Annotated in this window: 54 protein-coding genes and 1 tRNA gene (2 of these 55 running past the window's edge); 11 read left to right on the top strand and 44 right to left on the bottom strand. The window is 36.2% G+C overall.

Annotated features, from left to right (window positions below):
- The 5 genes from ACZ5R4_RS19600 to ACZ5R4_RS19580 form a co-directional block, all read right to left on the bottom strand.
- On the bottom strand, positions 1 to 217 hold the beginning of the coding sequence (locus ACZ5R4_RS19600; RefSeq protein WP_277678744.1) for a substrate-binding domain-containing protein. It extends 794 nt beyond the left edge of the window; the window shows 217 of its 1,011 coding nt (coding positions 1-217); it begins with the start codon at positions 215 to 217; the stop codon falls past the left edge of the window.
- A 273-nt stretch (positions 218 to 490) separates the two neighbouring features.
- On the bottom strand, positions 491 to 1,666 hold the full coding sequence (locus ACZ5R4_RS19595) for a glycoside hydrolase family 130 protein (RefSeq protein WP_464367861.1): 1,176 nt from the start codon (positions 1,664 to 1,666) through the stop codon (positions 491 to 493).
- Positions 1,656 to 2,837: an AGE family epimerase/isomerase gene (locus tag ACZ5R4_RS19590; protein WP_464367860.1), complete on the bottom strand. Its 1,182-nt coding sequence runs from the start codon at positions 2,835 to 2,837 to the stop codon at positions 1,656 to 1,658. The genes ACZ5R4_RS19595 and ACZ5R4_RS19590 overlap by 11 nt, the downstream gene beginning before the upstream one ends.
- Positions 2,838 to 3,342: 505 nt before the next feature.
- Positions 3,343 to 5,115, bottom strand: a complete 1,773-nt coding sequence (locus ACZ5R4_RS19585; RefSeq protein ID WP_464367859.1) for a methyl-accepting chemotaxis protein — start codon at positions 5,113 to 5,115, stop codon at positions 3,343 to 3,345.
- A gap of 21 nt (positions 5,116 to 5,136) precedes the next feature.
- The gene (locus tag ACZ5R4_RS19580) at positions 5,137 to 6,939 is read right to left on the bottom strand and encodes an ABC transporter ATP-binding protein (protein ID WP_277678732.1); all 1,803 of its coding nucleotides are present in this window, start codon (positions 6,937 to 6,939) and stop codon (positions 5,137 to 5,139) included.
- A gap of 173 nt (positions 6,940 to 7,112) precedes the next feature.
- Between ACZ5R4_RS19580 and ACZ5R4_RS19575 the strand changes: the two genes are divergently transcribed.
- The 4 genes from ACZ5R4_RS19575 to ACZ5R4_RS19560 all read left to right on the top strand — a co-directional run bounded on the left by ACZ5R4_RS19575 (position 7,113) and on the right by ACZ5R4_RS19560 (position 11,934).
- Positions 7,113 to 9,338: an alpha-galactosidase gene (locus tag ACZ5R4_RS19575; protein ID WP_464367858.1), complete on the top strand. Its 2,226-nt coding sequence runs from the start codon at positions 7,113 to 7,115 to the stop codon at positions 9,336 to 9,338.
- A 279-nt stretch (positions 9,339 to 9,617) separates the two neighbouring features.
- Positions 9,618 to 10,229, top strand: a complete 612-nt coding sequence (locus tag ACZ5R4_RS19570) for a TetR family transcriptional regulator C-terminal domain-containing protein (protein ID WP_054859784.1) — start codon at positions 9,618 to 9,620, stop codon at positions 10,227 to 10,229.
- Positions 10,222 to 10,752: a hypothetical protein gene (locus ACZ5R4_RS19565; RefSeq protein ID WP_054859783.1), complete on the top strand. Its 531-nt coding sequence runs from the start codon at positions 10,222 to 10,224 to the stop codon at positions 10,750 to 10,752. The genes ACZ5R4_RS19570 and ACZ5R4_RS19565 overlap by 8 nt, the downstream gene beginning before the upstream one ends.
- Positions 10,753 to 10,779: 27 nt before the next feature.
- Complete coding sequence (locus tag ACZ5R4_RS19560; protein WP_464367857.1) at positions 10,780 to 11,934, top strand: DUF418 domain-containing protein; 1,155 nt, start codon at positions 10,780 to 10,782, stop codon at positions 11,932 to 11,934.
- A gap of 64 nt (positions 11,935 to 11,998) precedes the next feature.
- On the opposite strand, the gene ACZ5R4_RS19555 is transcribed toward ACZ5R4_RS19560, so the two are convergent.
- Together ACZ5R4_RS19555 and blaOXA are read right to left on the bottom strand one after the other, a co-directional pair.
- A complete protein-coding gene (locus ACZ5R4_RS19555) occupies positions 11,999 to 12,226 on the bottom strand; it encodes a hypothetical protein (protein WP_054859782.1) in 228 nt (75 codons plus the stop codon).
- Between the two features lie 24 nt (positions 12,227 to 12,250).
- On the bottom strand, positions 12,251 to 13,048 hold the full coding sequence (gene blaOXA / locus ACZ5R4_RS19550) for a class D beta-lactamase (RefSeq protein WP_464367856.1): 798 nt from the start codon (positions 13,046 to 13,048) through the stop codon (positions 12,251 to 12,253).
- A gap of 133 nt (positions 13,049 to 13,181) precedes the next feature.
- Here blaOXA and ACZ5R4_RS19545 point away from each other — a divergent pair, with 133 nt between their 5' ends.
- Both ACZ5R4_RS19545 and ACZ5R4_RS19540 read left to right on the top strand, forming a co-directional pair.
- A complete protein-coding gene (locus tag ACZ5R4_RS19545) occupies positions 13,182 to 14,531 on the top strand; it encodes an aminotransferase-like domain-containing protein (RefSeq protein ID WP_347834533.1) in 1,350 nt (449 codons plus the stop codon).
- A gap of 18 nt (positions 14,532 to 14,549) precedes the next feature.
- The gene (locus tag ACZ5R4_RS19540) at positions 14,550 to 14,807 is read left to right on the top strand and encodes a hypothetical protein (protein WP_054859780.1); all 258 of its coding nucleotides are present in this window, start codon (positions 14,550 to 14,552) and stop codon (positions 14,805 to 14,807) included.
- A gap of 53 nt (positions 14,808 to 14,860) precedes the next feature.
- Here ACZ5R4_RS19540 and ACZ5R4_RS19535 read toward each other — a convergent pair whose 3' ends face one another.
- The 24 genes from ACZ5R4_RS19535 to ACZ5R4_RS19420 form a co-directional block, all read right to left on the bottom strand.
- Positions 14,861 to 20,797 (bottom strand): Ig-like domain-containing protein, encoded by a 5,937-nt coding sequence (locus tag ACZ5R4_RS19535; RefSeq protein ID WP_464367855.1) that lies wholly within the window; start codon positions 20,795 to 20,797, stop codon positions 14,861 to 14,863.
- Positions 20,794 to 21,270, bottom strand: a complete 477-nt coding sequence (locus tag ACZ5R4_RS19530) for a hypothetical protein (protein ID WP_054859778.1) — start codon at positions 21,268 to 21,270, stop codon at positions 20,794 to 20,796. The genes ACZ5R4_RS19535 and ACZ5R4_RS19530 overlap by 4 nt, the downstream gene beginning before the upstream one ends.
- 10 nt (positions 21,271 to 21,280) lie before the next feature.
- Positions 21,281 to 23,221: a protein kinase domain-containing protein gene (locus ACZ5R4_RS19525; protein ID WP_464367854.1), complete on the bottom strand. Its 1,941-nt coding sequence runs from the start codon at positions 23,219 to 23,221 to the stop codon at positions 21,281 to 21,283.
- A gap of 14 nt (positions 23,222 to 23,235) precedes the next feature.
- Positions 23,236 to 23,997 (bottom strand): PP2C family protein-serine/threonine phosphatase, encoded by a 762-nt coding sequence (locus tag ACZ5R4_RS19520; protein WP_109983682.1) that lies wholly within the window; start codon positions 23,995 to 23,997, stop codon positions 23,236 to 23,238.
- A 20-nt stretch (positions 23,998 to 24,017) separates the two neighbouring features.
- Entirely contained in the window at positions 24,018 to 24,833 is an 816-nt protein-coding gene (locus ACZ5R4_RS19515; protein WP_181397438.1) for a PP2C family protein-serine/threonine phosphatase, read from the bottom strand.
- A 5-nt stretch (positions 24,834 to 24,838) separates the two neighbouring features.
- Complete coding sequence (locus ACZ5R4_RS19510) at positions 24,839 to 26,359, bottom strand: DUF6382 domain-containing protein (RefSeq protein ID WP_109983684.1); 1,521 nt, start codon at positions 26,357 to 26,359, stop codon at positions 24,839 to 24,841.
- Positions 26,360 to 26,409: 50 nt separating this feature from the next.
- Positions 26,410 to 27,000: a DUF4352 domain-containing protein gene (locus tag ACZ5R4_RS19505; protein ID WP_054859774.1), complete on the bottom strand. Its 591-nt coding sequence runs from the start codon at positions 26,998 to 27,000 to the stop codon at positions 26,410 to 26,412.
- Positions 27,001 to 27,042: 42 nt separating this feature from the next.
- Positions 27,043 to 27,558: a prepilin peptidase gene (locus ACZ5R4_RS19500; protein WP_181397439.1), complete on the bottom strand. Its 516-nt coding sequence runs from the start codon at positions 27,556 to 27,558 to the stop codon at positions 27,043 to 27,045.
- A 16-nt stretch (positions 27,559 to 27,574) separates the two neighbouring features.
- Positions 27,575 to 28,171: a TadE/TadG family type IV pilus assembly protein gene (locus ACZ5R4_RS19495; protein ID WP_054787211.1), complete on the bottom strand. Its 597-nt coding sequence runs from the start codon at positions 28,169 to 28,171 to the stop codon at positions 27,575 to 27,577.
- 193 nt (positions 28,172 to 28,364) lie between these two features.
- Entirely contained in the window at positions 28,365 to 29,009 is a 645-nt protein-coding gene (locus tag ACZ5R4_RS19490; protein WP_109983687.1) for a DUF4352 domain-containing protein, read from the bottom strand.
- A gap of 136 nt (positions 29,010 to 29,145) precedes the next feature.
- Positions 29,146 to 29,772, bottom strand: coding sequence for a DUF4352 domain-containing protein (locus tag ACZ5R4_RS19485; protein ID WP_054859771.1), 627 nt, complete (start codon positions 29,770 to 29,772; stop codon positions 29,146 to 29,148).
- Positions 29,773 to 29,849: 77 nt separating this feature from the next.
- Entirely contained in the window at positions 29,850 to 32,231 is a 2,382-nt protein-coding gene (locus ACZ5R4_RS19480; protein WP_109983689.1) for a DUF5702 domain-containing protein, read from the bottom strand.
- Between the two features lie 27 nt (positions 32,232 to 32,258).
- Positions 32,259 to 32,831: a hypothetical protein gene (locus tag ACZ5R4_RS19475; RefSeq protein WP_464367853.1), complete on the bottom strand. Its 573-nt coding sequence runs from the start codon at positions 32,829 to 32,831 to the stop codon at positions 32,259 to 32,261.
- 88 nt (positions 32,832 to 32,919) lie between these two features.
- On the bottom strand, positions 32,920 to 33,102 hold the full coding sequence (locus ACZ5R4_RS19470) for a Flp1 family type IVb pilin (protein ID WP_054787202.1): 183 nt from the start codon (positions 33,100 to 33,102) through the stop codon (positions 32,920 to 32,922).
- A 35-nt stretch (positions 33,103 to 33,137) separates the two neighbouring features.
- Positions 33,138 to 34,004: a type II secretion system F family protein gene (locus tag ACZ5R4_RS19465; protein WP_109983691.1), complete on the bottom strand. Its 867-nt coding sequence runs from the start codon at positions 34,002 to 34,004 to the stop codon at positions 33,138 to 33,140.
- A gap of 6 nt (positions 34,005 to 34,010) precedes the next feature.
- On the bottom strand, positions 34,011 to 34,937 hold the full coding sequence (locus tag ACZ5R4_RS19460; protein WP_347834529.1) for a type II secretion system F family protein: 927 nt from the start codon (positions 34,935 to 34,937) through the stop codon (positions 34,011 to 34,013).
- Between the two features lie 7 nt (positions 34,938 to 34,944).
- A complete protein-coding gene (locus ACZ5R4_RS19455; RefSeq protein WP_464367852.1) occupies positions 34,945 to 36,171 on the bottom strand; it encodes a CpaF family protein in 1,227 nt (408 codons plus the stop codon).
- Position 36,172: 1 nt separating this feature from the next.
- Entirely contained in the window at positions 36,173 to 37,267 is a 1,095-nt protein-coding gene (locus ACZ5R4_RS19450) for an AAA family ATPase (RefSeq protein WP_054859763.1), read from the bottom strand.
- A 610-nt stretch (positions 37,268 to 37,877) separates the two neighbouring features.
- Positions 37,878 to 38,369 (bottom strand): PTS sugar transporter subunit IIA, encoded by a 492-nt coding sequence (locus ACZ5R4_RS19445; protein ID WP_464367851.1) that lies wholly within the window; start codon positions 38,367 to 38,369, stop codon positions 37,878 to 37,880.
- Positions 38,370 to 38,456: 87 nt separating this feature from the next.
- Positions 38,457 to 39,227 carry a sugar phosphate isomerase/epimerase family protein gene (locus tag ACZ5R4_RS19440; protein ID WP_277679881.1) on the bottom strand — a complete coding sequence of 257 codons (771 nt, stop codon included), beginning with the start codon at positions 39,225 to 39,227 and terminating at the stop codon, positions 38,457 to 38,459.
- Positions 39,228 to 39,244: 17 nt separating this feature from the next.
- Positions 39,245 to 40,285: a Gfo/Idh/MocA family protein gene (locus ACZ5R4_RS19435; RefSeq protein WP_109983694.1), complete on the bottom strand. Its 1,041-nt coding sequence runs from the start codon at positions 40,283 to 40,285 to the stop codon at positions 39,245 to 39,247.
- A 16-nt stretch (positions 40,286 to 40,301) separates the two neighbouring features.
- A complete protein-coding gene (locus tag ACZ5R4_RS19430) occupies positions 40,302 to 41,270 on the bottom strand; it encodes a sugar phosphate isomerase/epimerase family protein (protein ID WP_109983695.1) in 969 nt (322 codons plus the stop codon).
- 15 nt (positions 41,271 to 41,285) lie between these two features.
- Positions 41,286 to 42,311, bottom strand: coding sequence for a Gfo/Idh/MocA family protein (locus ACZ5R4_RS19425; RefSeq protein WP_464367850.1), 1,026 nt, complete (start codon positions 42,309 to 42,311; stop codon positions 41,286 to 41,288).
- Between the two features lie 18 nt (positions 42,312 to 42,329).
- A complete protein-coding gene (locus tag ACZ5R4_RS19420; RefSeq protein ID WP_464368519.1) occupies positions 42,330 to 43,055 on the bottom strand; it encodes a ThuA domain-containing protein in 726 nt (241 codons plus the stop codon).
- A 122-nt stretch (positions 43,056 to 43,177) separates the two neighbouring features.
- Between ACZ5R4_RS19420 and ACZ5R4_RS19415 the strand changes: the two genes are divergently transcribed.
- Positions 43,178 to 43,942 carry an AraC family transcriptional regulator gene (locus ACZ5R4_RS19415; protein WP_109983698.1) on the top strand — a complete coding sequence of 255 codons (765 nt, stop codon included), beginning with the start codon at positions 43,178 to 43,180 and terminating at the stop codon, positions 43,940 to 43,942.
- A 4-nt stretch (positions 43,943 to 43,946) separates the two neighbouring features.
- Here ACZ5R4_RS19415 and ACZ5R4_RS19410 read toward each other — a convergent pair whose 3' ends face one another.
- The 5 genes from ACZ5R4_RS19410 to ACZ5R4_RS19390 all read right to left on the bottom strand — a co-directional run bounded on the left by ACZ5R4_RS19410 (position 43,947) and on the right by ACZ5R4_RS19390 (position 48,025).
- Positions 43,947 to 44,624, bottom strand: coding sequence for a response regulator (locus ACZ5R4_RS19410; RefSeq protein WP_054859759.1), 678 nt, complete (start codon positions 44,622 to 44,624; stop codon positions 43,947 to 43,949).
- Positions 44,625 to 44,793: 169 nt separating this feature from the next.
- A complete protein-coding gene (locus ACZ5R4_RS19405) occupies positions 44,794 to 45,825 on the bottom strand; it encodes a hypothetical protein (RefSeq protein WP_464367849.1) in 1,032 nt (343 codons plus the stop codon).
- Entirely contained in the window at positions 45,800 to 46,216 is a 417-nt protein-coding gene (locus tag ACZ5R4_RS19400; protein WP_109983700.1) for a helix-turn-helix domain-containing protein, read from the bottom strand. The genes ACZ5R4_RS19405 and ACZ5R4_RS19400 overlap by 26 nt, the downstream gene beginning before the upstream one ends.
- Before the next feature lie 33 nt (positions 46,217 to 46,249).
- Positions 46,250 to 47,365 carry a glycosyltransferase gene (locus tag ACZ5R4_RS19395; protein WP_109983701.1) on the bottom strand — a complete coding sequence of 372 codons (1,116 nt, stop codon included), beginning with the start codon at positions 47,363 to 47,365 and terminating at the stop codon, positions 46,250 to 46,252.
- A gap of 216 nt (positions 47,366 to 47,581) precedes the next feature.
- A complete protein-coding gene (locus ACZ5R4_RS19390; RefSeq protein WP_054859756.1) occupies positions 47,582 to 48,025 on the bottom strand; it encodes a DUF5392 family protein in 444 nt (147 codons plus the stop codon).
- Positions 48,026 to 48,197: 172 nt separating this feature from the next.
- Here ACZ5R4_RS19390 and ACZ5R4_RS19385 point away from each other — a divergent pair, with 172 nt between their 5' ends.
- Complete coding sequence (locus tag ACZ5R4_RS19385; protein WP_054859755.1) at positions 48,198 to 48,920, top strand: YfcE family phosphodiesterase; 723 nt, start codon at positions 48,198 to 48,200, stop codon at positions 48,918 to 48,920.
- A 106-nt stretch (positions 48,921 to 49,026) separates the two neighbouring features.
- Here the strand turns inward: ACZ5R4_RS19385 and ACZ5R4_RS19380 are convergent, their stop codons facing one another.
- On the bottom strand, positions 49,027 to 49,500 hold the full coding sequence (locus ACZ5R4_RS19380; RefSeq protein ID WP_054787190.1) for a tRNA (cytidine(34)-2'-O)-methyltransferase: 474 nt from the start codon (positions 49,498 to 49,500) through the stop codon (positions 49,027 to 49,029).
- Between the two features lie 65 nt (positions 49,501 to 49,565).
- Positions 49,566 to 50,390: an amidase domain-containing protein gene (locus tag ACZ5R4_RS19375; protein ID WP_109983861.1), complete on the bottom strand. Its 825-nt coding sequence runs from the start codon at positions 50,388 to 50,390 to the stop codon at positions 49,566 to 49,568.
- A 217-nt stretch (positions 50,391 to 50,607) separates the two neighbouring features.
- On the opposite strand from ACZ5R4_RS19375, the gene ACZ5R4_RS19370 reads away from it, so the two are divergent.
- Both ACZ5R4_RS19370 and ACZ5R4_RS19365 read left to right on the top strand, forming a co-directional pair.
- Complete coding sequence (locus tag ACZ5R4_RS19370) at positions 50,608 to 50,952, top strand: hypothetical protein (protein WP_109983705.1); 345 nt, start codon at positions 50,608 to 50,610, stop codon at positions 50,950 to 50,952.
- A gap of 404 nt (positions 50,953 to 51,356) precedes the next feature.
- Positions 51,357 to 51,500: a hypothetical protein gene (locus ACZ5R4_RS19365; protein WP_181397440.1), complete on the top strand. Its 144-nt coding sequence runs from the start codon at positions 51,357 to 51,359 to the stop codon at positions 51,498 to 51,500.
- 32 nt (positions 51,501 to 51,532) lie between these two features.
- On the opposite strand, the gene ACZ5R4_RS19360 is transcribed toward ACZ5R4_RS19365, so the two are convergent.
- From ACZ5R4_RS19360 to ACZ5R4_RS19345, 4 genes are all read right to left on the bottom strand, one after another.
- A complete protein-coding gene (locus ACZ5R4_RS19360) occupies positions 51,533 to 52,045 on the bottom strand; it encodes a methylated-DNA--[protein]-cysteine S-methyltransferase (RefSeq protein WP_109983706.1) in 513 nt (170 codons plus the stop codon).
- On the bottom strand, positions 52,042 to 53,196 hold the full coding sequence (gene queG / locus ACZ5R4_RS19355; RefSeq protein ID WP_464367848.1) for a tRNA epoxyqueuosine(34) reductase QueG: 1,155 nt from the start codon (positions 53,194 to 53,196) through the stop codon (positions 52,042 to 52,044). The genes ACZ5R4_RS19360 and queG overlap by 4 nt, the downstream gene beginning before the upstream one ends.
- Positions 53,197 to 53,210: 14 nt before the next feature.
- A complete protein-coding gene (locus tag ACZ5R4_RS19350; protein WP_054859751.1) occupies positions 53,211 to 54,917 on the bottom strand; it encodes a P-loop domain-containing protein in 1,707 nt (568 codons plus the stop codon).
- 276 nt (positions 54,918 to 55,193) lie between these two features.
- A tRNA-Gly gene (locus ACZ5R4_RS19345) sits at positions 55,194 to 55,267 on the bottom strand.
- A 181-nt stretch (positions 55,268 to 55,448) separates the two neighbouring features.
- Here ACZ5R4_RS19345 and ACZ5R4_RS19340 point away from each other — a divergent pair.
- The gene (locus tag ACZ5R4_RS19340; protein ID WP_109983709.1) at positions 55,449 to 55,583 is read left to right on the top strand and encodes a lmo0937 family membrane protein; all 135 of its coding nucleotides are present in this window, start codon (positions 55,449 to 55,451) and stop codon (positions 55,581 to 55,583) included.
- A gap of 45 nt (positions 55,584 to 55,628) precedes the next feature.
- Here ACZ5R4_RS19340 and zupT read toward each other — a convergent pair whose 3' ends face one another.
- Complete coding sequence (zupT, locus tag ACZ5R4_RS19335) at positions 55,629 to 56,444, bottom strand: zinc transporter ZupT (RefSeq protein ID WP_464367847.1); 816 nt, start codon at positions 56,442 to 56,444, stop codon at positions 55,629 to 55,631.
- Between the two features lie 191 nt (positions 56,445 to 56,635).
- A protein-coding gene (locus tag ACZ5R4_RS19330; protein ID WP_464367846.1) for a PH domain-containing protein crosses the window boundary here: on the bottom strand, positions 56,636 to 57,671 show its 3' portion. It continues 416 nt past the right edge of the window; only the last 1,036 of its 1,452 coding nucleotides appear in the window; its start codon lies off the right edge, out of view; its stop codon occupies positions 56,636 to 56,638.

Here is a 57,671-nt window from a genome sequence, read left to right as displayed (position 1 = left end):
AACGTTCCGGAATGATCACACATACGTTATAGGATTTCCCGTCCTTCATTGATTTTGCCATTGTATTATAGCGATAACCCATTTTGTCTGCTAAGGCTTTAATCTTTTCTTTTAATTCATCACTTACCCCGTCTTTATCATTTAACGCCTTTGAAACGGTAACACTGCTTACATTTAGTTTTTCTGCAATATCCTTCATTGTCACATTTGTCTTCAATTTATCCACCCCAACCTTATCATTCAAACTGAACAATCCCCTTGTAAGAATTATCTTACCATTGATCCAGCCTCATTACTTAATTATTTTACTTAATTATTACTTATTTTGGTTTGACAGTAAAGTACCTGGACTTATTTCTATATAAATTATCTCCTCAAAGCGGCAATCTTCTTTATATTTGAATTTGAAAGTAGGGGCCTGTCAAATAAAACTGTGATAAAATGAGCTGGATTTGGATAGGCATCCAGACCCAGCTGTTAGGTTACATCATTACTTGTTCAGTAGCACTTCATTTTTTAAGATTAAGTCTTTTCTCTGCTGTGCATTCTCTAAAGAACGATAAGCATCCTCCGGTGTGTTAAACGTATAGTCTATTAATCGGTCCATTGTAGTAGTCGCTACATGAATTCTCGTATCACTAGAAGCATAATAAATAAATACTTCCTCGTTCTCATTCACGATTGCACCATTACAAAAAATAACGTTGGACACATCACCCGTTCGCTCATCATCATATGGGGCTACAAAGTGTCCACCAGGAAGGGCGATCACTTCAGTAGGATTCTTTAGACTAGTAGCAAAAGTATATAAAACATAGCGCAATCCTGCGGCAGTATTACGAACACCATGAGCAATATGAATCCAGCCTTTGTCTGTTTTAATAGGGGCAGGACCCTGACCATTTTTCACTTCATAGATAGTGTGATATTTTTTGCTATGAATAATTTTTTCCTTTTCAATTACTGGGTTGGTAATATCCTTCGTCAATCCAAAAGCAATCCCACCACCAGATCCTGTTGAAATAAAACCGTCCTGTGGTCTCGTATAAAACGCATATTGTCCATCGACGTATTCAGGGTGTAAGACGACATTACGTTGCTGAGGGGAAGGTGTTTGAACATTAGGTAGCCTTTCCCATTCCTTCAAATCTTTCGTTCGAACTAAGCCTGCTTGAGCAACAGCGCTTGATGTATCAAATTCATCAGCAGACGGATCTTTACTTTCAGAGCAATAAATACCATATATCCATCCATCTTCATGCTTTACCAATCGCATATCATAAATATTGGTTTCCTCTTTATCCACATCATCCCATACTAATGGTGTATCGATGAATTGGAATTGATCTATCCCGTTATCACTAACAGCAAGGGCGAAGATAGATTTACGATCGACACCTTCTAACCTCACCCCCATATAATATTTTCCCTCGAAATAAATCGCACCAGGATTAAACGTCGCATTAACGCCGAGACGTTCGATAAAAAAAGGATTCGTATCTCTATCCAAATCAAATCGCCAATGTAATGGTACATGATGACGAGTCAGAACAGGATATTTATATCGGTTATAAACCCCATTGTAAAACTCCTGATCGATTTCATTTCTTCTTTCCAGTAATTTCTTTTGTTTCGCTAATAGTTCATCATATTTTTCATGAATCATTCTCCGACATCCTTTCGATAAATTCTAAACAAAATCTTCCGTTATGATAAGAGGTTTTCCATGGTTCACCGATTGCCCTTTCCGTTGGAGTACCATGTTCATCGACTGACCAATACCATTCCCCTTTTTCACGCTGATCTACGATAAATTCCTTTGTGTATTCCCATAAGCCTCTAATCAGTTTTTCGAATGTTGGATCTTTCGTATGTTGATAAGCATTCAAAAATCCAACCATCGCTTCCGCTTGAACCCACCAAATTCTTGTTTTGTCATAGGTTTTTTCTATTTGTTCATTAATGAGAGAGCCATCTTCTTGCATGGCATAATTCGCTATATTATAAGCAATGTCTAGTACCATTTGCTTGTAATCTGAATTATCCAAATGCAAAACTTTTATCGCTTCATCCATTAACCAACTTGCTTCAATATCATGACCAAATGATTTTATCGAAAGTAATGCGTTCCATTTTTTATCAAAAAATACTTTGAGAAATTTAGAATCTTGATCATAGATTTTATCGTAATGTACCTCCAACAGATTCAGAAGACGTTGCTTTAACTCTTCTGTCGGTTTTGCCTTATATAGATTGGTATACGCCTCCAAGACATGAATATGTGTGTTCATCGTAATTTCCGCGATAACCCCATTCTCGCTGAGCATTTCGTTTTGAACTGGGTTCCAATAGCGATCAAATTCTTCCATATAAGCATTATGGATAGGATCAAAGCCCTTATCTTCGATTAGTTCATAGATTTCCAATGCAAGCTTTAAAGCTTCCTCTGATTTCGTTGCACGGTAATATTCACTTAAGGCATATATTGCAAAAGACTGTGCATACACATGCTTCCTCGTATCCTTCGGTTCTCCTTTATAATCTACTAACCAATAAATCCCCTTATTGGAATAATCGTATAACTTGTCACGTAAAAAAGCATAGAGATGATCCGCAATGTGGAGATATTTTTTGTTTTTTGTTACACGATAAGCACTTGAAAATGTCCATAAAAAACGAGCAGTAGCAATACCACCTTTATCCGCTTTTCTATCAACCATTAAGGAATAATCTATTACTCCATAAAAGCCCCCATGCTCTTCATCCTTTAAATTCATCCAAAAAGGGAGAATTTTACTTTCCAATTGTTGTTGAATTTCGGCTTTGATTTGTTGCAAGTTGCAATACCTCTCTTTCCTTTATCGATAACCTAATAATTCAATAATAGTTAACTAATAATAACTTGTCAATTTATTATTCCATAATAGTTCCTATGGACTAGCATTGTTTTCTAAAAGCAAGAGATCATAATCGTTGGGTTTTACCACTCAATAAACAGCATCAAATCACAATCATAATAGTTAATCTCACAATGAATAAGGTTGACTACTTAATAATTGAGGTAAGATTGCATTTAATGTGATTGACCTCACAATAGATAGCATGAATTCACAACTATGAATGAATTGTACTCTCATTACTTCCCTTGTGAATTGGATAGATTTATTGCGTGCTTAACAGACAAGTTTGTGATCTTCAAGTTCATTATTGTGAGTTCAACCTTCCGAATTGTGACCTCAACTACTAACTCGATCCTTCTAGATATTCTTTTACAATGTTTAACTGAACATAAAAAACACCCGAAAAGTTAGCTTCATATTCTAACTTTTCAGGTCTTGTTTTTTATACTTTAAATTTAGAAAATGCTGCTTCTAACTCATTCGCCATAGCGGCAAGCTCCTGAGAAGATGCTGATAATTGTTGCATCGCAGCATTTTGTTGCTCTGACCCTGCAGCGATTTTTTCCATACTTTCGGCAGAGGCCTCTGAGATTTTTTGCACCTTTCTAGCAGCACTACTTACATTTCCTACCTTTTCATTTGTATTGGTAATGGTATCACTCACTTGTTGATTATGCGAGATAAGGGTGTGAATCGATTGGAGCATTCTACGAAATACAGATTCAAACCTTGTAACCTTCATTACTCCTTCATCCACTGATTTTATGCTGTCACCCATTACTTCTACTGCTTTATCTGTATCCACGGTTGAGTTCGTAATTAAATGCTGGATATTTTCTGTTGCACTGGCCGTTTGTTCCGCTAGTTTTCTTACCTCTTCTGCTACTACAGCAAAGCCTTTACCATGCTCGCCAGCACGAGCAGCCTCAATAGATGCATTTAATGCTAATAAATTGGTTTGCGAGGATATCGAATGAATCATTTCTACAATACTACTAATTTTCGCAGAATGTTCACTTAAAGATTGTATAATTTCTCCTATTTTATCAACTTGACCTTTTACTTGGTTCATCTGCTTGATCGTATCTTCCACATTTGCAGCGCCATTTTCTACTTCTTCCTTCGTTTCCTCACTTAAATCCATAGCATGATCCATTGAAACTGTCAGCTCTTGCCAAGACTGTTTCATATTGTCCGTGATCATAGTCGTCTCATTCATGGATTGCAACTGATCATCAGATCCATTTGCTACATCTACCATATTTGAAGTTATTTGTGTATTTACTTGAGCTGTCTCCTCAGCATTTTTGCGTAATGTATTCGACATCTGTGTTACTGTTTCGGTTGTTTGTAACAGACGTACGATAGAACCATGAAGATGATCAGCCATACGATATAGCGTATTCTGGATGGTAGCGATCTCATCTTTTCCCTCTACTGTTATTTGCTCTGCTGTTAGATCTCCATCTCCTAACCTTGTTGCAAATATCTCTAAATCTCGAAAACGTGAAGACATTCTTTTATTCACTATATGAAGAATGACAACGGAACTCAAAACGACCAGAACAACAATTAGCATGACTAGAATCATCGTAATAGTAGACTTACTCTCCATATCCTTTTGTAAATCACTTCGATTGTTTAACATTAATTCCTTTAATGTCATCAATTCTTGAATCGTATAGTTTCTTAGTGTAGTCGCTTTATTATGTAAATCTGTCTGAACAAAAATATCGACACGTTCCCCTTTATCACGGTACTCGGCTGTCTTTGGAATGATTTCCTCAAAGAAAAGTTCATCCATTTGTTGGTTATAATCACTTACTTTCACAAAGATTTCCTTTTCTTCGTCTGTCTCTAGCTCTTTTTCTGTTGAATCGATTAATGTAAGGAACGAATCATTTTCTTTTTGATAATCTTCCACCGTAGTAGTTGGATGCTGTTCTGTTAATATATCTGAAATAATAATAGATTTTTGCTTAAAAATAGATGCCATTTCGACAATATCTATCGATGCATCACTTTTCTCATTCACTTTGTCTGCTTCCTTTAAAACACTATTAACGGAAACAATCGTAATAACAGAAGAGAGGATAAATAATGCTAAGACTAAGCTAAAGAGAATCGTATATTTTTGTGAGATTTTTTTATCCTTCCATATTGTAGTGTTCCATTTCATTTTCGGTATGCGTAACCTATTTATTAGCTTTTTCATTTGGACCCCCTAATGATTTTACTAAGAGCTGCTAGCTTCCTCAGAGGCTGTTTTCATCATAAAAAACTCCCCTTTCTTTTGCAAAAGCTGCTCATAACTCCCCGTTTCCACACATTTTCCATTTTTCATAACAACAATTCGATCCGCATCCTGAATAGTTGAGAGACGATGGGCAACAATAAAAGTTGTTTTCCCTTTCGTTAATTCCTTCATCGCCTCCTGAACTAGTTTCTCAGATACATTGTCTAATGCTGAGGTTGCTTCATCTAGGATAATCATTTGAGGATTTCGAATAAATGCACGCGCTATTGCAATTCTTTGACGTTGGCCTCCAGATAACCTGTCACCATGTTCTCCTATTTTTGTTTCTAATCCTTCTGGTAATTCCTCAATAATATCACTTAAGTTGGCCATTTTTACCGCAAGATGAACTTCTTGTTCCGATACATCCGCTAGTCCATACGTTATATTTTCTCTGATCGTACCGGAGAAGAGAATCGTGTTTTGAGGCACAACGGCAATTTTTTTACGAAACCTCCTCATATGAATCTCATCCATCGGGATACCATCAATTTTTATTATCCCAGAGGTTGGCCGATAAAAACCTGTTACTAGATTTAAAATAGTAGATTTTCCTGCTCCTGACTCTCCAACGAAAGCGATCATTTCCCCTGGTTTTACGGATAATTGAAAATCATTTAATACATGTCGTTCAGAATCCCGGTACTTAAAGTAAACGTGATCAAATTGCACATTGCCTTCTAAAGATTTTAACTTAGTTTTTCCTTGATATTCTTGTGTTTCCTTAGCAAAAAGGATTTCAGAAATGGAATGCACTGATTCAAACCCTTTCGCTAGCTGTGGATAAATATTGATAACACCGGAAATGGACATCAATATTTGTGTAAAATAGGTTTGATAAAGTACCACATCTCCAATTGGTATTCTCCCTTGATATGCTAGATAAACGGTGAATAATAGGCATAATACCTGAAATAACTGAAAAGCAACCCAGTTACTAGCACCAAAAATCGCTTCCGTTATATCAAGTTTATAGCCTTTACCTCTGACATGTTGAAGTAATGTATCCATTTTATTTATTTCGACTTTTTCCAATCCATGCGCTCTTGTTACTGGGATCATTTCTACTGTCTCAGCTACTTGGCCAGACATTTCTTCTACTTGTTCGCGGAATTCCCTGTTTCTTTTATTTAACTTCCCTCGAAAAAAGTAAACAATGACAATCGAAATTGGGATGGCAATAAGAAAGAACGATGTGACAGTCCAGCTTCTATTGGCAGTTACAATAATGGCAACGATAACATTCATAAATGCAGGTAAGACACCGAGCATGATCTGCTTGGACATGATTTCAATCATTTCGACATCTCTTAATACCTTCGCCTGCAGCTTTCCCGAACGCAAGTCACCATGAAAAGAAATAGACAGATGCTGTAATTTGCGAATCAATGTACTTCTAAGTCCTGCCTCTACATGGCGGATTGCTTTACTCATAAAACTAATATGAAGTATTTGGCTCGGTAGATTTTGCATAATAACGACCGTTAAAATAATAATATTAATCCAAAGTGTTCTTATGTTAGAGTCCTCGGGCGCTGCGGCAAAATTAATTAAATTTGCTGTAACAATAGGTAGAATCCAAACTGGTGAATGTTTTAGCAAAAAAAATAAAAAAGAGAGAAATAACTTTTTATAGTGACCTCTATATAACGCATGTAAAGTACGAAATAACTTCCCTTTTATATCTGCTTGTTCTTCAAATCTTTTTTCAAAATCCAAGGAAATCCCATTATCCTTTGACACACTATCCCTCCTAATCACTATTATCGACATATAACCTAATCCATTAAGTAATATATTAAAACTTTTTTTATTTATTTGTCTAATATAAAATGCTATTAATTCTTTAACCTTTGACATCACGGATTTTATCTAATATATTAATAAGTAAACGTTAACCTTTAAGGGGGATTAAATTGTCAATAACTATTAATGAAAGTCATTTAGAATTTCACCTTTACAATGATCAAATTAGTTATATTTTTCGCGTATTAGAAAAAAGCCATCAGCTGGAGCATTTATATTATGGTAAGCGAATTCATCATCGAGATTCTTTTGCGCATTTAATTGAGCGTGAAATACGTCCTTCCTGTAACATGTTTGAAGGTGATCATACTTCTTCCATGGAACATATTAAACAGGAATATCCTAGCTTTGGATCTACAGATTTTCGCTTTCCCGCTCATGTGATCATGAGAGAAGATGGAAGTCATATTACTAATTTTGTCTATCAGGATTTTCGTGTTATAAAGGGTAAAAAAAGTATTGATCACCTACCTGCCACTTATGTGGAACAAGAGACAGAAGCAGATACCCTAGAGATCGATTTGTTTGATAAGGTATTACAATGCCAATTAACGCTAACCTATACGATCTATCAGGATCGAAATGTGATTAGTAGACATGCTAGATTTGTAAATATCGGCAAAGAGGACTACTTCCTCGATCAAGCGATGAGCATGAGTCTCGATCTACCAGATGATCAATTCGAAATGATTCATTTACAAGGGGCGTGGGCAAGAGAAGGCCATCTCGAAAAGAAAAGATTATCCAAAGGGATTCAATCCATTTATAGTAATCGTGGTGCAAGCAGCCATGTCTTTAATCCTTTTCTAGCACTTAAGAGATTCCAGACGGATGAACAGAAAGGGGAGGTATATGGCTTTAGTCTTGTATATAGTGGGAATTTTCTGGCACAGGTAGAGGTGGATACTTATAATGTCAGCAGAGTAACAATGGGGATTAATCCTTTTCAATTCAAATGGAAGCTAGCTGCAGGTGAGAGCTTTCAGACTCCTGAATGTATTATGGTCTACTCCGATCATGGTTTAAATGGGATGAGCCAGACCTTTCATAAGCTTTATCGCGATCGTTTAGCAAGAGGATACTGGCGTGACAAGACTCGCCCTATTTTAATCAATAACTGGGAGGCTACCTATTTTGATTTCAATGAAGACAAAGTATTACAAATTGCCAAAACAGCTAAGGATTTAGGGATAGAGCTATTCGTTCTAGATGATGGCTGGTTTGGTAAGCGTGATGATGATTCAAGCTCACTTGGGGATTGGTTTGAATATGAAGAAAAATTACCGAATGGTATCGAAGGACTAGCTGAAAAAGTAGAAGAGTTAGACATGCGCTTTGGTCTTTGGTTTGAACCAGAAATGGTATGTAAGGATACTAGACTATTTGAAGAACATCCTGATTGGATTATCGCAACACCTAACAGAAGGGTGTCCCATGGTAGAAATCAATTTGTGCTTGATTTTTCTCGGTGTGAGGTAGTGGATCATCTTTTTAATTTAATGGATCAAATCATTTCGAAATCGAAAATCTCTTATATTAAGTGGGATATGAATCGCCATATAACCGAAGCATTTTCTCAGGCACTTCCTACTGATCAACAAGGGGAAGTATACCATCGTTATATTCTAGGTGTGTATGATTTATATGAAAGATTAATAGAAAAATATCCTGAAATATTATTTGAATCTTGTGCTGGTGGTGGTGCACGTTTTGACCCTGGAATGCTGTACTATGCTCCACAAACATGGACAAGTGATGATACGGATGCAGTGGAACGGTTAAAGATTCAATACGGTACTTCGATGATTTATCCTTTAAGCTCCATAGGTAGCCATGTTTCGGACATCCCTAATCATCAAGTCGGAAGAATGACCCCAATCGATACTAGAGCAGCTGTTGCCTATTTTGGTACCTTTGGCTATGAATTAGATATTACCAAGCTATCCGATCAAGAAAAAGGTCAAGTACGAGAGCAAGTTGCCTTTTTTAAAGAGAATCGAAAGCTAATAAGAAATGGGGAATTCCATCGTTTACTGAGTCCATTTGATGATAACATTACGGCTTGGATGGTAGTGAGTGAGGATAAAACAGAAGCATTGGTCGGGTACTATAAAGTTTTAGCTAAGCCAAATGAGCCGTATCAGCGCATTAAGCTAACAGGGCTTGACCCGAACCAGCTTTATCAAGTAAATAACGAAACAAGCTATTACGGTGATGAATTGATGAATATCGGGATTATTCTTGCTGGAAATTATATTGATCGAGCAAGTGATTACTGGAGTCGCGAACATCCAGGAGATTATCAGGCTAGGTTGTTTATGTTAAAGGCTTTATAAAATGGAAGGATCTAGCTTTTTTTGGCTAGATCCTTTGTTATTCTTACCTATTTGTTAAACCCTCCCCAATTTCTCTATAATGTAGTCATAAAAATATTAATTAGAGCAGTATAAAAAATCTCCTATAAATAACAGAGCTAATCCTTCTTTGTTCCATGCTCATTCTTACTCCCCTTTTAATATATGTCATGAAAAGTAACCAACTGTTTTTATAATATATTCATATTGTAAAAGAATAATTTTTATAATATAATCATATTGTAAAAAGGAGGTTTTCTTATGCCTAAAAAAGTGGATATAGTTGAGAGAAGAAATCAGATTGCACAAGCTACTTGGCAAGTAATATTGAAAAAAGGGATAGATAAAGCTTCGATTCAGAATATTGCAGCTGAAGCAAACATGTCGGTTGGACTTATTCAGCATAATTTTTCATCCAAAGCTCAGCTAATTCATTATGCGATGAGATTAGTATTAGATCGAATGGAACAACGTGCAATGGACCGTTCAAATGCCTTTGCTGGAACAAAAGAAGATAAGCTAAGGAGATTAATGAAATTTCTTATACCGACCAGTCATGAGGAAATGATGGAAGCAAGAGTATGGATTGCCTTTTTAGGTAATTCCTTTAACGATCCTAAACTTCTTGAATTAAAGGAAAAAATGGACCGCTATTCTCGAAAATTAATAACGGTCATTTTAGAACTTATGACAGAGCTAGGATACCTTGATCATCAGCATAATCAAGACTTGGAACTTGAATTTCTCTACGCTTTTATAGATGGTCTTGTCATTCATGCCGTTCAGGCCCCTAAACAATATACAAATGAAAAAATTGATCAATTGATTGAGCATTATTTACAAGAAAAAATGGAGAATAATGCAAATGGATAAATTTTCTCTTATCATCCCATTGCTTATTGGTATCCTAATCTTCCGTCAGTTTATTCCAAAGGAAGTCAATCGTTTTGATTTTATTGGCTTGCCAATATTAGGACTGTATAAAACCTACTCCAGTTTACCCAATACATTAAATGTTGAAATAATAGCAGAATTAATTTGTCTGCTTACATGGGCGGCCATTATTGGAAACTATCAGGCAAAGAAAACTAAAGTTGTTTACCATCATGACAAAATAAGTACTGTTGGAGGCATCCAGTATATTCTTGCTTGGATTGTCATGCTTATTGGAAGAATAATTATATTATTTGCCTTTCACTTTACTGAGTTCATGAGCTCAATTCAATCGGGAGGAGAGCGGCTTAGAAACGATATAATTTATTTGGTATCCCAGTCAGGAGATTGGCTGATTTGGTCTACTATTGCTGCCTCTTCCATACTGTATAGCTTGACATTGTATAAGGATCATCCAGAAATAAAAGAATTTTTCCATACACAGATGAAACAGAAAGGATAAAGGCATGATTAGAGAGGAGCAAGTAGGATGAGTTATCATCACCAAAAGCGCATTCGTTTATTAGATATTTTTCGAGGTATTGCCATATTAGGTACGTTGGGGACAAATATTTGGATTTTTGCCTATTTAGGCGATATAAGCTATATATTTACATTTGATCATTATGAATGGTGGAGTTCTATCGATCACTTTATTCGTATCTTGTCACTTTCTCTCGTCAATGGGAAGCTTCTGGGATTATTGGCCATCATGTTTGGCATTGGTCTAGAGTTAAAGTATCAGCAGTCATTACGAAAGGGTCGTCCGTGGCCAGGTGTATATTTATGGACCTCTTTATTCTTGTTAATCGAAGGCTTTCTTCATTTTACATTTGTGATGGAATACGATATTTTGATGGCCTATGCCATTGCAGCAATAATTGTCGCATTCATTGTTAAAGCCGGTATGAAATACATCAAGAGATCCTTGATCCTTATCGGAGTTATTCATTTACTGTTCATTTTACTCCTCTTTTTAGCAGGGCTTACTCAACAAATATCAGGAAATTTCTTAGGGGATATGCAGGAGACTACCTATCTATATGAAAACAAATCATGGCTAGATCAGATTCAATACAGATTATCGAACTTTCTCTCTTTGAGAGGGGAGGCAATATTTACTATTCCATTAAATGTGTTTTTGTTTTTAACTGGGGTTCTTCTCATGAGGAAAGGAGCTTTCGCCAATGATGCAAAAGGTAGATATATCCGCAGGAAAATGCTCCAGATTGGCTTATGTGTCGGTTTACCTTTAAACTTGTTGCTTTTTGTACCTGGAGGATTATTTGATTTTCCTGTTCGCTATTTATTTGCACCGATCCTTTCCATTGGGTATATGGGTCTTATCGCATTTATGGTAGAAAAAAAGGAATCGCTACATGTATGGGGAATTCTCGAAAAGGTTGGAAAAGCTTCGCTAAGCTGTTATGTAATGCAGAACATTCTCTGTTCGATTATTTTTTATGGATGGGGCTTAGGCGTAGCTCCTTTAGAAGACTCATTCATAATACTACTCATTTTATGCCTAGTGAGTGTTGTTCAAGTATTATTTGTTATTCTTTGGCTCAAATTTTATAAGCATGGACCGATTGAGGCAGGGCGCAAATTTATGACACGTCTTGTTATGCCAATTAACTCAAAGTAACCAAAGAAGAGGCACAATCTCTCCTTTTCAAAACTGTGCCTTTTCTTAACCACTCTAGTTTTTTTTATACCGTAAATCTAAATAAGGCACCAAGAAAATTGGGAACGAGATAGGATAGGACTGCGATGATCATCCCTAATAAAACCAGTAGGATTTTCTTTTTATAGATTCCGATATGTAAGATCGTAACTCCCATTACATATCCTAAAAATACATAGACTCCCATTGCTTTTAAAATTGTAAAAGCTCCTATCATGACAAATAAGACAAGACTTAGTATATATCTCTTCAACTTCATCTTCCTTCTCAAAAATTTTTATTCTCGAATGATGTCCTTCTGTTTCAGAACAGCTAAAATAACATTCTTAGCCTCTGATCCAGTTCCATCAATATTTGTGGCAAACACCCATTTCTCCTTAGTTGTTGTAATAAATCCAATATACCAGCCTAAACCTAAATCGGAAAGCCTTGTTCCTGTTTTGCCGTAAAGGGTATACTCATCTTGCTCATCCTCTATCATCATTCGTTTAACCGTCTTTTGATATTTTTCTGCAAAGGGAAGCTGTTCCTTAACTAATTTATGGATAAAATCTATTTGCTCTCTTGCCGTAATCTCCAAACTACTGTCCAGCCAAAATGTATCGATTCCTCCAGAGATATCTTGATTTCCGTAGTCTAAGAGGTTCATATAATGTTGCATTTGTTTTTTACCGATATCGCGAGCCATATCTTGATAATACCAGATAACAGAATGTTTCATCCCTGAAGCAAGGGTATGATCGCGATTCCAATTCTCAAATTCTCTAATAGTTCCATCCCAGCGCTTTACCTCATATTCATCTCGGATGGTTGAAGTTTGAAGTCCAATTAAGGCGTTCGGTACTTTAAAGGTTGATTCTGGTGTGAATCTTTCTTTGCTTCTCTCTTGATTGTAGACGAAGGTTTTACCCTTTAGATTTCTCAAAATGATAGTCCCATCTTTTCCCTTTAGTAGCTTCTCAACATCATGCAGTTCCTTCTCTTTGTGCTCTTTTGCCTCTGCTCCCGTTTGCCCCATCGTGAATACAAGCAGAAGTGCGAGTAAGACTATAAATCCAATACGAAACTTTCTCATGTTATTCCTCCTTTAAAAATTAATTTAATGATAGAAAAAGCATTGTTGCTAACTTATACTATAATCATCACATATGAGATTAGAAAGCCATATTTTTTTCATCTGTACCCTTACAATCGAGGAGGATAAAGAAGTGGAAAGGAAATATAAAGAGACGATTCATGAAATCGAGAAAAGAATGGAAGAAGGACTGCTCAAGCCTGGAGATCGTCTACCTTCCATCCGTCAATTATCCAAGGAGCTACAATGCAGCGTGAATACCGTTATAAAGGCCTATGATGAGTTGGAAAAGATGCACAAAATCTATTCCGTACCGAAAAGTGGTTATTTTATGGTGGGTAGCCAGCAATCCAAAAATTCCTTCTTCTCTGAAAGAATAGACTTTTCTGCTGCCGGTCCTGACCCGAGTCAAATGCCTTATCGAGATTTTCAACATTGCATGAACCAGGCAATTGAACGGTATAAAGAGGAGATGTTTCATTATTCAGAACCACTAGGACTTGCTTCCTTGCGTAAACAGCTTTCCAAACAACTACAGTATGCTCAGGTTTTTGCACCACCGGAACGTATTTGTGTCGTATCTGGCTCTCAGCAAGCATTAGATCTTCTGCTTTCTTTTCCTTTTCCAAATGGGAAAGAAGAGATTTGTACAGAGCAACCCACTCATCCCAGCTTTATCCAATCTCTCACCAATCGTAATCTTCAAGTCAATGGGATTGAAATGACGAATAATGGAATTGATTTGAATCATTTAGAGAGGATTTTCCATGAGAAGGAAATCAAGTTATTCTACACCGTGTCGAGATTCCAAAATCCTACCGGATATTCTTACACTAATCATGAAAAGAGAAAAATCGTGGAGCTAGCACAAAAATATGATGTCTACATTATCGAGGACGATTATATGGGAGATCTTGACACATCAAGAAAAGCTGATCCGATGTATGCCTATGATCCGTCTGGGAGAGTTATTTATACAAAAAGCTTTTCCAAAGTGCTATTGCCTGGATTAAGACTCGGTGTTGCTGTGTTATCCGAGGCACTACTCGATAGCTTTGCCAATGCTAAATTTGCAGCAGATGTACATACCCCTGTCATTACTCAAGGTGCGCTAGAAATATATTTACAAAGTGGGATGTACCAAGCACACATTGAAAAACTCAGACAACAATATAAACGTAAAGGCACCCTCCTAAGAGATGCTTATGAAAAATACCTTCCTAATGAGACAAGCTTTACTAGCGGAGATTCAGGTTTTTATTCAACAATTGAGCTACCAAAACGTATAAAAGGCAAACAACTTGTTGACCACCTTTTTCATAAACATGTACTCGTCCAAGATGCCACAACTATGTATCTCCCAAAATATCGTCAAGAAAACCGTATTCGACTAAGTGTATCACAGGTTAAAGACAAAGATATCCCAATTGGCATAGAAAAAATTAGTCAGGCAATACGGGAATTACTTGTGAAGAGATGGTAACTAGTAATTTTTAAAGTAATGCGTGTTTTGTATGTTGCTAGAATAGTGAGTCTTTTTCAAGATATATACCTTTATCTTGGTTATCTCGCGCGGATTAAACAACTTTGCCAAGATATATTTTTTTATCTTGGTTATCTTACTTGGCTTGTGCAACATGGCCAAGATATTTTCTTTTATCTTGGTGATCTCGCTCGGATTGAACAACATTACCAAGATATAACCGTTTATCTTGGTTATCTCGCTCGACTTGAGCAACTTGGCCTAGATATTTTCTAATTATACAAAAACAAAAGATTGTAGAGCATCAATACTCTACAATCTTTTTCTCGTTATTCCTCTGCTGCTTTTTTTCCTTTTCTAGATCGAACCAGAGCAAATAGAATTGCTAATAATAATGCAGCGACTCCTGCGATACTAACAGAAAATAGTGGTTTATTTTCATAGAATTTTGTTAATACACTTTTTTCTGTTATTTCAAAAGGTAAGCTTCGCGTTACTTCATTACCTGCTTCGTCGTATGCAGTAACTTCTACATTATATTTATTAATTTCTGAGAAATGGTATTGGACGACTTCGTTACCATCTTGTTCACTAACATCTCCATCATATGCTTCACCATTTACGGTAATGGATTTTATTTTATCTTGTGGATTATCTAATTGAATAGATAAATCAACTGCTTCTACATATTCTTTGTTTTCTTCAGCTCCATCAAATATGACCTCAGGCTCTGTTTGATCAATGATAAATTCAATTGTTAATTGCTGAATATTACCAGCTTGATCTCTTACCTCGAAGTAGAGAACATGTTTTCCTTCGGATTCAATTGGATCACCTAATTCATAAGGCTCTCCGTTTAGAGTAAGAGCAATAATATCATATGCAGTCATATCATCAATCAGCAACTCAGGAATGACGACATCATTTAGATATTTACCAGAAATTTCTTCATTAAAAACGATCTTTGGTGCTGTCTTATCGATCGTAAATACGATCGTTCTTTCGGAAACATTATCCGCTAAATCGGTGATCAATGCTTTTAGCACATAATCTCTTTCTTCCGTTAGCTGTAAACCATTTTTAAAGGCTGCACCGTTTAATGTGATAGAAGTTCTCTTCTCATCTAAATGCTTATCTGAGTATTCAACCTGTGGTCTAATATCTTTATTGAAAAAGCCTTCAATAATACCTGTAATACTTAATTTAGGCTTCGTCGTATCAAGAGTAAAGCCTACATTTAATGTTGTTTCATTTCCGGCTTTATCCTGTGCGATCACTTCATAACCGTATTTCATTTCTTTAGAAGCTAGTGGCACATTACCAGCAATATTACCTCCATTATTCAAACGAACAGATACAATCTTATCTTCCTCGTTATCCAGTTGGAAAATAGGCTGGAACACATGATTTATATAAGATCCATCGACCAATTCCTTATTGTCTCCACCCATCATTGGTGTGATGACTGGTTTTGTTTTATCAATAGTAAAGGAGAGTGTTGCCGTATCGCCATTATTTGCTTTATCTACTGATTCCACAAAAATCTCGTAATCTCCTTCTTGAGTGAAACGATGTGCAAAGCTAGCGATGGAATTTTGGTAACGATTATTTGTAATCGCAAAACCACCTACCGGATAGTTTTGTCCATTTCTTGTTACACGAATTGTGTTCAAGTCAAAGTTCACATCTTTTATCGTTACACCTACTGGTACATCTGTATTGTAATATTCGCCATCCTCTACCCCTGTAATATCAATCACTGGTTTTTTCGTATCAATAACAAAACCTTTTTGTGCGGTTCTTGCTTTATTACCAGCATCATCTGTTGCATTCATTCTCACATGATAGGCACCATCTTGGCTGAAGCTATAACGCAACTTCGATAAGAAATTACTAGTTCGCCATGATGCTCCTCTATTTCCTTCGACTGCATTAGTGATATCTTGTCCATCCTTCGTTACTTGGAACTGAACAGTATTTCTTGCAAAATTAGTTTCTTCAATTGTAAATTCAGCGCTTCTTCCATTGTTGTAATATTGGCCATCCTTCACATTATTAATTGCAAGGGCTGGTGCAGTCTTATCCACCGTGAAATCAACAGTTTGAGTTTCCCCTTTGTTCCCCGCCATATCGGTTGACTTAATCTGAACTCGATACGTGCCTTCGCTAGTAAAGTTATACTCCCAATCCATCGTACGTCTTGAGAAGATCGGTGCTTTTCCAGTGTTATATGCTTCCATTTTTCCGGTTGAATAATTTAATTTATAGACTTTTAGCTCTGTCTTTTTTTGACTAACATTGGCATCATCAACATCTACTTTTGCTTTTTTGCTAGTGCGATAATGTTGCTTATCTGTAACACCAGAAATGGAAATTTTAGGATTCATCGTATCAATTGTAAAGATATCGACTTGTTTATCTGCTTCATTACCAGCTTTATCGATTGCAGTTACTTCTACTTTGTATGTTCCATCTTCCGAGAAGCGGTAAGCTTGTTTCCTTTCATTTAATTCCGTTTTTCCCCAATTTTTAGATGCATCTCGATATTTAACAAAATTACCTTGGGCATTTTCACGTAGAATATTGACTTCCACATCTCTAGCAGAGAAATTATGTTCTTTAATCGCTACTACTTCTGTTTGGCTCTTCTTATTGCTATAATCATCCAATTTAGATAGTTCGATTATAGGTTTATCATTATCTACTGTGAATGAGATGCTTTTTTTTCCTGAATGAAGTGCTTTATCATCTACTTCAACTGTGATTGTATAATCTCCATTTTCTGAAAAAATGTCTTTATACAACTTATAATTATATTGACCGCTAGCCATTTCTTCCCATTTACCGGGTTCCTTATTGCCTGCTTTTTCATCAGGATAAGTCTTTTTGTCCCCATTATCATCGATAACGGTAACAGTTACTGTTTTCTTTTTTATATTTCTCTCTGTTACTTCTACTGGTATAAGATCAGAAATATATTCTTCATCATCATCAATCATACTTTCTATCTTATCCCAAGTTACGTACTTATCCTTTAATTTATACCCAACACTAATTTTAGGTTCTATCTTATCAATCGTAAAATTAACTTTCTCTTCTGAGCGATTCCCTGAGTGGTCAATTGCACTAATGTAAATCTCATAATCACCATCGTCAGTATAAGTATGATTATATATAATCTTATTTCCTTCTTGGACAACATCTTCAGGTTTAAGCTTGATATCATCCAACATTATTTTATAGTCTTTTAAATTTACATCTTCAATCGATAATGAAACCTTTCTAGACTCGTCAGGAAACTCCCCGTCTTTCACACCGACAATATTTATTTCAGGTTTTTCCTTGTCAATAATAAAACTTTGATTAATAATTTGAGAGACATTACCTGCTTTATCAGTAGCATGTAAAGCAATATCGTATTTACCGTTCTTTTTGAAAGTATGAGTCAAAGTTGAGACTTTTTTTTCATTTTTCCAATCTTTATTTTGTTTTTCAATTTCGCTATGAGTAATATCCTTTTCATTTCGTTTTACAGTAAACGACACGTTATTCTCAAGATAATTTATTTCATCCACTTGGAAAGTAATAGTATGATCACCATCATAGTATTTTTTATTTAAATTCTTTACTGCAACCTGTGGAGCACTTTTATCTATTGTAAATTCAATTCGTTGTTCAGACATACTACCTGCTTTATCAACTGAAGATAGTAATATTTCAAAAGTTCCTTCTAAACCGAATTCATATTCCCATTTAGCAGATTTCTTCCCAAATACGAAAGTAGTATCAATATCTATTTTCTCAAAGTTTCTCTTATTGTCATTCCACTTATTTACAGATAATCTAATAGCCTCTTTATTCAAATTGTTATCTTCTACTTTAACTTCCACTAATTCCGATTTATTCGAATGTTCATTATTATCAACGCCACTAATAGTTATTTCAGGTGCGTTTTTGTCTAAAGTGAACGTCACTTCTTCCTCAGTTTTATTACCAGCTGCATCCTCCGCAATTACAGTAACCTCATACTTTCCTTCTTTATTAAAAGTATATTCGGCACTAGTTTCATATTTTTCGTTTTTCCATTCAATAAATTCTTTATCTGAGCATTCCGCCTCTTTGAAGCATGATTCTGTAGTACCATCTTCATTATGTTTCAATATTGAAATGTCAACATCATTGTTCTCATAGTTGTGTTCCTTAACAGTAACTACTTGGGTATGGTTTTTGGTAATATAAGATTTTACATCTGACATTTCAATAATCGGTTTTGTTTTATCATATACATAAGAAACACTTTTCTTAGTATTTCTACCAGATTTGTCTTTGGCTTCAATAGTTATAGTATATTGTCCTTCTAGTTTTAATTGTTCTTCCTTTAAATCAAAACTTTTTCCATTGTCGCTTTCCTTCCAACTTCCAGCTTTCTCATCATTGTATATTACTTCATTTCCCTCTAAATCTGTATACTTTATTTGAACTTTTGAGCTGTCTAAATATTTATCTTCGACTCTTATATCAAACAAGTTTGAAAAGCCACCGTGTTTTTCAATAAATGTTTGTGAAACATGTTGTTTATCAGTAATTGGTGTATTTAATACTGCATCTGGGTCTGTTTTGTCAACTACAAACTCATAATTCTTTACTATATCACTTCCAAATAAAGGGTTAGCTTTAATTGTCAAGAAATATTTCCCTTCATCTCCAAAAGTCTGAATAACCCAATATAGGTATCCGAAATTATTGACATTATTATAAAGGAGTTCTTTTTTTCCTGTTGCTTCATTTAATTTCTCCACAGTATAGGAATTCTCAATTCTGTCAAAATTCCAATAATTAATATGCAAAGTCAAATTATTTGAATTATATATTTTTAAATCCTTGTTATTTTGATCTTTTACAGAAATAAGGTCACTATCTTCAAATAATGTAAATTCTTGATTTACATTAGTTACGTTTCCTGATTGGTCAACAAGTTTTCCTTTAATTATATAATGTCCATCTTCATTTACGTTATATGAAGGAATATCTTGTCCATTATAGTTTGAAAGAATATCAATTTCTTCTTGTTTACCAGAATGAACTTCTTTTATTAATTTAATAGAACTTTTTTCTCTATTGAGATTCGGTTCTATGATATCAAATGATAATTCAAAGTTTTCTTGGTAAACATGGTTATTTATAAAATCACTATCATTATCTACTGTCATATTTATGTGAGGTGCTTCTTGGTCTACAGTAAGTTTGAATTCAATTTCATGCTCTCCATTACCTTGCTGATCCTTCACTATTGCTTTCAGGTGATGACTTCCATCTTTCTTAAATTCAAAGGCTTCAAGTTTAGCTGTTGATCCACTGATATCAATAGTATCTTCTAGTTTATTATTATTATGAATAATCGAAACTGATTCGATATCTATTCCATTTTCAATAGTAATATCAACTGTATTAGTACCAATAAAATCTCCATTATTGACTTCTTTTCCAGAACTAGTTATTTTCCAAACAGGAGCTTCCTTATGAACATAAAACATTAGGTCTTCTGTAGAAGTATTACCTGCTTTATCAACTGCAGTAATTTTAAGTCGATAAGCACCGTCCTTTGTAAACTTCAGCTTCCCAACGTTTTTATTCCATTCGAAAGTTGAAGTAATATCTTTATCATTCAGTTTAATAAATTTGTTTTGTAAATCATCTTCCAATTCTACGGTTATTTCAGGGTACTCAGCATGGTATACTGCTTGATCATCAATACCAGAATAATTAATCACTGGTTCAGTTGTATCCTTTTTCACAGAAAATTCAATAGGATTTTTATCTGCTGGGATCTCCCAATTGTTTGTCCCATTAATATTCAATTGAAAATCAACTTCACCATCTGTCATGGCATTTGTATCGACAGACACATTGTATATACCGTTAAATACTCCTGAGTCATCTTTTACTTTTTGAACAGTTATGGCTTCTTTTTTGTAACTTGACTGTACATCAAACGGTTGTTCACCCGTCTCACCATCAGCTAGCTTACTATAATAGGAGCTTAAATCAACCTTAAAAGAAATACTGTCCCTATTTGTTACCCATTCCTTATCAAAAGAACTCTCTTCACTTAAATCCCATGTTTCACTTCCAAAGACAATTTTCATATTCAATTCACTTGAAGAAAAGACACTAGAAGTAAAGATAAATGCAGTTAAGACAGATAGTGTTAAAATGGAAAATAAAAGATACCACTTACTATTACTCTTTCTTTTGCTACTTCTCACCTTTTTCCCTCCTTATGTTCGGATGCTTGATGGACAACGACTATGTTTTCATCCATCTCAAAAAATGGATCTTTCTCTTCATCCATTAGTTCTGTTTCATTTAATAACGCTGTTTCGTTTAATAGAGTCGTTTCCTCCAACAGAGCAGTTTCTTGATCAGCATCCTCTAATAATTCCGTTTGTGTGTGGGCATGTTGCTGCTGTTGTTGAGGCTCTATCTTCATTTCTTTACTACTTTCACTTGTATGATTAAGCTTTTTTAAGCGGATGCTACTAGAGGTATGGCCCTTTCCATCACCAATTTGAAAGGTTGCGTTATCGAGTTTTCGTTTTTTTCTACTAAAACGAACTCCTATTAAATCTTCTATTACATGACGGATATCAAGCTTGATAAATAACCAAATTGCGATAGGAAGGGTGATGAGTGCACCAATAATTCCTCCATATAGCATGATTTGATACGTTAGTTCCATATCACCCCTCCTAAATGACTGAAATGTTTTGAAGTCTACGTTTTAGCTTTTCAAGACCCTTATCATCACGAACGTTTTCAATCTTCGTTAATTGCTGATAGTATTGTTTTACCTGCTTGAAATTTCTTTTTCCTTCTGACTTTCCTTGTTCTATATCTATCAATAAATTAATAAGCTTTAAATAGGCATGATCAGATTGTGGATATTCCTTAATCGTATCTTGATATTGCGTAATAGCGAGCGAGTCCTCACCCATATCATCATAAATATTCCCAATCGTTATCATGATATCTTCTTGATCTGGCACGCCTTCCAACAAGAGCTCTTCATACGCATCCATTGCTTTTGTAAAATCCTCGCGGGCATTCGCTGTATTGCTAGACAATAAACCTCTACTATAGAAGGCTTGAGCAAGTTTACGCTCAAAGTCTTGCGCGAATCTTGTTGTAATATCTGGATTGCCTAATATTTCGACAATTGATTGCGCCTTTTCTAATATGTCAATCGCTTTTGTATTGGCATCCTCAATCTGTCCTTTGTATGAGAGATAAATATTGGCGAGCACATTATAATTTTCGATTTTTCTCGTATTATTAGCTTGGGAGTCATTATATTGTTCAAAGCTTTCCAATTCTTCGGCAAACACTCCATAATCAATATTGAGCTGCCCCATTGTTTTTGCTAATATCTCATAATACTTAGCATCTGGTAATTCTTCTTGATCAATCTTTGTAAAATATTGCTCCGCTTTCTTGTAATCTCTTAAATTATCAAAATATGTCATTCCGACCTGAAACAATACTTCATCATTTCTATCGATACCGCCATAGCCTTCTTCGATATAGCTTTCAATGTCCGCAAGTCCTGTCTCTGTATTATCACTATTAACATAAAAATTTAATAATCGAACATAGGCATCAGCCCTATTCTTATCTAAATCTATTGCATCTTTTAGTAGAGATTTAGCCTCTTCGTCTTCTTCGTTAATAATAGCTGAGTTCGCTTTATCTATTAAACTAATGTATTCCTGATACTGTTCTGTCTTCATGCCAGAGTAGCCAAAAACAGCAGTACCTGTAAAAACAAAAAACAAAACAGCAGGTGCTAGAAAATAAGCGAGTCTTTTTACTAAGAGCTTTTTATAGCCTTGGGTAAGCTTGTCTATATTCATTAAGTCGGCATATAATTGCTCTACTTGCTGATATCTTTCTTCTGGCTCCACCTGAGTACATCGCTGTATAATGTATTCCAATCCTTCTGGCAGGGTGGAATCCCATGTTCGGATTGGTCTGATTTCAAAAGGAGGCTCGCTTAAACTCTTACCAGTCACTAAATGATAGAGGGTAACACCTAAACTGTAGATATCGGTGCGGTTATCTGTCTGCTTACCAGCAATTTGCTCGGGAGCAGCATATGCTTTTGTTCCCAAATTCGTCGTATCTGTGGAACTTTCTGACTTATACTCTCTGGCGATCCCGAAATCGATCAGTTTCACCTTTCCATCCGGGGTAAGCATAATATTGTCTGGCTTCATATCTCGATAAATGATCGGATTGGGTTTTCGGTTATGTAAATAGGCTAATACATCACTTAATTGCTTCGCCCACTCCACCACTTCCTCGGCAGATACGCGATGTTCCCGCTCTAGCTTTTCTTTTAAGGACTCGCCTTCGATGTAATCCATCACAACATAAATACCATTTTTGGTCTCAATAATGTCATAGATTCGCGGTAAGGCTGGATGCTCTAACTTTTTTAACATATTGGCCTCAATGACAAGACTGTTGATTAAAATTTCATGATTGCTGTTACTTCTCTTTCGGATATCCTTGACTACTAACGATTTCTTCAATCGACTATCCATTGCCAAATAGACGATACTCATTCCACCACGGCCAATTTCCTTTAATATCTCGTAACGTCCATCCACGATTGAGCCTATCTGTAACAAATTTCTCCCTCCTTTCACACAATATTGACAAGAACTGCTGTAATATCATCTGTTTCTTCCCGATCTCTCAAATTTTGCACAAGAGACATGATGGCAGACTCCATATTTTCCTTCGAAAACGTAGAATAAGTAGTTATTCTATCCTTTATCTCTCGTTCTGTTAGTTTTTGATAGAAACCATCTGTACAGAGTAGCAGAAGCTCGCCACCTGTCAGCAGTCCACTCGTTTTAACAACTTCTATTGTTGATTGAATACCTATACACTGAAGTAGTACATGCTTCTTCGGATGTGACTTTGCCTCTTCCAAGGTAATCATGCCTCGTTCCACTTCTCGTGCAACTAACGTTTGATCCTTTGTAAGCTGATAAATATCATCACTTAATAAATAGGCCCTACTGTCACCAACTTGAAAGGTATAATAGCTTTGATTAATAATGAAAATTGCCGTTAACGTGGAGCCCATTTTTAGCTGGTGCTGTTCGCCATATTGTATTAACTGCTGATTGAGGTGTTCAATTTTATTCGTTAGGTGAAGCGGAATGTCCTCCTGATCGGATTGCAGTAAAATGGGAAGGGTTTGTTCGAACCAGTTCGCTAATCCCTCGACTAGCATTTTACTTGCTATTTCCCCTTCACTAAGTCCGCCCATACCATCACAAACGACAAATAAACCAACCTGACCATTTTTTGTTCTTGCTGTTTTTATCATTAAGGCATCTTGATTTGCCTGTTTCGCTAAACCTTGTTCCGTTTTGTATGCTGTAATAAAAGGCACCAATTCGCCATCCTTTCCTTTTAATATTTTGGCGTTACAATGGATACCGTGATATTATCTGTAGCCCCTCTTTGATCCGCATCCTTAACCAGACAATCAGCAAATGACTGAAAGGTTTGATCAGATCCTTGCAAAGCCCTAAAGCCTTCTAATAATGCCTGTTTCGGATAAATATTATAAAAGCCATCACTACATAAAAAGAATGTATCCTGTTTGGAAAAACTTCCTTCCGTCATAAAAGGAGAAAAATCCTCTGTTATTCCCAAACATTGGAGTAATAGGTTTTTCTTAGGATGCTTTTCTGCTTCTTCTTCTGTTAAGAGATTCTTTTTAACCTGATCCATTACCCAAGAATGATCCTCTGTTAATTGGACTAATTGATAGTTTTCTTCCTGCTCTTGCTCAGGGTTTTCTGAGATTTGATAAATTCTGCTATCCCCAATATGGGTGATAAAGTATTGATTCTTATACAAGAACAGGATAGATGCGGTTGTTCCCATTTTGTTGCCTAGCTTCTCACCTTCAGAAATAAGCGTCGCATTCGCTTTCTGCAACAATTTGTCTATTTCGCTTGCTATTTTCGTAAAAGGATAAGGCAATGCTAGCATTGGAGGTACTTTTTTTCGAAACCATTTATCAATCATTGTCACAATGGTTTCACTAGCGACATCACCCGCGTCATATCCGCCCATACCATCTGCTACAACGGTAACTAGCATTTCATTTCCTTTACGATCCCTAATGGTGTTGATATAGACATTATCTTCATTTGATTGTCGGACTGAACCTGTATGTGTGGAGATACCATAAAACCAATTTTGTTTCCTTTTTCTCATAAGCATTATCCTTTGTGGAAGGTGTACGAGATTTTTGCAAGTTTAATTGTATCTCCATCATTTAAGGAATAAGGTTTATAGGCTACTAGTTTCTCCCCATTTAACTTTGTTCCATTTTTCGATCCAAGGTCCTTTACTGCAAATGAAGTACCATCTGTGTTGATTTCAATATGTGTTCTGGAAACGCCAACCGTATCTTCAAAATAGCTCACGGAGGATTGATTTCTACCGATGATAAATGAATCTCCTGTGATGTTAATTCTTTCCGTTTGCCCATTACGAGAGATCTCCAAATAGGCTAAAGTGCTTACTTGCTCATCTTGATCTTCTAGCATTGCTGTTGCCTCTGGTTGTGACAATAGCGTAGTTTCTTGATGTAAATTTTGAAAATAATTTTCACTATTTACCGCTCTTGCCATTGGCTGTTCCATCGGCTTCGGTGCTTCTAGTTCCTGTTCGTCGATTTTTCTTGGACTAAAACCTTGCTTACGTTTTGATTGTTTGGGCTTTGTATCCATTTCTTCTTCTATATCTTCAGCTTCATTACTCCCTTTTCCATATACCGCCAAGAAATAATATCCAGCTGCAACTACCGCAATGGATAAACCAGAACAAATATATAGCATTCCCTCACTAGGTATACTTGTATAAAGCTTCCATATAATAGCGAAAGCAAGGAATCCAAGACAGAGAATAACTATGAGACTTGGTCCTTCTTTCTCTTCCTGTTGATTTTTTACTGGTTTCTTTTCCTTTTGTTTGGCTGCCGCTTTTTTCACCGGCGTTTTCTTGGTTGGTTTTTTCTGAATAGGCTCTTCTTTCGGTTCAGGTTTTTTCTCTATTTTCTCTTGTCGAGGTGTTTGTGGAGAAGAATATTGAATTTTCTTTATTTCACTTGGTTGAGCTGCGACAGGTGTCGGAGCTGGTGTTACTAGTTGTTTACTGTTTTTTCTCAATATATTCAATTTATTCAAGAGATCCTTTAATTGGAAATCGGATCCATTAAAATAGCTCGTAAGTTGTTGAACCCCATCCCCAGACAATGATTTCACATATCCGACCAATTGGAAAAATAATTCTCTAAATTCTGCATGTAAATCAGGCTTCTGATCTAGTTGCTTTAAAGGAATATAGGCTAAGTAAACTTCTTTTACATCATTCTCCACAAAAATAAAGCTATCTTTTAATACAAAATGCTGTTCGTTGAGCATAAACTCTTTACTGGCTTCTATAGTGGAGCCAATTCGATAAAGCAACTCATATAGTTCACTCATCGTTAACGATCTTTCTCTTACATATTGGGAGAGCATTTTTTTCGAGGAAATATCATAATAAAACTTCACATTAAAGTCTATCTCCTGCACCTCAAGTGGCAACACATGATCTATCGTATTAGAACTCATCATGTTCACTTGAATTTTGGCTAGCTCATCACTTTGTATCGAAGGATCTTCTCGATGGATTGTCATAAAATGGCCATTTTGTTGTTCAAAGTCACATGTTAAGCCATATATCGTTTCATTCATTTATTATCTCCTCTCTCTAACTTGTAGAAAGTTTCTTTTTCTCTTGCCTATTAATTTGCCTCCTCAGGGGTGAATTCCCACGTTACGGAAGTAGCCAAATTGTCTAATGCACCGTAGTTAAGGACTAACCGATAAAATTCTGATTCACTTGTATCAAATACGAATTCTCCTTCAGCTGTGTCTCCAGGAGCAATCTCATCAGGTAATTGTTTTACAGAATCGAAAAATTCATTGCCTTGCAAAAGGTCTTGGTCATCAAAAAGATCGGCCCAATAAACATCTTCACCTCTTAAAGGTTCCTCTCCTACGTTTTTGACACTAAAATCAACGACTATAAAAACATCATTCATTAATTTTTCTCCATGAAAATCCTCTAGTAACTTAAAGGAATGTAAGGTCATCTCATAATCGCCAAAATTACTTTCTACTTTTCCCGTCTCCCCTATTTTGAGAATATCTTCATTACTAGTAGATAAGGAATCCTCTTGATCAGTTGAAGATGTACTTGAATCTTCGTTATTCTTTTTTTCTGATGATACTTCTTTTGTATTATCTACATTGGCCCCCTCGTCAACCGAACTACACCCTACTAATAATCCTGCTACTATGATTGCTATAATAATCCACTTTAACTTTGACATTCAAATTCCTCCATTTCTAGTTGAGCCAATTTGTATACTTTTTTAAAAATAATACATTGTCAACACTATCCCTGGTACAACAGCATACATAAAGGGATATTGTTTAATTTTCAGCTCTAGAAAAGCTTCCATGGAAAGCTTTGGTTCCTTCTTAAATATTGTTAACACCCATCGATAAATATAGAAAATAAACTTCTTTATTACTCTAAACTTGAAAAAAATGATAATAATTAGACTTATTAGACCGGCAAAAATGATAGAATAAAGAATTCCATATAGAGAAAATTCCATTCCCATAATTGCTCCAACACCAGCAAATAGTTTGACATCACCTGCGGCTAATGCCTTAAAGAGGTATAATAATAATAAGACTAAGACGCTTACCACTAAGCCAAGTAATGAGAAAAGCAAACCACCAATTAATCCTGTAATAACATGATAAGCCAACCCGACAATTACCCCTGAAACGGTTAACCAATTAGGAATTTTATTGAAGCGAACATCCATAATGAAAGCAATCAAAATATAAAGAATTAATAGATAAAACTGTAATGACATATAGATAATTTCCTTTCTATGATCCGATCCATGCTTTTTCTTTCGCATGTTTTTCTATAATGAATGTTTTCTCAATAAAGGGAATTGGTAAATCTAACTCATATTGAGTGGTTAATTCGACATATTTGTCTCCACCACTCGCAAACACATTTGGTAGCTTTGCTGTAGTAACCTTGACATTATCTGCTTCTACAATGTTCATCTCATCCTCGGTCTGGAGATAGTGCTTAACAATCGGATTAAGTACAGCTGCACTTGCTGAATCGAGAGTTTGTCCTACTTTTTCTTTGATGCTATTATAGGTGCCTTCGCCAAGACTATCTTTTACGGACTGCTCAATCAAATCTAAGTTCTCTGAAACACCAGCTTCAAGTTCCCTATATATTTCATTTCCTTGTGCCAGTGTATGCACCTCATCTACTAGAACCTGTGCAGGATACAATTGTGTAGCGATTTGTTTTGCTGTTTCCGATGTTGCTCGATTAATTGCAATGTCTACTAAAGCGAATTTGATCATATAAATAAGAAATACTAAGAAAAGGATAAAGAATGGCATCACAATTGCTGCTTCCAATGTTATACTTCCATCCTCTTTTCGTAAAAATCGCTTCATTCTGTCACCTCCCGGCTGAGTATAGGATATCCTTATACTAATAAGCTTGATTAAATCATGATAAAATAAAGGTTTCTATATTAGACTTCCTTTTATTTTTACGTTAAGTCACTAGTGATAAGAGGAAGTCATTTAACGTGAAAATAAAAGGATCAGAGTGATGATAAATCGTTAGTCATCACTCCCTCCAATATTACTCAGCGCTCGATTGTTCATCTTTAAAGAGTAGGAAATAGTCATCAAAGAAATGAACTCTATAGTAATCAGATTCGTTTACATCATAAACAATATCTCCTGTACTTATTCCACCTTCTTTTGGTGTTAATTCTAACTCTAGTTCTTCCCTTTCGTTTTGGACGGAATCACCTTCACTATCCTCAAGGTGTGATTGTATAAACATTGCTTCATAATTATATTCATCTATTAAATTTTCAATAGTAATATTGACTAATAGGAATCTATCGTTTTCTGGTTTAACTCCATTTAGTTCTTCTACAAATTCAAATGAATTCACAGTTAGTTTTACGTGATCATGTGTTATATCGTTTCTTTCAAATTCTGTAGTATCTCCTACTCCTAAATCATCGGGATAACGCTCCAATACGCCATCTTTTGACTCTTGAGAAAACTCTTCATCACTCTCTTCTTTTTCCGAATTTTCTTCCATATCACCTGTATTCTCGTTTTCCTCTGGCTCTTCATTCACTTCTTCAACAGGCTCATTATTTTCTTGCTCATTCTCATTAGCTGTTTGTTCTGTTCCTTCATCAGAGTTGCATCCAATTAATACTACAGCTATTAGTAAAGCTATCATGATTAACCTTAAGTTCTTCATCATTCACTTCTCTCCTTCTCTATTATTTTAAAAAGGTGTTTTATTTTCAGCTTTAATTACTTCATATTGAAATAATCAAAAATAAGAATAAAATACGGATATTGGAGTGATGGAATGTTTATCCACCACTCCGTTAAGATTAATTTGATGCTTCGTCTGCACTGAATTCCCAGGTTAATTCTGTCGCAAATGCACCCAATGCATGGTTATAAATCAATTCGTATGAATTAGATTCTGGTACAGAAAACAGAAATTGTCCTTCCATTGATTTACCAGGCTCTATCGTACCATCAATAAATTCTATTGACTCATTATGAAAATCATTCTCACTCCTAGTCTCGTCCTCAGTAAATAAGGAAGCCGTGTATAAGTCTGTTCCATTTAATGCTTGATCACCTGTATTATCCACTCTCGCTTCAACCAAAATATAAACTTCATCTGCATCATTCGGCTTTTTACCATCTAAATCATTTAAAACCTGGAATGATTCAAAGGTGATTTCGTAATTACCTATTGTGCTTTCCACTACTCCTGTTTCGCCTAATCCCAGAACATCGCTATTATTATCAGCAGAAACCTCCTTACTATCTGATTCCTCACTTTCATTTTCGTCATTACTATCATTTACTTCCTCAGAATTTTCATTACTTCGCTCTGAAGTTGCCTCATCTTCTTCAGGTTGCTGCTCATTATTGCCATCTGAACTACAACCAATTAATAAAATACCTAGCAATAATGCAATGGTAATTAATTTAAACTTTGACATAATCATTCTCCTTTTCGTTCTATTTAATGTGTTTTATATTTCAAAACTTGTCTTACAATCAGTAAAACAAATTTTAATTAATAAGAGAAATGAGCATCACTTTTGAATACAAATCGTCCATCTTCTGACTGTCCATCAAGTGCACCAACTAAATTAAGCGTATTTGCAATTTGTGGCACAAATATTAAATTAGCAGAGGTCTCTGCTGTTCCTTCAACATAGGTTTGACGATCTATCAGACTTACGCCAGTGTTTTTTTCAATTACTGCCATAATTCTTCTTAATCGTGCATCTCCACTCGGATTCATAAAAAGGAATAGCCGCAGGTAATCATGATAAAACATCGGCAAAGCATCTTCACTAGTTAACCTATTACTTAGTATAGGTGTACTTTCCCCTTTTGCTACTTGTTCAGTATCAACAATGGATTCTTTAAGTGAATAGGATAAAGCAGCAATGAAAACAGCTAATGGATGACCAGCAGCACGTACAACTGGTTCAGCAAAGGCTGCAATAAATCGTAATGCGAATCTAATAGCAAATAATTGACCTAAGGCCAAAGAATAATTGGCTCCTGAAGCATGTTGGCCATATAAAATATATTCTACTTCCCTGTTTTCGAACAGATAATCAGCCTTATTCTGAATACCTGTTGGCACCGCACTTTCAAAATGCAATAATATATATTCATTAACATACACTCTATCTCTTGCGTTTTTTAAAATACTTCCAATTCCCGAAAATATACTATCGACAATATCCATGGCATTACCCGCACTATCTCCTGCATTATCACCAATTTCAATTTCTTGAATCTCGCCTTCGGATCCTTGGGCATAGGCATTATATTGGTTAACAAATTGCTTTAATTCTTCATAAATTTGCTGATCGTCTGCTATTGATGCAAGATCATTCAGCATATCTTCTGCTTGATTATTACTATCCTCCGCCTGTTGTTCTTGTTGATCTGTTACGGCCTCGTCTGTTTCTTTAAATTCTTTTCGATCATCTTCTAATGTTCCAGAGCCTGAATCAATGTCCTCAATACTTGGATTAAGTGCAGCTAAAGCATCTTTTTTTATTTGCTGCAAGGCAGATTTACTCGATAAATCTATATCTGTTTCAATTGCTTCAAATAAACCTGGAACGTCCTTCATTCGTGTAATAGCTTTATCAATCGGTTCTTTTATAGAATTAAAAAACGCAGAATCGTAAGGATATTCCTCTAATTTTGCACTATTTTCTCTAATAGCTTCTTCTAAATTATCTACAGAGCTCGCTCCATCTGGAGGTCCTTCAGCAATATCCTCTGCATTTCCATAGTCATTAGACGCATCTGCATTTGCTTCATCAATAGTATTTTGAATATCCTCATTAAGATCTTTTGCTTTTTGTATTCGACTACTAATATCCTCTAGATTACTTATGATTCGAGTTGCAAGTGTATGCATTTCTGATGCTTTGTTTTCTGCTTGCTCTTTAAATGTCTTGCTGTCTTTTTCTTCTTCTTTTATTTTTTCTTTATTATCAGTAACTGTTTCTCCGCTAGATTTAATACTCTTCTCCATATCTTCAATTTCTTTTTCCAGTTCTTCGATTTCTTCCTCTAACTCCTTTTTCGTTTTAGGAGGATCAAGCTTTTTACCATCTTCTAGCTTCTCTAGATCGTCTTCTAGCTCTATTAATTCTTTTTTCTTATTTTTCAATTTGGTTTCCAAGGTACTTTTATTCGTATTACTATTATCTATTTCAGTTTGTAAATCTGCTATTCTATCAGCAGAACCACTATATGTATTATAATGATGAATCACATCCGTGAAATAGTTTACGTTAGGATATGTACTGAACTGAGTATGAGTCAAATTCTTTTTGAAGGTTGCTACATCTGATTTCAATTTCTCAAAAATGCTTTCAACCTTATCTAAATGCTCTTCTCTTTCTTCAAAATCCTCTTGAATTTTCTCAGCTGTATCGATAAAAGCTGACGTTTCCTTCATCGCTTTTGTAACAAAGGTAAACTTTTCAATTAATTTTTTTACTACCTCAACTGGTGCTTTATATTTCATTTCTTCTAAGATCTGATGCTCTAATATATCAGGATCTGCCAGAGGTCTGGAGAATTCTACACTAGCACTCTCTAGCTTAGGATCAATAAAGGTAAAAGCCTCATCATTGGAAGTTGGTTCTAGATTTGTTTTTACAATATCCTCAAATTCAGACTCATAGGCTGCCCCATCGATACCGAACAATCCGTATTCTCGAAGGTCATTATCATAACCAGCTAATGCTGATCGAGCTGCACTTTGTACAGCATATTCTGATTGTTGTTCAGCTGCTAGGATGCGAGCATAATCAATCAGTACTGCATGAAAGAAGAATACAGCTGCTACGATTAATACAAAAAAGATTGTTACAGCACCCTTTGTATCATGTTTTAATTTGTACAAAAATCTTCTCATCTCTCCACCTCCTAGCAAGCTAACCAATCATCGACTTCCAATATACCCCATAATTTCTTTTCCATAATAAATGACAAAATCTGTTGTCCGGATTAGTTCTACTGGATCTTTCACTGATGCTGTAACCGTAACAGCAAAATCCTCATCTGCAATAAAGTCAACAAAATCCGGCAGCTTTAGATTACCAGATACTGTAACTCTGATTCTTCGGTCAAAGCCTACACTACTAGGCTCCTCTATTTCAACATCCCCACTGGCAAACATAGCGCTACCGTTTGTTCGTGCTCGTTCCATTTTGGCACCAGCCGCTCCACCTAAACCACCAGTTTTCAGGAATTTCTGAATTATTTGCTGCCCAATGTAGTTAGTTCGCCAATATAATCCATCTCCACCTGACATGGTTGTATATTGATTCTCAGCAAATTCTCCTGTTTCAAAATCTTTTTTACTGTTATCCCATGTAAAAGAGGTCCTCTCTGCAATTAAATGGGCTTTTTCATAAACAACTACCTTTTCATACACGACTAAACTAAATAGTATTAATGCAAGTGTTACGATAAAGATCGTTGGGAAGATGAGGGATGCCTCAATTGTAAACATCCCTTTTTCGCTTTTCTTAAAACTCTTCCAATGTTTGTGAAAGGAAAGGAACATAAATAGTACCCCTTCTTCATAAAAAATTTAAATATTAAGATCCACTTGGTACAGAAGGTGGTGTTGGGTTAATGCCTTCGATAATATCTTGTACCCACTCAACAATCGTGTTACCAAACAAAATAGCAACTCCTACAAGTACAGCAACAATTAATAATAACTCCAAAGTTCCTAAACCTTCTTCTTCAGTCCATAATTTCATTAGAAGTTTATTCATCGAATCTCACCTCCTTTAAAGGGATGGTTTGTCTATTAAAATATCCGTAAAGCCGGATATGCGACAATAATAAGTACAGCGATAAAAATCAATACCATCGGGAAGATAAGCTTAGAGGAAGCTTCCTCACCACGTTTTCTAGAGATGGCTTTTCGCTTTTCCCATAGATCACGAGATAATTCTCTTAGAGACAATGCAAGTTGATTCCCACCACGCTTGTAATTTAATAACACAGTAGTAGTGAAAACAGATACTTCCTGCACACCACATCGCTTACTGAAATCCTCCATTACTCCATTAAACGAGTCACCATTTTTTATTTTCGTCACAGCATCTGTCAATTCCGTATATAGAGGGTGTTTGACGTCTGCTTTCATCATCGTACAGCGAACAATTGCCTGTTGGACGGTTTCGCCAGCATTGACAAGTAATGCAATTTTGCTCGCAAACTCAGGTAGTTCCATAATGATATCTTGCTTACGTTTATCCATCTTTTCTTCAAGCTTTTTAATTGAGACAATAGGGATAAGGATCGCTAATACAATAGCGAAGACGACAAAGCGCTTGTCACCACCGTTTAATACAGCAAAAATACTTCCACCTGCTAGGCACAGCATAATGACGGAGACAATTTGGGCAATGAACATCTTTGTATATTGTGGTACTTTCTTGCCTGCCGAATAAAGAATCGCTACCCTTTGTTGTACATTGGCAATCTTTGATGACAGTCGTTCCATTAATTTGAACCGATCGATCAAGCATAAGGAAGCAGGGGCTAGGAATAAAAATTGGAAATCTGCTTTATTTTCTTCGATAAACAATTTATATTGACTACCTGCTAGGATAAAAAATATTAATACAAGACCGACAGATAGGCAGCAAAATATAGCACTTATTACCATTCTTTATTACACCTCGATATCCATTATTCGTTGGCAAATCCAGAAAGAGAATACTAGAATGCCTAAACAAATCGTCATAATGATAGGTCCAAATTCTGACCATTGATACATCGGCTCCATGTAATCTTTTGAGGAGTAGGTTAATAGTGCAACGATTCCGATAGGTGCTACCGCTAATGCATTGGACTCAAATCGCTTTTGGGCAACCATTACGGAAATTTCTTGTTGAATTTCAAACTTCTCATTAATCATATTGGCCGTTCTTCGAATTACCTCGACAAGATCGCCACCCGTTCTTTTACACGTAACGAAAACATCAGTAAAATTCGAAATATCCTCTACACCTGCTCTTCTACTAAAATCCTCTAGAGCACTTTCAATTGTTTCTCTGTTTTCCAGTAGTTTATTAATCTGTTCAAATTCCCTTATGATTAGCGTTTCCTTACCAGGGTAAAGTAAATATAAATCGTTTGTAACCTCTCGAAAGGCATTCTCAATCGATCTACCAGCTACTAAAGAAGAGGATAAGGAAAAAAGCGCTTGTTGGAATTGACGGCTTAATTCAGCCTTACGTTTTTTAATTAATTTCTTCTTTCTTATTTTTGGATAATAGAGACCAATGAAAGAGAATAATAATGCTAAAATGACATTTTGATAGAATATAAATCCAATCACAAATAGTACGGCACCAGCTGTAAGGGCAATGAGCAGATATTCATGCCATTTAAAGGTATACACATTGTAATCCAACATACCGTTTTCTGTAGTTGGTTCTTCTTTCACTGCTTTTGCGAAAGAGAAGGATTTTTTCTTTTTTTCTTTCTTTGACTCAGCACTTTTACTACCACGTTTTTTCTTATCGAGTATAAATAAGAGAACGACAGTAACAATACACGCTATGATGGCTATAATAAAAATTTCGATTGGAATCACCCCTTTATTAAACTTTCATACCAGCCATTTCTAGCTTCAGTTTATTTTGTAATGTTTCTCCAGTCGGCTGAAGTGCACCAATAATTTTGCCATGGGCACCTTCGCCTTCTTCTTTAAATTCATATAAAGGTGTAAGTTGAATTTGTCCATCTACAATACCTGTTATTTCACTGATAGCTACAACTTTTCTTGAATGATCACGTAATCTCGATAAATGAACCATCACATCAATAGCAGAGCCTATTTGTTGTCTAATAACAGGAATTGGAAAATGAGCACCACTTAACACCATTGTCTCTAGACGACTTAACATATCAATCGTTGAATTGGCGTGTCCTGTTGATAGAGAGCCATCATGACCTGTATTCATCGCTTGTAGCATGTCTAATGCCTCCACACCACGAACCTCACCAACTACAATACGGTCAGGCCGCATTCTCAGTGAGGATTTGATTAGATCTCGGATGGTAATTTCACCTTTACCTTCTGTATTCGCATTTCTTGTTTCAAGACTTACGAGGTTTGGCACACTCTTGATTTGCAGTTCGGCAGAATCCTCTATCGTTATAATTCTCTCATCCTTCGGAATGAAATTAGACAATACATTCAAAAAGGTTGTTTTCCCTGAGCCGGTACCTCCACTAATAAAAATATTGTACCTTGCTTGAACTAGCTGTTTTAGAAACTCCGCAACATCTTCTGTGATCGAGTTTTTCTGAATTAAGTCTTCAATGGTGAGTGGTCTTTCAGGGAATTTACGGATCGTCATCGTTGGTCCTTTTAGTGCAATTGGTGGTAGGACCACATTGACACGAGAACCATCCTGGAGTCGAGCATCTACAATAGGAGAAGAAGCATTAACGGTACGATTCACTTTACCAACAATCATCTGAATAATATCCTCTAGCTTTTCCGAACTTTCAAATTGCACCTTACTCTCATATATTTCCCCGTTTTTTTCAATAAAAATTTCATCATGGTTATTGATCATAATCTCCGTTATTGCAGGATCATCAATCAATGGCTGCAACACATCTAATCCACGAAAAGCATTGTATGTGCGTTCGATTAACCATTTCATTTGCTTCGAGGTTAATCGATTCTCATCTGCCTTCACAAAGACGTAAGATTCAATATATTCTTGTAGCTCTTCGTCCTTCATGGATTGCCTTTCATTTAAGACATCGCGAACATGCTCAATCGTTGAATTCACTAACTTTTCATCTAGATCCACCTTACACACCTACCCTTGAGAAGGAGCGAATCAATTTGTCCACATATTCACTAAATACAGGATTTTCTAATTGTTCTTTAGTAATTAATTGTTTCCATTCCGGAATATATGGAAGATAGCCATCAATCTCGATACCTGAATCGGCTAATTTAGGATCAATCATTCCTGTATATCGATTTAACACAAGCTGCACTCGATCACTAAATGCACCATCATTTAAAAGCCCGTGTAATTCCTCTAATAGATAGCTAGTTTTGTGAAAGCTATACATATCATTGGAGAGTAACCATAATACTTGATCACTTTTCTTTAATGCAGCAAGTTCAATTGGATCAAGGGCGCTTTCCAAATCGATCACAATATAATGATAGGTTTCGAGCTGTGTTAATGTATCTAGTAAAAGATTAATTTCCTGCTCACTCAAATCAAGCATTTCTTCCGCACTAGGGTGAAAATAAAAGAAAGGAACGGATGTATCTCTATCCACTACAATCAAATCTTTAAGCTTGGATTGTAATTGATCAGCATTTGTCTTCAAATAATATAAAAGTGGTGATGAGGATGGTTTGTCCTCCACATCAAAAAGCAATGCAATACTATTCACTAATTCTAGATTCAAATAGAATACCTCTAACCCTTCTTCTTTCATCTGTTTTGCTAAGTGAAAGGCAGTGGTGGTTTTTCCAGTACCTCCTGTTGCCGAGAAGACGGAAATAATTTTCGTTTCACCATCTGTCTTTTGGATCTTTTTCTTCTCGCGCTTTCCATTTCGTTCATAATGATAGGTAAGTACATTGGAAAGCAGCTGACTTAATGGTTGATATTTAAAAAGCTGCCCTACGTCACTTTCGTCCACCATACCTTCCACCAAATATAGAATAGACTCAATTTGAGGATACTCTTGAATGGATTGATCGTTCGATACGAGCAATATATCAGTTGGTTCCCCATTGTTTATGTATTGTTGAAAATGCTCTTCTTGTGAAAATAATTTCACATCAAACCGTTGCGCATAATCAGAACTTCTTATATAGTTTGCAAACAATTCTATGTATTCTATTTCTTGATCAAATAGGACCAATCGCAGCTTCTTCATGGTGACACCCCCTTCTGATTACATCATTAGTTTTAACAATCCACCAATTATAAAGACTAGCGATAGAACCCCTAGTATAATGATTATTTTCATATGAAGATTCACAGCAATGATTCCCCCGTTAATTAATAAAACTTACATGCAAAAAAATGAACTTCGACTATCTACCTAAAAATGATCATGATATAAAACTTCATCCAAAAAACGCTAAAATACCTTGAATTCAAACATTTCCAGACATTTATAGGTAAAGTTAACTATATCCAATTAAACCATAATTATTGAAAAATGATATAGGAAATCTCACCTGTTTTATCAACGTAAATAAGTCCTAGTTTTATCATGAAAATGAAACATCAAATGGTCAAAAATGATCACCCGAATGATTGAGTAATTTTTGTTACTGCTTACATTCTATACATACCAATGAATGTAAAAATGGTATAAATGTTTCATTTGAAAAAAGTATGCTGTTTTTGAATTTATTGGAAAATAAGGACTATTAAAACAAACATTACTATTTTTTCGGAATGGAAACTTTTTTGAGGTTAAGAAAGAAAGAGCAGGGATAGCTATCACTCTTTCTTTTTAATAGAGGAGAGTCTATTTTTTAGTTCTTCTTTAGTTCGAATAATGTGGTTTCTCCAGCCTTCGCATCTTCGTCCGAAATTTTTTGATCCGCTGTATACTCATCACCATTTAACAGAATAATTGGTGTAACTGTTTGGTAATTTTTCCCCGCGATAATGTCTGTATGGAATACAGCAATTGGATCACCTTTCTCGACTTTATCACCATTGCTCACTTTTACTTCAAACCCTTCACCATCTAGCTCCACCGTCTCTAAGCCCATATGTATTAAAATCTCAGCACCATTATTTGCTTTCAAACTAATGGCATGCTTTGTTTTAAACACATCTACTATTTCACCGTCGATTGGTGATACTACTTCATTACTAGATGGTTCTATAGCCACTCCATCCCCCATCATTTTCTGAGAAAAGACTTGGTCAGGCACCTGCTCTAAAGCAATCACCTTCCCTGTTATTGGTGCAACCAATTCTGTATTCTCTGCTTTTTTCTTGAACAAGTTTTTCAACATTTAAAACACCCCCGGCAATTTACCATTATAATTACTTATACCCTAATTTAGAATAATAAAACATTAACTAGTAAAAATACTCGATCATTAAGATCGAGTATTAGCGATGACTTCTTTTAATTTACTTACATTGACTCTAGCACTATCCAATGGGTCGCCATCAAATTTTTCTTGCTCAATAACGTACCAATTGACTCCTGCTTTTTCCCCTGTTTGCCATAATGTAGCAATATCTAATGATCCTTTCCCAATTTCGATGCTTCGTTTTTCACCATTCTCCACCGTCATATCCTTAATATGGAGGGAGACGATCTGTCCTTTATATGCATCGATTACTTGTAGTGGATCATTTCCTGCATGTGTTGCCCAGTAACAATCCAGCTCTACCTTCACATTTTCTTGGTTTGTTTCTTCAAAAATGATATCAAAGCCTCGCTTACCATTTCCTAGATCAAAGAATTCCATATTATGATTATGATAAGCAAACGTAAAGCCTGCTTCTCTACATTTACGACCAATTTCATCCAATTCCTCAGCAGCTCGATAATAAGCAGCCTCATCACTACGATACTCATCTGGTAAAATCGGACATATAATTAGCTCATTACCAATCGTACGGTTATACTCAAGCGATGCCTCTAACTGATCTCCGACTAAGGAATCAAATGGCATGTGACTGCCAGCAGCTACAAGCCCTGCTTCATCCATTACTTGTTTTAACTTTTCTGCAGGTGTATCGAAAAATCCAGCAAATTGGACCGCTTCATATCCCATCTCTCCCAGTTTTCTTAACGTACCTAAAAAATCATTACTTGTATGTTCTCGAACAGAATATAATTGAATAGCAATTTTCCCCATGTGTTGATCTCTCCTTTTTATAGATTGACAGCCTTACCTGTTTCTGCTGATTGATAAAGTCCGTCAATGATTTTTTGGATATTCGTTCCTTGCTTCGCATACTCGCCTGTGACATTTCCAGCTAGACAGTCCGCTACAAAAACATGAATTTCTGTTTCATGAGCATTTACCTTTGGCAAATAAGCTGGTGTAATATCAAGTAGCGTCTCATGCTTCTCCTGGTACATCTTTAATGGAAAGATATCGGCACCACCCTGATTACCCATTAAGGAAACTTGCATCAGATCATTTTTTTCCACATTCGCAGCAAAGGCTGATTCTAACACGAGTGACGCACCGTTTTTAAAAGTGATCATTCCGATCGCCATGTCTTCTACTGTGAAATTCTCGTAATCCCATGCTCCTAATAATCCGACACCTTTCTTCGTACCTAACTGTTGATGGGTTTGGCCTAAGACAACGGAAGGTTCAGGATACCCCATTAAGTATAATGCTGTATCAAGCATATGGACACCAATATCGATTAGTGGGCCACCACCTTGTAATTCCTTATTTGTAAACACTCCCCATCCAGGGATTCCACGTCGTCTAATGGCATGAACACGTCCTGCATAAATTTCACCAAGTTCACCTGCATCAATGAAACGTTTCGCTGCTTGTGTTTCCGCTTGATAACGATAATGGAAGCCGTACATTAATAATTTTCCTGAAGCAGCTTGAGCATCCTCCATTTCTTTTGCTTCTTGCTGGTTCATAGCAGGAGGCTTTTCACATAGAACATGGCAACCAGCCTGAAGGGCTGCGATGGTCGCATCCTTGTGAAATTTGTTAGGAACACATACACTCACCGCGTCTAGCTCTACTTCCTTTAACATTTTTTCATATTGATCAAAGGCATGTGGGATACCTTTCTCTTCAGCAACTTGCTTCGCTCTCTCATAAGCCACATCAGCAATCGCTACAACCTCTACTTGATCCGATACACTATGATAAGCTGGAAGATGTACACTTGTTGCAATTCCACCTGCTCCGATTAAGCCTACTCGTAATTTTCCCATTCTCTTCATCCCTTTCTTATGCCCACCACATATCTGTGGGGCTTTCGGTAATATTGACTGCCTTTAAGTTTTGGACAGCTCGAGTGAATCCTTCATCAACGGACATAATTGGATCTTCATGTTCGATACTAATCACATAATCATAGCCAAATGTTCTTAGGGCACTTATCATATTAGACCAGTCTTGGAGACTGTGCCCACACCCCACAGAGCGGAAATTCCAAGCTCTTGTTTGGATATTACCGTATGGCTGCATATCTGTTAAACCATACATGTTTACATTGTCTTGATCAATATACGTATCCTTTGCATGGAAATGATGAATCGCATTTTCCTTCGCCAAAATTTTGATAGCAGCAACTGGATCAATTCCTTGCCACCATAAGTGACTCGGGTCAAGGTTTGCACCAATTGCAGGGCTTGTTTTTTCCCTTAGTTTCAACATTGTATAAGGGGTATGTACTAAGAATCCTGCGTGTAATTCAATCCCAATTTTGACCTGGTGCTTTTCTGCTAATTCCCCAATTTCTTTCCAATAAGGGATGAGTTTTTCCTCCCATTGCCATTCCAAAACATCTGCATACTCTGTTGGCCATGGGGCTACTGGCCAGTTTGGTGCTTTCGCATTTTCGTGATCTCCAGGAGTACCAGAAAACGTATTGACAACAGGCACCCCCATCAAACCAGCTAGCTCAATGGTTTTTCTTAAAACTATATCACTTTCCTTAGCAAATGCTTGATCTGGTGTTAACGGATTTCCGTGACAGCTAAAGGCACTTATTGTTAAGCCGCGATCCTTCACTGCTTCGGAGTAAGCTGCTCGTTTCTTTTCATCTGCTAAAAGCTCATCTATTTTGCAATGAGCATCTCCTGGATATCCACCTGTTCCAATTTCCACAGCGTCCAACCCATTTGCCTTCACATGATCTAGCATTTCTTCAAAGCTTTTTTCTGCAAAAAGCACGGTAAACACACCTAATTTCATCAGAATGCTCCTTTCTTATAATGAGATATTCTTCTTCGATTCATTTGCCTCTAATGCTGCTAAAATGATTTTCAATGATTTGTAGCCTTCTTCTCCATCGATAAGTGGTTTTGTATCATTTAATACACTATGAACAAAATGATCTACCACACCTGATGATGTTTGCCCACCACTATCATTTGTTTGGATTTGACCTAGATCATAATTTACCTTTGTACCATCTGTAAAACGTGCGATAAGGCTATATGTTGGATCATCTTCCAATCGAAGATTTCCTTTTTCCCCATAAATCACTGTGGAATTATCCTCCCCACCTTTATAAGCCCAGCTTGCCGTCAATGTTCCGATAATGCCTTTTTCACTACGCAAAATCGTAACAGCCTGATCGTCTACATCGCTATTTTCCTTTGCCGATGATTCAATCATGGATGCTACTTCCACAAACTCTGTATCAAGGATGTAACGAATAACATCTGCTTTATGAACACCTAGATCCCCTAGCGCACCAATAAACGCTTCCTCTTTACGGAAGAACCAGCTATCTGCTCCGTCAATACTCCATCCTTCTGGTCCACCATGGCCGAATGTCGTGCGGAAGCTATAAATTTTACCTAGGTCGCCATTCGCGATGATTTCTCGTGCTTTTTGATGACTAGCTACGAAACGTTGGTTATGGGCGATCATTAGTTTTTTGCCAGCTTTCTCACTTGCAGCAATCATTTGCTTTGCCTCTTCATCAGATGTCGCCATTGGCTTTTCGCAAAGCACATGTTTACCATTTTCAGCAGCAAAAATGGAAACAGGGGCATGTAGGTAATTTGGTAAACAAACACTGACTAAATCGGCATCACTTTCTGTAATTGCCTGCTTATAATCCGTGTACGCCTTTGCTTGGTATTTTTCCGCTGCTTCCTGCGCTCTTTCCTCAATCACATCACAAACCGCAACAATCTCAACATTTGGATTCGCATTGTATTCTGGTAAATGACGATGAATGGCAATACTTCCACATCCAATAACAGCAACCTTTAATAAACTCATATTTATCCTCTCCTCAACTTATGATTTTGGTTCGATTTTTTCTAATGGTTTTGCATTACCGTATGTTGGATACTCTCTACCAACAGGCTTTGCCCATCTAACCGCATTTTGAATTACTTTTTGCACATCTTTATGGTAATAAGTAGGATAAGTTTCATGACCTGGTCGAAAATAAACTATACGGCCATTCCCTCTGCGATACGTACATCCTGAGCGGAATACCTCTCCACCTTCAAACCAACTCACCAATACTAGCTCATCTGGGGCAGGGATGTCGAAATGCTCGCCATACATTTCTTCCTTATCGATTTCAATAAATTCACCAATTCCGTCCACAATTGGGTGAGTCGGATCTACTACCCACATACGCTCCTTGTCATCTGCTTCGCGCCATTTTAGATCACAGCTTGTTCCCATAAGCTTTTTGAAGATTTTCGAAAAGTGACCAGAGTGTAATACGACAAGTCCCATTCCATTTAATATGTGTTCATGGATTTTGTTAACGATTTCATCTTTCACCTCATGATGAGCCATATGTCCCCACCATACTAAAACATCTGTTTCTGCCAGCTTTTCTTCTGTTATGCCATGATCTGGTTCATCTAAAGTTGCCGTATTTACCTCCACATCATCTGCTTCGAGAAACTGCTTAATCGCACCATGAATACCTTCAGGGTAGATTTTGGCAACCTCTTCGTTTTGTTTTTCGTGTCGATTTTCGTTCCATACTAATACTTTCACTATTCTTCCTCCTCACCTTTCTTATTTGATTATATACTAGTAGATTATTGTCGCCTTGAACATAAATGATATAATGAATACATGAACTATTTTGCTAAAATCAATGGTTGAAAAGGATGAAAAAAATGAAAATAGGTTTTTGTGGATATTCTTATCACAATTATGCGTACAATACTTCTCATCAATCTCGGTATGTATCCTATTTATTTCGATTACAGATTGATGGTACCGCACAAGTGAAGGTTGGAGGAAAAGAACACCCAATCGAAAAAGGGGATCTATTGATCGTAAAACCAAATGAAACATATGAGCTTTATGTTGGAGAACAACAAAAAAGTGGAGATTTTCACTTATATTGTGAGGGGGAATGGATCGATCAACGTTTCAGGCATGCACCAACCCTCTCAAAGATACACTTAGATGATACACTGCTGGATTTATGGCACCATCTAATTATTGAGGAAAGAAGACCTCTTAAAGAAAGAAACAGTGAACTTAACCAGTATTTGCTAAGTGCATTGTGTGTTTCCTTAGAAAGGTCTATTGATCGAAAAGTTAGTGATATTCATCGCCCATATATCATCACAAGAATGATGAGATATATCGAAGAGCATGCAACAAAACAAGGATTTAAGGTGCAAGATGTAGCTGACCATTGTCATCTAAGTGTATCGAGGTGTGTTCACTTATTTAAAGAACATCTGCAAACGACAATTATTGAATATGCTCAATCTATTCGAATATCTACTGCCATTAACCAAATGAAATACACGACGATGACACTAGAAAATATTGCGCTAAACTGTGGATTTGGTTCCTATTCCTACTTCCATCGAGTATTTAAGAAGCAATATAACATCTCACCTAGAGCCTATCGAGAAAAAATGTAGGCATCTATCCGGTCATTTCAGATAATATTTTTAAAAGCTCTACGCGACTTTTGATATTTAATTTTTTGTAAATAATCGATAAATAGTTCTTTACGGTACCTTCACTTATTCCTAAATGCTCCGCAATCATTCGGTTTGTCCAGCCTTTTTTCATTAATTGAATGATTTGCCATTCTCTCTTATTAAAGTCTTTTCGATGATTAAAATGCTCTTTTATATAGTGAAGTGAGCTTTCACGTTCCATCTTTAATAAGCTATCTAACCTTTTGGCAAAATGATGGACCATTTTTTGTGGAGCAACAAATTTTCCATCGATAATAAATCGTAACGTTTCTTTAAATTCGTCTAAACTAGAGCTCTTTAAAATATACCCATCCGCACAAACTGACAAAACCCGCTCAATCGATTCTTCATCTTCATAGGCAGATAATAGGACAATTTTAATGTTTGGATAAATTTCCTTTAACTTTTTTGCACATTCCATACCATCCATGATAGGCATATGTATATCCAACAAGCAAAGAAATGGGCGTACTTCCTTTTGCTTAATAAAGTCTATCACCTCTTGGCCATTAGTTAACTTTCCAATGACGCTAAATTCCTCCATATCCTCAACAAAGCTTGTTATCATATCTCTGAATAGCGTTTGTGCTTCTGCAACTACTACTGTATGTTTTACCATCTTGACTTCCTCCAGTTTTTCATTTACTCATTTCATACTATTATTATTCCTTTTTACATTAGTATGATTCACATTCCCTCATGTATGACTATTTTTCCTAATGTTTTTATATTATAAAGCATTTTCGTTCTTTTAAAAGAACATTAAGTCAAACTTTTTGTTTTTTTGTCTATTTTTGTATATGTTGTCGAAACATAGTGACTACTTGTAATAATTCATATGAGAGTACTTTTCCTTCTAAATAACGAACGCACGGATAAACTAAACCCAAGGATAATACTGGTTTATCGAGAAGAATGGCTTCTGACAACAGGGAATGTTGTCCCTCTTCCCATTCCATATAAAAATCTGCTTGCTTTAAATATTGATAAAGATTATGCTTTTCCCCTAACAAGACGATTTGATTCTGTAATTGGTATTTATGGATCTCCTCTATGATCTGATAGATGAACGGGGTGTTGCCATATAAATACCATCTAACAGATAACTTTTTCTTCTTGATTTCCCGACAAATGTGAATAAATTCATCCAGCTGTTGTGGAGTGGACCAGTTACCAGGTGAAAGAATTCTCATCCCACCTCTATCTGAAAAACCTTCGCCAATTTTTGCTGCCGCTAGCACCATTTCCAACTGATGGTTATCTCTCTGATACAATACATTGACACCCGAAGTCTTTTGCCAATGATAGAAAGAAAATGAATTGGTAATATATAGCCAATTTGGCAACTCTTCTCTCAGGTCTATCAATGGAGATATCACATGAAGATAATAAGTAACTTTCGCTGTTTCTATTTTTTCTTTTACATAAAAAACGGATACTCCTTGTGAAAAAACCAGGACATGATCATACACTCTTCTATCCAGCTGAATCAACGGACTTAAATGATTCCAAAAAACAGCTGTAATACTCGGGTAATTGTAGCTTGCGATACGAATGTTCCTTGGAATTGTCAATGGGACAAAGCTAAACTGCCAATAATGCTGGTTATTAGATTCATCCTTTTTATTACTTTTTCTTAAGTTAAGAGGAGGTAAGACACTCGCATAATCTTTTAAATATTCGTAAAGACCACGATGGTATTCCATCATTTGAACATATACTTGATCTTTTTCCTTATAATGATAATGAAACATGGACTTTATCTGTTGGATAGAGAGAATAGGATCATACGGATCAATCACCATTAAAATTTTTTTCATTGTTTGACTCCATTCCTTGTATTTGATTGGCAATGCCATCATAATCGCCAACATCTTGACAGGATTGCTTATTTTTCCAACGAATAAACTCAAATAGGACTTTATATTCTTCCAATTTCGGTCGATCAATTCCAAGCTTTTTCAATTCATAAACAAAATCATTCCATTCCTTTTCCGCAACGAGAGATTCTTTTTCTTCCCCTAGTAATGTAGAAACATCGACATGTAATACTTCTGCTATTTTTTCAACAATATGTATCGACGGGTTACCATTTGAACTTCTTTCTAGATTACTTAAATAAGATTTTGATATATTCGCTCTTTCGGCTAATTCTGATAATGTCATGTTCTTTTTCTTGCGAATGTCACTTATATTCCTACCAATCTTCATTTTTAGTACCTCTGTTCTAATGATCTTTTCACCTTATATTCGTTCATCACGTAGCTCTAAATATCTTTGTTCTGTTTCATGTGCAAGATTTTTAAGCTCAAATCCACTTTCTAATAATGTTGCTTGGTTTACCTGGATTCGCTTTCTTTCGCTGTATATCCTTTCGATTTTCTCTAGCCATAATAATTTTTCCTCAATGGAAATATAATCAATTAATTGATAACCCATATCTACTTCTTTTGTAACCGTATCAGACGCTAGAATCGGAACTCCAGTACCTTGTGCTTCTATCAGTGATGTTGAAAAACCATCGTAGAGGGAAGGATAAACAAACACATCAAATGCTTGAATCCATTGCCATTGATTTTCTTCGTTGTTTAAAATATGGACATATTCTTTTATTTTATATTGATCTATCTTTTCTTCGATCTCTCTTTGTAATGGACCATCTCCGACAAGCACTAATCTTGCTTGTGGAATTCTTCTTCTGAATGCAATGAATAAATCCAATAGATAAGAATGGTTTTTTTGCTTTGTCATCTCACCAACATGACCAATTACAAACTCTCGTTCTGTTAACAATAGGTGCTCGCGCATTTCCTCTCTCGTTGATTTCGAATAACAGAACCTTTCTAGATCGATCGCATTTCTCATCAGCACAGCCTTTTCAGCTTTCCATTTAAACAACCATTTAGCAGCATCTGTCGAACATGCAAAGTAATCGGTCGCCAGAAATAAAATAAATAAACCGACAATATTCTTCCGCATTTTTAGACTCCAAGAGCCATCATTTGCATTCTGATAGCTGTGTGCTACTCTAACCGGAATACCTACACGTCTTGCTTCTCTTAGAGCAAAGGTACTCCATTGATCTAAATGACTATGGACAACTATGTAGAACCGATGCTTCTTAAAGAACTGTCTCAATGATCGTTTATGGGCTAAATATCCTTCCGATAGACTTGGTATTCGGTAAATGTGTCCACCTAATTGTCTAATCTCGTTATCAAATTCCCCATCCCCAGTTGTCAAAAAGTCAAACTGAATTTTCTTTCTGTTTATTTTTCGATACACATTCATTAGGAAAGCTTCTTTTTCTCCATTTTTCATTTCCTCAACAACATGTAATATTCTTAATGCACTCTCCACTAAAATCCCCCTCTCCGCAAAAGACTTTCTCTTAGTCCATTGTGCTTCTCTGTTTTTTGTTAATTATTATAATGAACACTTTATTCTTTATAAAGAACGCATGTATATATTCTCATGATTTACCTTTTATGTCAACCTAAACTTGTACAAAATAGGAAATTCACCCTATTAAAACCTTTCATCAAGCAAATAAAAAAGCCACTTCGAAAGTGACTTTTATTCTTGCATCATTTTTCTTCTTTCATGTTCCTCTGTTAAGAAGTTCATAAATGTCTGGATACCAATCTTTGGTTGGTTTTTTATAAGCGAAATATAATCCTTCTTCTTATAATCATTCATTACTTCGCTTTTTTCAATTCTTGTAACAATATGTTCTACCTCTAGTGCAAGGATTTTTTTCTTGATATACTTAGTTTCTTTATATAGTGCCATTCCTACTGCTGCCATTAATGCATACACTAATATAATGGCCGTCATACCACTTTCGAATCCACCGAAAAATAGAAAGAAAATCAAATTAAACACAGAAATAAATAATAAAGGCATTGCAAACATCATGTATTTCGTATTTTTCTTCATTAGAGGACTTAATTTATGGAATAATTTTTCTAATTCGATTTTAATAAAAGATGGTATTTCACTTGTCATAAATGAGAACATTTCCATACCTCCCTCTCATCTATAAAATTATACCCTTTTTATCAGATTGTAAAACCTAAATTCATAGTTTTCCTATTCTCATTATAATTCTTTTTTCGAATTCTAGTCAAAATCGTTGCTTATACTTGGAACTACGTTTGCTTTGAATTATGATGGAGTTGAGGTGATACTTATGAAAATAGCATTTATCTCCGATATTCACGGGAATGCGGTTGCACTTGAAGCAGTTTTAGAGAATATTCACCAACAAAAGGTTGACGAAATTATTGTACTTGGTGACATTGCTTATCGTGGTCCTGAGCCAAAGCGCGCACTAGAAATGATCCGCTCTCTAGATACAAAAGTAATAAAAGGAAATGCCGATGAATGGATCCTTAGAGGTGTAGAAAAAGGAGAGGTACCAGACCAAGCGCTTTCTATCATGCAAGAGGAGCAAAAATGGACGGTAGGACAGTTAGATGAAGAGGATATAGATTTTTTAAGACACCTACCTACAGATTTATTTCTTGAGGTGGAGCATGTTACTATACATGCCTTTCATGCAACCCCAACAAGTTTATTTGAAGTGGTATTACCTGAGGCCACTGATCAGCAGTTAGTTGAAAAACTAACTAAAATAAAACCAGCCGATCTTTACTTATACGGGCATATTCATAAAGCATATAAGCGAGTGGCTGATGGAAAAACCATCCTTAATTTAGGAAGTGTTGGCCTGCCTTTTGATGGAATATCACAGGCTTCATATGCCATCGTAGAGCTTCATCAAGGTGCATTCTCCACTAGTCATGTCCGGGTCCCATATGATACAGAGAGGGTATGCCAGCAATACGAAAAAGCTCAGTATCCTAATAAAGAAATGATGAAAAACATTATTATAACAGGACGTAATGATTAGAAATGGTGCTACTAATGAAACTCTCATTAGTAGTTTTTCTTTTGTAAAAAGGAAAAATCCGAAGATTTTCGGATTCTCACCTTCCTATTTCGATATATTTCAGCCTTTAGGTTAATCCTGGAAATCCTTGCTGCTTCATAACATCATACACAATAATTGCTGCCGTATTGGATAAATTCAAGGAACGCACCTTATCTGTCATATGAATTCGTAGACAGTAGTCCTCTTTTCCGACTAGTAGCTCCTTCGGAATCCCATTTGTTTCTCTACCAAATACGAAAAATAAGTCCTTAGATGAATCACTAAAGTCAAAATCTGAATAATATTTGGAGCCAAAATTTTCGATATAATAAAATTCGCCGTCAGGATAAGCTTCATATAGTTCCTGTAATGCATCATAATAATGAATCGTAACATCATGCCAATAATCTAGGCCTGCACGTCTTAGCATTTTATCATCTGTTGAAAATCCTAATGGACGTATTAAATGTAATTGTACATTTGTCGCGAGACATGTTCTCGCAATATTACCGGTATTTGCCGGAATCTCTGGTTGAAATAATACTACATGGACTGCCAATTTATTTTCACCTCTAAACATGCTTCATGCTTAGTTATTATACCATAATTTCTTCATATTGCACTTTATTCTGAGCCAATCTTAAAAAACCGATACTGACAATTAGGTGTCCATGCAGCAGAATCCTCATATGTCCAATAACGATGTCTACTGTTATTCGTATGTGCATTAACAAGAGGCATATTTTGGCTGTCCTTTGCTACGACAATCGTATTATGATCCCACCTTCCATCACCTTGGAAATCATAACAGATCACATCACCTGGTAAGAGCTCGACAGGTTCAGCTAGCGTTTTTGTATTACTTGAACCACTCAAATACCATCTTAAAGCATTAGCAACCGACCAGCTATAGCTCCAATTTTCTCCTGTGTACCACCAGCCTTTTGATCGATTTGGCATTCCATGCATAGGCATGCCCCCAGCCCTCAAGCACTGAGAGATATAATTCGTACAATCATTACTTTCAAAGTAACGATATTGAGGATTGGCACTATTCCACCAACGTTCAGCATATTGAACTGCAGCTCTTCTGTCATATGAAAACCTTATGTCCTGATCATTGGCATAACGTGAAGATTGAACAACAGTTATGCTAGGACCATTTTCCATACGTTGATCCTCCAATAATTCATTATCTTTAAGCAATGCCACACGGCGATCACTTTCTTCCTCATGATATAAATTATCGTGATCCTCGATAAGATATTTGGTGTGGAGCTCATATACTACTTTCTCCTTTTGTTGATCAGCGTAATGGATCATTTGCTTTCCAGAAACGGTAATTTGTTTTATTTTTTTATTATATTTCTGATGAATCCTCATTTTTTGGCGTAGTGGATAGGCTCCATTTCGGTAATTATCCATCCAGTATTGTTTAATCACATTCATCTCATTCAACTTCTCCACCCCCTGTTTATGTATATTCAACAGATGATTGAAAAAGAAGAAAATGACAAAGTGAACACATTATATCTAAAACATTGCAAAACTTTTACTATTATTTAAAGAATGTTAAAGATATATAAAATGTTAGCATTTTAGGATTAATCTATTTTTTAGCTGGGTATGCATGAAGTGATTGATATTTTAAGGAGGTAGTTTGAAAATGAAAACAAAAAAATTATTATCGTTATTAGGAGTATCTGTACTATCTGTAGGAATGTTAGCAGCATGTGGTAGTGATGAGGAAGCACCAGCAGACGAAAACGATACCCCAACAGAAGAGGCACCAGCGACTGAAGACGAGGCTCCAACAACAGGTGAGGATGCACCAGCAACAGGAGATGATCCTGCCGTTGGGGAAGAAGATCCTGCAACAGGAGAAGATGCTCCAGCTGGGGAAGAGGATCCCGCAGCAGAAGATGGAATGATGGAAGAAAATGGAGCAGCAGAAGACGGTAGCGATGCGGAAGGGAATTTAGGTACTGGTGAAACAGAAGAAAGTCAATAATGTGAGTAACGGTTAACGCCGTGACAATATACATCTAAAGGATAAGCGGGTATCGCTTATCCTTTTCTTTGTACGTTAGGAAAGTATAAAATTTCTACACAGTAGCGTTTCGACGTAGCTGAAATTTTAAGGAACCAAGTATAAGTAAAACTAGGCATTCGCCAAAGAACGAGCGAATGCCTAGTTTTTCTAATATGTTAGCAGGAAGTAATGTGACGAAGCGAAAATGTTGAAGTCCAAAGGATAAGAAAAGCTAACGCACCCGCTAAAGGACGAGGGAATGCGAGTTTACTGCACAGGAATATTAATCAGATGTAAAAAATAGGTAAAGATTGTAAAAAACCGCATTTTTTATTTGAATTTATGGTATTAATAGTTAGAAGAGATAGAAAGGGGGGATAAGGATGAAAAAGAAATGGTTATCTATTTTCGCTGCAGCTATCTTTTCAGTAGGTGTACTTACAGCTTGTGCTGAAGATGATGGGGAAACAGAAGATCAAACAGAAGAAACAACGGAAGAAACAACAGAAGAAGAATCAGCAGAATAAATAAATATAGCGGGTAAGGTTAACCTCTAACCTTACCCTTTTAATTCTTCTAGCTTTAGTAGATATTCTTTTTTATCTAACCCACCACCATAGCCGACCATTTTACCATTTTTGCCGATGACTCGGTGACATGGGATGATGATAGATATTGGATTTTTATTATTCGCTCCCCCTACCGCTCTTACTGCTTTTTCTGTGCCTATTTTCCTTGCGATATCTTGGTATGAGCAAGTTTTACCATATGGAATTTCCGACAATGCATGCCAGACTTTTTTCTGGAAAGAGGTTCCATGCAAGACATAATCAACAGAAAATTGCTTTCTTTCTCCATTAAAATACTCGGTTAGTTGTTTAATAGCTTCATCAATAACAGGAGATTGATGGATAAAAGAGGTTGGCAATTGGTATTTTTTACACCATTGAATAAGCTCTGTTTCGTTTTGCTTAAAGCTTCCATATTGAAAGGAATAGAGCTTTTCATTGTCTGCTACTATCGTAATCATACCGATTGGTGACTGCCACTCCTCATATGCCAGCATGCTCATTTGCTAATCCCCCTTTTCTTTTCATCTCGAAAGTTAAGACCTTTTTTCATTTCGATTAACACTTCTTGATCGTTTTCTTCTTCCATAGCCTTTTCAATGGCTTGATAACCTTCTAATGTTCCAATTTTCCCAATTGCCCAAGCTGCTGTTCCTCGAATAACAGGACGAGGGTCCTCATTCATTAATTGGATTAGTTTCTCTATCGCGTCCTTTTCCTGATAATGGGCAAGGGCCAAAATTGCATTTCGTTGTAATGGCTTCTTTCCTCTCCAAGAACCTGCCATTTTACCGAATTTCTTCTTGAAATCACGGTTAGAAATGAATAATAAATCTACTAGTTTTGGTTTAACAAGATCAGGATCTGGCTCAAATTCTGGGTGATGATGAAAATCAACGCGATAGTTATAAGGACAAACGACCTGACATGTCTCGAAGCCATAGATGAAGTTGCCAAGCTTGTCTCTATGCTCCTCTGGCATATATCCTTTTGTTTGAGTGAGAAAAGCGAGACATTGCTGTGCATTTAGCCTTCCTGGTTCAACTAAAGCACCGGTTGGACATGCATCAAGACATTTTGTACATGTGCCGCAGCCTTCAGATAAAGGCTGATCAGGTGTAAATGGAATATTTGTAATCATTTCACCGAGATAAATATAGGAGCCTAGCTCTGGTGAAATTAATAAAGTATTTTTCCCACTAAAACCAATACCCGCGCGTTCGGCGACAGCCCGATCAGACAGTTCTCCTGTATCCACCATCGAACTATATTGGAAATTAGCGATTCTTTCTTCTAAAAAGTCTGCAAGCTTTTGAAGCTTTTCCTGAAGGACAATATGATAATCCGTTCCCCAAGATGCTCGACAGAACATTCCTCTACGTTCACCCTTCTTGCTTCTAGGTGCATTCGAAATTTTTGTCGGATAGGCTAGTGCAATGGCAATGATCGATTCTGCGCCTTGCATCAGCTTTTGTGGTTCTGTTCTTTCCTCTATCGTACCTTTTTCAAAACCTGAAGCATAGCCAAGATCTTGTTGTTCCTTCAAACGAGATTTCAATTCCGAAAAAGGTGATGCACTCGTAAACCCGATTTTATCGATACCTATCTCTTTACTATATTCGATTAACTGTTGTTTCAATTGGTTATATGCCATTACACTCACCTCCTCTATTTATTGACGACCTTCACGCCACGCATTCGATTGAATGCTGCTGCCAATTCAAAGCGTCTTGGTCTCGCTAAGTCACCAGGGTGTTGGTTTTTATATGGAGCAAAAGCTTGTAATCCTTCCTTCTCTATCATTTTTTCTATTAAATATAAAAAGTGAGATAGCGTTAATTCCTGCGTCATCATATCCTGTTCTTCCGCATGACGAATGATTTCCGCAATCGCTCTGGTTTGGGATGGATCCACTAGCTGTTCGACATGATCCAAAACAATGGTTCCATTTCCGACTAGTATGTTTTGTCGCACTTTTGCCTGTATCTTCTTTTTCTTTCCTTTCTTCACCTGCAAGCTTTTGGAAAGAAAAGCTCGTTGATTCGATTGCGTGCTAAGCACTTCGCTCTCTTTTTGTCTTTCTATCGGATAATCTTTTGCAATATCATGGGCTTGTTTCGTAACATTGTATGGCAAATATTGATCCATCATAATCACTTCATCTGCCACATCAAAATAATCGCCTGAACCTCCCATTACCATTATAGTCGATACGCTTAAATCATCTCGAAGCTGTTGAATTCGATCAATAAACGGGGTAATAGGTTCCTTTTTTGTATGAACTAATGCCTTCATTCGTCTATCTCTTATCATAAAATTCGTTGCACTAGTATCTTCATCAATCAATAGCGTGCTTGCTCCTATCTCCATTGCTTCGACAACGTTCGTTGCTTGTGAGGTGCTCCCACTTGCATTTTCTGTAGTAAATTGCTTCGTGTCTTGTCCTTGAGGCAGGTCATTGATAAACATGGAAATATTAACGGAATTGACTTGTCTACCATCTTCTGCTCTAATCTTGACGGCATCAGGGTCTGTTAAGACATATTCTCTGCCATCTCCTTTCATATGATGATATACCCCTCTCTCTAATGCTTCGAGTAGTGTACTTTTCCCGTGATATCCGCCACCAACAATTAAATTAATTCCTTTTCTTAAAGCCATCCCAGTGAGTGGTTCTACTCGGTGAGGCACTTCAATTTCTACACGGTTCTCTTCAGGACTCTGGAAGGTTACAGCTTTTTTTAGAGGTTTATTACTAATCCCGCTTGCACGTGGCAAAACTGCTCCATCTGCAACAAAAGCAATCCAACCATTTTCCTTCATTTTCTCACGAATAACCTTGTGTTGGTCTGCCAATTGTACACTTGCTTCTATTTTTTCATCCTTTATCGCTAGGATCGAGTTATTGATAATGGAAGGAAGAATGGTCAAAAACAACTTTTTTGCCTCTCTCCCATTAATTCTTCTTCCGTTTGCTGGAAGACCAAGCGATAGACATATGATGGTGCTATTTTGGTTCAATTGAACAGCGGTTCTCTCTAATATTTCTTGTCCAGGTTGATCAATGTAAATAAGTCCACTTTTACCTGAACCTCTTGATTGATTACTTTCTTTATTTATAGCTTCACCAACAGCTCGCGCAATACAATCCTCGGTATATACTTTGCGTTGTTTATACTCTTTCCACTGTTGTTTTATACTACGGATATGATTGGGTACAATGATGCGAATCTTAGATGGTGAGGCAAATGGATCTCCCTGTACATAGTCTATCGATAGCTGGTATTTCGAAAATTCATATTTTCCTTGTATCGATTTATATGCTTTATAGCCTTTCCCATCGATATGATGAAGTAATGATTGTAATTGTTTCATAAATTCCGAAACTCCTTTATGATACTTTCTTTCTAAGGATACATTCATCAAGACAATTAGAGCAAATGATACGGCTATTTGAATAAGAGTTTCCTATTAGAGAAAAACTCGCATTCGCTCGTCCTTTGGCGAATGCCTAGTTTTGCTTATACTTGGTACCTTAAAATTTCAGCTACGTCGAAACTCTACTGTGTAGAAATTTTATCTTTTCCTAACGTATAAAATAAAAAACGTAATGCTTCATTTAAAACGAAACACTACGTTCACACCTATGTATGGAGCGGGTGAAGGGAATCGAACCCTCGACATCAGCTTGGAAGGCTGAGGTTTTACCACTAAACTACACCCGCATTATTTACAAAAACTACAAGATTTACGTTAATTTCAACAAATTTTTACGTTTTCTTAACAAAACCACGCTTATTATTATAGCAATCCGTCTATTAGATTGCAATATTTTTTTAGAAAAAGTTTAAATCACCTGATGTAGGGTAACATATTGTTAACAAATAAACCAAAGGAGTGAACACCATGATTTGGACAATTATTGGTATTCTATTACTTGTGTGGCTACTTGGTTTTCTCTTTGAATTTGCTGGTGGTCTCATTCATATACTACTGGTCATAGCATTAATCGTATTCATTGTTAAAATGATTAGAAAATAATCCGATGGTTAGTGCGATAAACGGGGAAAACTCCCCGTTTATTTCTTATATAAATAATAATAGGCTTAATGCCATAACGGCCATCCCTGAGATTAAACCATAAATGGATTTATGAGCTTCATCATATTTTTTGGCAGCAGGAAGTAATTCATCTAACGAAATAAACACCATTATCCCAGCAACACCAGCGAATATTAAACCAAACATCATATCATTTAAGAATGGCATAAGGAATAGAAATGCCACTATTGCTCCGATTGGTTCTGCAAGTCCTGATAAAAAAGATAATTTAAAAGCTTTCTTCCTATCACCTGTTGAAAAATAGATCGGTACAGCGACAGCGATCCCTTCTGGTATATTATGAATCGCAATGGCGATAGCGATCGCTATCCCCAAGCCCGGGTCTTGTAAAGCTGCAGTAAATGTGGCAATTCCCTCTGGAAAGTTATGAATGGCAATGGCTAAAGCTGTGAAAGTCCCCATTTTTAATAAGGCTCCATCCCCATTAGCCGAACTTTTTTTATCCATCTCCTCTACTTTTTTAATATTATGAGGATTTCCATGGGAAGGAATAAATTTATCAATTAACGCAATAAGAACCATTCCACCGAAAAAACCGATAACGGTTAGCCAATGGCCCATTATATCACCACTAGCATTAATCAAGGCATCCTGTGCTTTAAAGAAGATTTCTATCATGGAAACATAAATCATGACACCTGCTGAAAATCCTAACGCCCACGACAAAAATTTGGTATTCGTATTAGATGTGAAAAAAGCTAATAAACTACCAACACCTGTTGCCAAACCAGCAAATAATGTTAGACCAAACGCAAACATAAAACCATCCACTTCACCCATGACAGCTAAACACCCTTTCAACATAAAATGTAGTCAACTAATCCTAATATATGCCTAAATCACAAAATGTTTCTCGCACGAAACATGTTACTCTTAATCTAAAAAACAGTCAATATTTAAATACTCCTCATTATATTTTACAAGCTACATAAAGGAATATTACTGTCATCCTTAACATGAAAAAAATCGCTCTAGAGGTTAGAGCGATTTTTTTGGTAAGAATACCAATCTGATATTTTGTCGACATCTTCTTGTTCTAGATCTCGGACAATAAAATGCCTACCTAAAAATTTGTTTAGAATGGCTGTATCTAGTGATGCAAGGTTTTGCTTTTTTTGAATAAAATGTTGTTTTTTCTTCATTGCTTGTAATCTTCTATGTTTGACTATGATCGTATCCTTACTTAGGTCTCGATTTCGAATAAATAAGTGCTCTCCCTTAATCTCGTAACCAATTGTTTTATATTGAAAATAGGCAAGCAAACATGCCAATATCGTCACAATCAATGGAATATAAGCCCAGTCCGTTAAAGTAAAATAAAAGACAACCGTTACAATGAGTGGAAGGATAGCCAAACGGAATAAATAATACGGTAATGCACGCTTAGGTAAAGAAATCCATTGATCGATATTGTACTCATATTCTGGTAAGAGCTCTCGTAAAAAGTTCTGCACTTCACTTTTTCTTATAAGTGGAAATAACACAGTATGCATCTCTGAGTCTGAACCCATCTCTCCACTTGCTATATCTACATATATTTTTGCAAGGCCAAGTGGTTGATGAATGATCGTTTCAACTACACCCACTGCTTGAATTCTTTTTAATGGGATGGTTGATTGTTTCTTTTCGAGAAGTCCTCTTGTTATAAACAGTTCTTTTTCATAGCGAGTAATCGTAAAATCCCAGTATTGGATCAATGTTACTAAAATTCCCAGTAACCATAAAATAATCAATGCCACAATAGCTAACAAAATCAATATTTGGATCGCTTGTGAGAACACCCAGTCTGTCGCATGATTATAATAACGATCTGGAATAATGCTTTCAATCTCTGAAAATCCTAAACCTATTAACCCTAAAATCACTCCAAAGCTACCAGATGTAGAGCCTGCAATAATCAGTGCCTTTGGCGTTATTTTTCGAGATGGATGCTTTTTTTCATCCTCTGGGTGTTCGTTCGTGTCTACCTCTATGTCCTTCGGTACCTGATTATACTTCAACTGGTCG

It is taken from the genome of Gracilibacillus sp. JCM 18860 (genome assembly GCF_055395245.1).
This window is presented reverse-complemented; position numbering and strand designations above follow the sequence as displayed.

Bases quoted from the DNA above. Each gene is read 5' to 3' on its own strand.
- ACZ5R4_RS19595 (WP_464367861.1), bottom strand. From the start codon at position 1,666: ATGATTCATGAAAAATATGATGAACTATTAGCGAAACAAAAGAAATTA.
- ACZ5R4_RS19585 (WP_464367859.1), bottom strand. From the start codon at position 5,115: ATGAAAAAGCTAATAAATAGGTTACGCATACCGAAAATGAAATGGAAC.
- ACZ5R4_RS19570 (WP_054859784.1), top strand. From the start codon at position 9,618: ATGCCTAAAAAAGTGGATATAGTTGAGAGAAGAAATCAGATTGCACAA.
- ACZ5R4_RS19565 (WP_054859783.1), top strand. From the start codon at position 10,222: ATGGATAAATTTTCTCTTATCATCCCATTGCTTATTGGTATCCTAATC.
- ACZ5R4_RS19560 (WP_464367857.1), top strand. From the start codon at position 10,780: ATGAGTTATCATCACCAAAAGCGCATTCGTTTATTAGATATTTTTCGA.
- blaOXA (WP_464367856.1), bottom strand. From the start codon at position 13,048: ATGAGAAAGTTTCGTATTGGATTTATAGTCTTACTCGCACTTCTGCTT.
- ACZ5R4_RS19540 (WP_054859780.1), top strand. From the start codon at position 14,550: ATGCGTGTTTTGTATGTTGCTAGAATAGTGAGTCTTTTTCAAGATATA.
- ACZ5R4_RS19530 (WP_054859778.1), bottom strand. From the start codon at position 21,270: ATGGAACTAACGTATCAAATCATGCTATATGGAGGAATTATTGGTGCA.
- ACZ5R4_RS19515 (WP_181397438.1), bottom strand. From the start codon at position 24,833: ATGAGAAAAAGGAAACAAAATTGGTTTTATGGTATCTCCACACATACA.
- ACZ5R4_RS19510 (WP_109983684.1), bottom strand. From the start codon at position 26,359: ATGAATGAAACGATATATGGCTTAACATGTGACTTTGAACAACAAAAT.
- ACZ5R4_RS19505 (WP_054859774.1), bottom strand. From the start codon at position 27,000: ATGTCAAAGTTAAAGTGGATTATTATAGCAATCATAGTAGCAGGATTA.
- ACZ5R4_RS19500 (WP_181397439.1), bottom strand. From the start codon at position 27,558: ATGTCATTACAGTTTTATCTATTAATTCTTTATATTTTGATTGCTTTC.
- ACZ5R4_RS19495 (WP_054787211.1), bottom strand. From the start codon at position 28,171: ATGAAGCGATTTTTACGAAAAGAGGATGGAAGTATAACATTGGAAGCA.
- ACZ5R4_RS19490 (WP_109983687.1), bottom strand. From the start codon at position 29,009: ATGATGAAGAACTTAAGGTTAATCATGATAGCTTTACTAATAGCTGTA.
- ACZ5R4_RS19485 (WP_054859771.1), bottom strand. From the start codon at position 29,772: ATGTCAAAGTTTAAATTAATTACCATTGCATTATTGCTAGGTATTTTA.
- ACZ5R4_RS19480 (WP_109983689.1), bottom strand. From the start codon at position 32,231: ATGAGAAGATTTTTGTACAAATTAAAACATGATACAAAGGGTGCTGTA.
- ACZ5R4_RS19475 (WP_464367853.1), bottom strand. From the start codon at position 32,831: ATGTTTACAATTGAGGCATCCCTCATCTTCCCAACGATCTTTATCGTA.
- ACZ5R4_RS19470 (WP_054787202.1), bottom strand. From the start codon at position 33,102: ATGAATAAACTTCTAATGAAATTATGGACTGAAGAAGAAGGTTTAGGA.
- ACZ5R4_RS19465 (WP_109983691.1), bottom strand. From the start codon at position 34,004: ATGGTAATAAGTGCTATATTTTGCTGCCTATCTGTCGGTCTTGTATTA.
- ACZ5R4_RS19450 (WP_054859763.1), bottom strand. From the start codon at position 37,267: ATGAAGAAGCTGCGATTGGTCCTATTTGATCAAGAAATAGAATACATA.
- ACZ5R4_RS19445 (WP_464367851.1), bottom strand. From the start codon at position 38,369: ATGTTGAAAAACTTGTTCAAGAAAAAAGCAGAGAATACAGAATTGGTT.
- ACZ5R4_RS19440 (WP_277679881.1), bottom strand. From the start codon at position 39,227: ATGGGGAAAATTGCTATTCAATTATATTCTGTTCGAGAACATACAAGT.
- ACZ5R4_RS19435 (WP_109983694.1), bottom strand. From the start codon at position 40,285: ATGGGAAAATTACGAGTAGGCTTAATCGGAGCAGGTGGAATTGCAACA.
- ACZ5R4_RS19430 (WP_109983695.1), bottom strand. From the start codon at position 41,270: ATGAAATTAGGTGTGTTTACCGTGCTTTTTGCAGAAAAAAGCTTTGAA.
- ACZ5R4_RS19425 (WP_464367850.1), bottom strand. From the start codon at position 42,311: ATGAGTTTATTAAAGGTTGCTGTTATTGGATGTGGAAGTATTGCCATT.
- ACZ5R4_RS19415 (WP_109983698.1), top strand. From the start codon at position 43,178: ATGAAAATAGGTTTTTGTGGATATTCTTATCACAATTATGCGTACAAT.
- ACZ5R4_RS19410 (WP_054859759.1), bottom strand. From the start codon at position 44,624: ATGGTAAAACATACAGTAGTAGTTGCAGAAGCACAAACGCTATTCAGA.
- ACZ5R4_RS19405 (WP_464367849.1), bottom strand. From the start codon at position 45,825: ATGAAAAAAATTTTAATGGTGATTGATCCGTATGATCCTATTCTCTCT.
- ACZ5R4_RS19400 (WP_109983700.1), bottom strand. From the start codon at position 46,216: ATGAAGATTGGTAGGAATATAAGTGACATTCGCAAGAAAAAGAACATG.
- ACZ5R4_RS19390 (WP_054859756.1), bottom strand. From the start codon at position 48,025: ATGTTCTCATTTATGACAAGTGAAATACCATCTTTTATTAAAATCGAA.
- ACZ5R4_RS19385 (WP_054859755.1), top strand. From the start codon at position 48,198: ATGAAAATAGCATTTATCTCCGATATTCACGGGAATGCGGTTGCACTT.
- ACZ5R4_RS19375 (WP_109983861.1), bottom strand. From the start codon at position 50,390: ATGAATGTGATTAAACAATACTGGATGGATAATTACCGAAATGGAGCC.
- ACZ5R4_RS19370 (WP_109983705.1), top strand. From the start codon at position 50,608: ATGAAAACAAAAAAATTATTATCGTTATTAGGAGTATCTGTACTATCT.
- ACZ5R4_RS19365 (WP_181397440.1), top strand. From the start codon at position 51,357: ATGAAAAAGAAATGGTTATCTATTTTCGCTGCAGCTATCTTTTCAGTA.
- ACZ5R4_RS19360 (WP_109983706.1), bottom strand. From the start codon at position 52,045: ATGAGCATGCTGGCATATGAGGAGTGGCAGTCACCAATCGGTATGATT.
- queG (WP_464367848.1), bottom strand. From the start codon at position 53,196: ATGGCATATAACCAATTGAAACAACAGTTAATCGAATATAGTAAAGAG.
- ACZ5R4_RS19350 (WP_054859751.1), bottom strand. From the start codon at position 54,917: ATGAAACAATTACAATCATTACTTCATCATATCGATGGGAAAGGCTAT.
- ACZ5R4_RS19340 (WP_109983709.1), top strand. From the start codon at position 55,449: ATGATTTGGACAATTATTGGTATTCTATTACTTGTGTGGCTACTTGGT.
- zupT (WP_464367847.1), bottom strand. From the start codon at position 56,444: ATGGGTGAAGTGGATGGTTTTATGTTTGCGTTTGGTCTAACATTATTT.